This window comes from Paenibacillus sp. FSL R5-0473 (genome assembly GCF_038004565.1).
GTDB classification, from domain to species: Bacteria; Bacillota; Bacilli; order Paenibacillales; family Paenibacillaceae; genus Paenibacillus; species Paenibacillus amylolyticus.
In genome coordinates, this window is record NZ_JBBORL010000001.1 from 2364531 (window position 1) to 2422201 (window position 57671).

The following is a 57671-nucleotide window of genomic DNA, read 5'->3' on the forward strand; positions in this document are numbered from 1 at the left end:
CTCATTTCAGCTTCCCACTTGGAAATTTCCTCTCGTACTCGCGGTGCAACCTCTTTACCGAGCAGTTCTATAGCCTGCATTACCAACTCATGTGGCATCGTGCTTAAGGGAACATACATCATGAAACGTGTAATTCCTACATGCTTGCGCAGATGAATAATTTTTTGAGCAACTGTTTCCGGATCCCCTACATACAACGCACCATCAGAGCTGCGGGCAGCGTCATAGCTGGAACGATCGTAATATGCCCACCCCCGCTCTTTGCCGAGTTTATTCATGCCGTACTGAGTGGACGGGAAAAAGAGTTCTGCGGCCTTTTCTGTATCTTCTGCAACAAATCCGATAGAATGTGAACCTACCCGAAGCTGTGATACATCATGACCAGCATGAGTTGCCGCCTTTTTATACAGTTCTACAAGTGGCGCAAATTTCGTTGGATTACCACCGATAATTGCCAGAACTAGTGGCAGACCTAGAATTCCAGCACGTATGGCAGACTCCTGAGTACCTCCGCTACCAATCCATACAGGTATAGAATTCTGAACAGGACGCGGGTATACCCCCAGATTATGTATCGCTGGTCGATGGCCTCCATTCCATGTTACTTTCTCGGATTCCCGTAATTTAAGAAGCAATTCAATGTTTTCATTAAATAAATCCTCGTAGTCATGCAGGTTATAACCAAACAGTGGAAAGGACTCAATGAAGGAACCTCGACCCGCTATAATCTCGGCACGTCCATTGGAGAGACCGTCAAGCGTGGCAAAATCCTGAAACACACGGACAGGATCTGCTGAAGATAGGACCGTCACAGCACTTGTCAATCGAATCCGTTTTGTGAGGGGCGCGGCAGCGGACAACACCATTGCTGGTGAAGATGCTGCATAATCATCACGATGATGCTCACCTATGCCAAACACATCAAGTCCTACCTGATCTGCAAGGACGATTTCTTCCACGACTTCTCGCAATCGCTGTGCGTGACTCATCACAACTCCGGTCTTAGTATCAGGCTTTGTTTCTACGAATGAAGTAACACCTATTTCCATAATTAATCTCTCCTTAGATTTTCTTTCCTTAAGAGGAATGCTCAAGACAACGGATTAAAGCCGTCCAATCCAACTCACCATAACCATGGGTAATTCCTTCAGAGAGGTGTTGATGAATAAGCTGACCTAAAGGTAGTGGAGCTTGAACTGACTTGGCTGCCTCGATAGCTAATGCAACATCCTTTAACCCGAGCTTCATATTAAAACCGGCTGGTTCAAACCGCTGTTCGGTCATGATCGCGCCATAGTTCTGATATACCGGAGATTGAAAAAGAGCATTCACAACATCGATATATCGGGACGGCTTAATACCGTGCTTTTCAACCATGAGCTGCGCTTCCGACAAAGCTTCCAGCATTGAAGCAATTAGAAAGTTAACGCCTATTTTGACAATGTTACCTTCTTCGCCATGATCCCCAATCTCAAATATCTCTTGACTTAGTACTGTTAACATGGGAAGTACTCGTTGTCTTGCATGTTCCGGACCAGCTAAAATAATGCGCAATGTAGCTGCTTTAGCGGCATCCGGGCGCCCCATTACGGTGGCAGACACAAAGTGCTGGTGTCTCTCCGCATGCAAAGCGGATAATTTTCGAGCCAGATCTACGCTGATCGTACTGGCAGATACGTGAATTCCATTTTCAGATAATCCGTTCAGAACTCCATGTGGTCCCTCGACAATCTCTCTCAAAGCAGCATCATCAGATAACATGGTAATTACAAGATTGCTTTCTTTCGCTGCCTCTAGAGGTGTTTGGACATACCGTGCTCCCTGTTTTATTAATGGTTCAGCTTTTTCAGGGGTCCGATTAAAGATGACTAATTCATACCCCGCGTTCAACAGGTTTTGTGCCATTGGAAGCCCCATATTACCAAGTCCAATAAACGATACCTTCATTGGTTGCATCTCCTTATTGTTGATGGAATGTTTCGATAACGGAATGAATGTTCCAGAATGATTAAAAAAATTATGGTCTTGCAGATACTTTTCAAATGGCACCTTCAAAATATGAGGAATATAATAACGGAACAATCATTCCAATATTGCTAAAAAAAATTATATCCCTGCAATTACAAAGCTAATCATCTCTTTTGCACGTTCTGGATTTTGACCTGTTTTGGCCATAATATTTATGCTTTGATGTAAATTCAGCAATAAATAAGACAATGTTTTGATATCTGTTGTTTTATCTATCTCTCCCGATTGTTGGCCCTTTTCCAAAAGCTCGCAAAATGCTTGTTCCAAATCCGAAAAACTAGTCTGTATCAAGACATTTATCTGTTCATCTGGTGACTCCAATGTTGTTGCTGTATTTGTTACAAAACATCCGCCCGGTAGGCTGGTATCGTATGCTGAAGCAATATGATACTCAAAAAATTGAAGAATTCCTTCTCTAACGTTGGACGCTTGTTCAAGAATGGTCTGTTTATTGGAACTCCCTTTTTTATAATGCTCCAGGGCATCTCTATACAAGGTTTGCTTGTCGGAAAAAGTATCATAAAGGCTGGATCGGCTAATGCCCATCACTTCCAGTAAATCCGGTATACTAGCAGCCTCGTATCCTTTTTTCCAAAACAACAGCATCGCTTCGTGTAACGCTTGATTTTTGTCAAATTCTTTAGTCCTGGCGATAAGTAACACCTCCCGTTTCAGAAATATAACATATCTGAACTGATCAGTCCAGAAAAGAATCTTGCCGGTTGTTAATCGTTATTAAAAATTTATCCATTGAATAATATATGAGCTATATTTTACATCTAACTCCAAAAATATTAACTTTGTTATACACCAAAAAGATCTCTTGAGCAGTGAATGCTGAAGAGATCTTTTTATTTTACTTATAAGCAAGAATTACCCATCACTGAAATTACACTGGATCTGGAGTTCCAGTTCTGCTTCTCGATTTCTTAAATAGCAGTATGGCAAGAAGTAAAGCAATTCCTACAGCTCCAAACCCCAACCAATTTAAGTACAGGACAGATGTACGACTGATCACAATCCCACCTAATCCAGATCCCAGTGCAAAACCAAACTGGATAAATGACGTATTTACGCTAAGGGCAATGTCGGGATTACGAGGTGCCAGTGTAACCAGATATAGTTGCTGGGCCGGAGATATGCTCCACGTTGCTAACATAAAAATCATTAAAACCAAGATTAACATCATAAGATTAACTCCAGCTAGAGCAAACAAAAGCAGAGTTACGCCTTGTAACAGAAGGCCTAGACAAATTGTAAACTTTGATCCCTTTGCGTCTGCCAATTGTCCGCCCACTTTTGATCCGACAAAGCTGCAAATTCCCGCGAGAAACAGAACACCGCTTATCTCGGTCATAGTAAGAGTGGATGTGGCTTGCAAGAAAGGCGTAATATACGTGAACAGTGTCGAATAGCCGCCGATATACAATAATGTAATAAGCAAGGCAGTCAGAATGAGTGGATTTTTTAAAATGGAGAGCTGCATTCTGAGGGTGATCTTTTCTTCCTCTTTGATTGCCGGAACCTTTTTGTAGATAATAAGTAATGGAAGAACACTTAACAATCCAATGAATATAAATAGAACTCTCCATCCAAACATTTCACTAAAAAATGTGCCCAATGGGACACCGAGCACTAGCGAACTGCTTAGCCCCATCAAAATGATGCCGATGGCATTGCCTCTTTTTTCTTTTTCAACCAGTCGTGTCGATACGGCCATCGCTACTACGGTAGCCACTCCTCCGCTAGCACCTTGAATAATTCGCACCCATAGTAAAGTTTCGTAAGAAAGGTCAACAAGCATAAGTCCGTTGCTGGCAATAAACACACTGAGGGCAGACAACAGTAACTTCTTGCGATCCATATTTATTGTAATTGCAATGAGAATCGGAGCGATAATGGCCGCTGCCAGAGCAAATACAGTCACCAGTAAACCCACTTCGGAAGTAGATACGCTCAAGTCTGAGGCGATCATTTCTATAACTCCTGTAATAATGTATTCAAGGGTTCCGATCAGAAAAACAGCCAATGCCAAGATATATATAATCCATTTATTTTTCACTTTAATCCACTCCGTCTTCTTCAGTTATCTATTTAGTATTGGAATTTGTATTTCTATAAACTGTACATCTTGTTCTTGAGATAAGGGTAAATATAATTCCCTACCAGCTCCGTTCTCCTTGATCTGATAGTTATTCTTCTCAATCCATGTAGCTAGATGAACACAGGCTTTACAGGCAAAGGTGGCATTGGAACGATAAGCTATGGTGGCCATCATGGGCTCGGCAGGAAGAGTCCGCAGTTGAAATGGGTCGGGAGGTGAGCGCAGATCACAGGTTAAGAAGTAACCTATTTCAAACTCGAACTCTTCCTCTTGTCCTGCGATTTCTTTCCACAAAACAACCTGAGGTCCGTCGATCAGTTGGCGCATTTCTTTTGTTAATGACTGGTCAAACTGACGAAATAAACTCGGGATATCCTCTTCCCTCCCACAACCTGTCTGAAAAAGAAACTGCCGAGCACCTTCCTCTTTGATTCGGATTTCTTGCCCAGTTTCGACGTGCCCCTCTTCCTCTATAAGCTGCATGCGTTCCTCAATCCGGACGAGTTTGGCTTGTTCCGTATCGATAACCTGCTGAATTTCGCTTCTTTTTAGCTTAAACATGCCTTGAATATTCTCCAATGTAATATGCTCCTGTAACAGCTGTGTGATTTGTGGCAACGTAAACCCCAATTCTTTATAAATGAAGATTCGGTTAAGCTCGAGAAGCTGATCTGCGGAATAGTAACGGTAACCCGTATCGTGATCTACCTTTCTCGGCTTAAGTATGCCAATCTGGTCATAATAACGCAGTGTTTTTAATGAGACCCTACTTAGCCTGGAAAACGCACTGATTTTGAACAACATATCATCTCCAATCTTTTAACCTAATGCGAGTATATAGTTTCCCGTACAGGGGAAAGTCAAGGGTGTATATGCTTCTCATTTGCCTAGCTAAAATCAACCACCGTCCTTGTCATCACTCTATGTTGCTGTTAAATGTAAGTCAAAGAACCGTTTTTGAATGAAACGTTCATTATTTTTGAACAAAAAAATGCCACTCATCGTGGCATTCTCTCGGTACGCATTCAATTATCCTGCTCAGCATTACTAATTTTTTTAAATAAACAGATTATGATTGGCTTGTGATGCTTGTCCAAGATAGTAACCTACGCCACCAATTTTGACTTGGTCTATTAATTCTTCACGCTGAATTCCCATTAAATCCATAGACATTTGACAGGCAACGATCTCTACTCCTTGTGCAATTGCGCTCTCTATCAATTCTTCCAACGAAGGCACATGATGTTTTTTCATCAAACCACGGATCATCTTCGGGCCTGCTCCGAGCATATTCATTTTGGACATGCCAAGCCTCTGGCTCCCGCGAGGTAACATCATATCAAACATACGGCCGATCATAGTTTTGGATAACTTCTGAGGCTGCGGCTTACGAATAATACTCAATCCCCAAAATGTGAAAAATAGGGTTACTTTCCGTCCACTCGCTGCTGCCCCATTTGCAATAATGAGTGAGGCGATCGCTTTATCCAGATCACCACTGAAAACAACCATCGTGCTGGCAGGATCGCTGATTGGGGCATTGGATACGGGTTGTGCTGTATTTTTGGCAATGACAGACTCAATTGTACCGCCTTTCAGTCTTTCCAACTGCAAGATTGTGGAACCCGACATTGTGGCCCATGCTTTAACATCTTCATAGAAGCCTGGATCGGAAGCTTTCACGCGAAGGGTTTCCCCGTTCGAGAGTTGATCCATTTTTTGCTTCACTTGTATTAGCGGACCGGGACAACTTAATCCGCATACGTTCAAGTCATGATCAATACGTTGCGGCTGTGTTGAGTCAGTGGGAATAGACTCCTTTTCCTTAGCGTCTATCACAGGATCATGATGGTCTTTTTTTGCAGTAGTAAATGGAGCAGGATTAAACTGGGCTTGACGGTATGTTTTATAACCACCACTTAAGTTTTTTACGCTAAAACCATGCTGACGCAAAATTTGCGAAGCAGTGTAACCACGTAAGCCGACTTGACAGTATAGCCAGATTTCTTTGGATGGGTCTAATTCATCTAAACGTTGACGAAGCTCATCAACTGGAATAGAGAGTGAATCCGGAATATGACCATTTTGATGCTCAATTTCACTGCGTACATCCAGAAGTATCGACTGCCCCGGCTGACGATCAGCCAGTTGATTATAGGTGAACGTCTGAACACGTCCGGTAATCATATTCTCTGCTGCATATCCAGCCATATTCACGGGATCTTTGGCAGACGAATAAGGAGGCGCGTAACTCAGTTCAAGCTCTGTTAAATCCCGGACATGTCCTCCAAAATGAATGGCTACAGCAATATCATCAATTCGTTTATCCACTCCATCATAACCGACTGCTTGTGCGCCTAAAATTTTGCCTTCCGGAGTAAACAGCAGTTTAAGAGTAATTGCACTTGAACCCGGATAATACGATGCATGAGAAGCAGGGTGTACGATAACGGTTTGATATTCCACGCCGAGACGCTGTAGTGTTTTCTCATTACTGCCTGTCGTGGCTGCGGTCATTCCAAATACTTTGATAATGGACGTACCTTGTGTTCCTTTGTAGGTAGATTGAAGCCCTGCGATACGGTCGGCAACAATACGACCTTGTTTGTTGGCAGGTCCGGCAAGTGGTATCGTTGCCTTCGTACCATGAATGGTTTCCGTTACTTCGATGGCATCCCCAACAGCATAGATATGTGGCACACTACTTTCCAAGGCTTCATTTACGATAATATGTCCACGTGCACCCAGCGAAACGCCGCTATCTTTCAAAAAATAGGTGTCCGGCGTTACGCCTATCGCAAGAATAACCATGTCAGCTGTCAACACATGACCATCGGCAAGTTCAACCCCTATGCCCTGCTCTAGGGAATGAAATCCCTGAACACGTTTGGAAAACAGCAGGTTTACACCATGATTCTCCATTTCCTGTGCTAATGCGGCTGCTAACTCGGTATCATAGGGTGTGAGTACTTGTGCGTTCCCCTCAATAAGCGTTACATCCAGACCAGCTTCCTTTAGATTCTCAGCCATTTCTACGCCGATAAATCCACCGCCTATGACGATCGAAGACTTGTTGTTATAAGAACTTATCTGTTCTTTGATCCGATCAATATCAGGAATACTTCGTACGGTATAAATTAGTGGATTGTCCTTACCCGGCAGATCGGGAATCATCGGTTTTGCACCTGGTGACAATATCAACTCGTCATAACTTTCTTCATATGCACCGCGCTCCTGGGATTGTATCTTAACCACTCGCTTCTGCGAATCAATAGCTACGACCTCACTTCTTGTACGCACATCAACACAAAAGCGATCTGCCATCCCTTTTGGCGTTTGCACCAGCAGACGGTCTCGATCATCGATGGAGCCACCTATATAATAAGGCAAACCACAATTGGCAAATGAGATATAAGGTCCTTTCTCAAAGATAATAATTTCGGCATGTTCATCCAGACGGCGAAGACGTGCAGCTGCAGATGCACCTCCAGCTACACCGCCAACAATGAGTACTTTTTTGCTCATGATTCACAATCATCCTTTTCAAATAAAGTTTTGATAATCTGTTCAACCCGTTGATCGGCAAGCACATAGTTCACTTCAAGACCATTCCGCTCCGTAGCAACAATGCCTGCACTACGAAGTTTCTGGAGGTGTTGTGAGACTGTTGATTGGGGAAGATCCAGACATTCCTGCATATAAGAAACATTACATTTTTTTTTCATCATCAGTCCGCGCACAATGCATAAACGAATGGGGTGAGATAAAGCTTTCAGCAGATTAGCAGGTTCATCGAACTGTTTAATGTTATTGCTGTCAAAAGCGGGAGTGTTCAAAAGTATTCCTCCTAAATCGTTATATCGTAATAATACGATTTATTGATTCGCCTGTCAAATGTATTCTGGAATTAATGCGTTTAATAAGTCGCATACCCGCTCAACCCTACGGCTTTGCTTGTTCCAGGTGGATGATAAAAATGCCTGCCAAAACCGCTAAAAGCGACATTTGACAGGCATTCATGCTGTATCAAGCCTTCATTAAATAGCGATTCAATTGAATTGCTTATTTTAGAGTATAACAGGCTGAATCAGTCCGTCCTTACCAAAAAGAAGCGGGTCCATACATATTTCGCGGTGATACCCCTTTCCAGAGGAGAATCTGGACAGTGGTGTTACAAAACGGTGATAGGCAATCCGTAGTTGACCGGTTTCATTTTCATTAAAGATACAGTGATGACCTGTTCCCAGCATGCCCTTCTCGACATTTTTGCTCAGGATTGGGTATCGATAGGTAATTGGACCATATAACTGCTCTGCCGTACCGTAATTCACATGATAGTCTTCACTGCCTGTGTCATCACAGGACCACGTAAAATGGTATAGTCCACCCTGCTTCAGCACGGTTACAGCCTCACGAAAATCATGCAAGCCCGCCAGATTGCTCATTGTGTCCTCAACGACACTTATCATGTCTTCACCAAGCTCCACAATGGCACCATGTCCATTGCCAAATAGCAGATACGGTCTTCCATCATCTTCGACATAGATGGAGGGATCAATAGCTTGGCCCATAGCAATGCCCAGACGTTTCAACTGCTCCATTGTGATCAAAGGTTGCGACTCGGCCAGGAATGGTCCAATCGGTGTATCCGCTACAGCAACGCCAATGGCACTGTCGCCGTTCAGCATTTTGCCACAGAAATAAAAATAGAACTTTTCGTTACGGCTGGCAATTGCCGGTGCCCAGGCATTACCGGTTGCCCAGGTGACATCCTCTGTTCCCAGATCAAGGATAACACCTTCGTCTTGCCAATGCTTCAGGTCTGAAGAAGAAAACACTTTGAACTGTGTCCCCGACCACCCCTCGAAGCCATCTGTTGTTGGATACATATAGTAGCGATCCCCAAACTGTGCGACATCAGGATCGGCATATTGTCCGGGAAGCACCTGATGACCATCCCCAAAAGCCGCGAGAAGCCGGCTGCACTCCTCAGCTGTGATTGGCAGGACACTTCCATGCCGCTTTTGAGTCGTTCCCATATCGAATTCACCATCAGGGACGATTCGGAATTCTCCACTTCCCAGATCTGTAGTCAGCAGAGGAAGATAACCCTTGCCTTCAGCAAATCGATCAACAATCAGACACCATTCCTCCCGGTCATTGAATTTAAAGATTTGAGGTCCCTCCACACCTGCCATAGCCTCCAGTACCGGAGCTTGAAGTGTAACAAATGCCCCTTTGTCGAGAGAGTCTCCTTTTTCTACCCGTATGTTTTTGGTTGTTTCATCCTTGGAGTATCGATAATAAGAGCCATCCGCAGGAAGAATCGTTGTATCAATAATATGATTATCCCGCTCAATGTATTTTTCCGATGCAGAAAACGTACGAAAGTCTTTTGTACGAGCGCTGTATATTTTTTGTTTTCGTTCTTGCTCCTGAGGTTCCTGCGTCGCAGAAGCCCAGAATACAAGAAACTCATCTGCCATTTCATCATACACAGCTTCTGGTGCCCAGACACATCCAGCGCCCTCAACACCTAGTGTAACGTTCCATGGGGATGACCAGTTCACGAGATTGCTGGATTCCCATATAATTACGTCACGGCTCCCGGTATTAACGGCATGACTCCATCCTTTGCCGCTTGCGATGCGGAGATCCGTAGCAATCAGATAAAATTTATTATCCTTGACTGAACGAACCAGAAACGGGTCCCGTACCCCCTTTTCTCCAAGGTCTGAAAACAGCACAGGTGAGCCGCCATTAAGGTCCTTCCAGTGAAGTCCATCCTCGCTATAGGAGAAATAAACCTGCTCTCCGTCTGGTTGTTCGCCAATAAAATGTACAAAGAGATACCCATCATAAGTTGGAGTTGTTTTGGTCAATGGTAAAGAGCCTCCTGAAAATGAAATTGATTTTATATTAACAGTAATATAAAAATGAAAGCGTTCTACTTATGTTGTATCATACTTCAAAAACAGCGGGATGAGTATATTTTTGTAATCTCGTATGTAGAAGATCATGTGAATCTTTCGCCGAAACATATTGCCCTGATTGGAATATTTGACTTACTCCTCATGCAAAGAAATTAAAGTTATCGCCGTATTTGTTTATTTTACCTCTGGTATACAAAGTTCTTGGTGTTCATTTACATATAGATGCTAATCTTCTTAATGATGAACAAATGAATATAGATTCATGCATTCATTTTTGTTGTTGAGATATTACGAGGAGGAATCATTGTGAAATTATCCAAAAGAGTATTACCAGCGGTAGCGCTGACTCTGGCTGTATCGGCTTCTACTCTCTTGTCTGCAGGACAAGCAAGTGCGGTTCAAGCTGTAAGTGTGGAGAAAAAACAAATCAATAACATCATCTTCCTCATTGGAGATGGCATGGGGACCTCTTATACTTCAGCCTACCGTTATATGAAAGATGATCCTTCGACGAAGGGCATGGACAAAACCGTATTTGACCCTTATCTGGTTGGAGCACAAATGACCTATCCGGATGATGATAAACAAAATGTAACGGATTCCGCTTCCGCAGCAACGGCCATGTCGGCGGGTGTGAAAACATACAATGCGGCCATTGCGGTTGACCCTGAGCAGAAGGAAGTCAAAACCGTACTTGAGCAGGCCAAAGAAAACGGCAAGTCCACCGGACTCGTGGCTACGTCGGAGATCACTCATGCCACACCAGCTGCATTTGGTGCCCATGATATCAGTCGAAAAAATATGGATGCAATTGCGGACGATTATTATGATGAGTTGATTAATGGCAAGCATAAGGTGGATGTACTTCTGGGTGGAGGGAAATCCAATTTTGTACGCGAGGGTCGTGACCTGACGAAGGAGTTCCAGAAGGCCGGATTCAGCTATGTGACGGATCGTTCCTCTCTCCTCGCTGATAAGAATCAACAAGTTCTTGGACTGTTTGCGGACGGAGGTCTGGACAAGTTGATTGATCGTACTGCTGCAACTCCATCATTGGCTGAGATGACCAATACAGCGATTGATCGCCTCAGTTCGAACGACAAAGGATTCTTTCTAATGGTCGAAGGCAGCCAGATCGACTGGGCAGGACATGATAATGATATCGTTGGCGCGATGAGTGAAATGGATGATTTCGCAGCAGCATTTCAGGCAGCTATTGATTTTGCCAAAAAAGACGGTGAAACACTTGTCGTAGCTACTGCCGACCACTCCACGGGCGGACTTACGCTTGGAAAAGACGGAGAATACAACTTCTTCGTAGACCCAATCAAAGCTGCACTGCGCACACCTGACTTCATGGCAGCACAAATTGCAAAAGGTGCTTCGGTTGAAGAAACACTGAAAAGTTATCTCAAACTGGAGTTGAAACCTGAAGAGATTCAATCGGTGAACGAAGCAGCCAAAAGTGCGGATGTAACAAAGATTGATAATGCTATTGAAGCGATTATTGATAACCGTTCATATACCGGCTGGACAACAGGTGGACATACAGGTGAAGATGTTCCGGTCTATGCCTACGGTCCGGCAAGTCATCGCTTCGCCGGTTTGATCGACAACACAGATAATGCCAAGATCATATTTGATATTCTCAGCAAGCACCAGTAAAAAAAATCCCTAATAAATTTCGGGTAAAACTTTGAAAAAGCTTAAGCCCTTGTCTCCAGTTGTTGCCGTTGGAGACAAGGGCTTTTAATTGATCATTCGTGTACTTGACGAAGTGTTATATTATCTTCCCTTGACTTTTAATACATTCTTTATACCAGTAGAAAGAATCTTTTTTAACTCGCTTTAATGAACCCTTTCCATCATTGTCTTTATCGACATAGATTAAGCCATATCTCTTTTTCATCTCTCCTGTTCCGGCACTGACAAGGTCTATGCAACCCCAAGGAGTGTAACCTATCACTTCAACTCCGTCTTCCAGAATGGCTTTTTTCATCTCACTCACATGCTGTCTAAGGTAATCAATCCGATATGGATCATGCACTGACCCATCCTCTTCGAGCGTATCCACTGCGCCTAAACCATTCTCTACAATAAATAGCGGGATCTGATACTTATCATACAGCCAGTTTAATGTAATCCGGAGACCTACCGGATCAATCTGCCATCCCCATTCACTGGCATGCAAGAGCGGATTTTTATAACCGCTTATTTCATTCCCCTCACTCTTGTCCTGATCGGTTGGATTAGCCATAATCACAGAGCTGGAGTAATAACTGAATCCGATATAATCTACGGTTCCTTCTCTCAGAATCAATTCATCCTCAGGAGCAGTTTCAATTTCCAATTGATGCTGCTTCAGGAACCCGTAATATGAGCGTGGATATTTGCCTCTGACATGTACATCGAGAAAGAAGTAAGCTTGTTGAAGTTTTTTGACATGGGCAAGCACATCATCAGGGTCGCAGGTAGCTGCGTATGACGTTGGATGAAGGAACATACCGCCGATCATAAAGTCCGGGTTGATCTCTTTACCGAGTTTGACCGCCTTGGCACTGGCTATCAGCATATAATGCGCAGCCTGGTACATGGTCTGAAGTTTGTTTTCCCCATCGTTCCACTGAATGCCTCCCGGTTTCCATGGCTTGCGCACAATCATATTGATTTCGTTAAACGTCATCCAGTATTTAACCTTAGTCCGATATCTGGTGTAGACTGCTTCGCAGAAGTTTAAGTAAAAATCAATCAATTTACGATTGCGCCATCCCCCATATTCCTTCACTAGATGATATGGCATTTCGAAGTGAGATATGGTGACTACTGGCTGAATCCCGTATGCCAAACAGGTGTCAAACAAGTCATCATAGAATTGCAGACCTTCCTCATTCGGTTCCGTCTCATCTCCGTTTGGAAATATCCGTGTCCACGCAATGCTGGTTCGAAAGCATTTGAATCCCATCTCATGAAACAACTGAATATCTTCCTTGTATCTTGTATAAAAATCACTAGCCTGATGACTAGGGTAATATACATTCTCCTCAATTCCCTGTGTAATTCTTCGCTCCAAGCCATGTGTTGCTGCTGTCATGACATCTGCAACACTGACTCCTTTGCCGCGCTCATTCCATCCACCTTCTAACTGGTTGGCCGCTGCAGCGCCTCCCCAAAGAAAGTCTTTAGATAATTTACTCATATTAACCACCTCTAAGCGTGAATGCGTAACAGTGCTTCGTTTTGGACAACCCGATCCTCAGCAATCTGCTCAACACTCTGATATTCAAAAGTATTTGATATAATGATGGGCACGACCGTATCAAATCCTGCTGCCCGAATAGCTTCATGATCATATTCGATCAGCAGATCTCCTTGCTTAATCACCTGATCCTGCTGCACATAAGCTGTGAAATGCTTTCCTTTCAACTTGACGGTGTTAATCCCTACGTGAACAAGCATCTCCACTCCTTCATTCGACATCAGTCCAATGGCATGTTTGGTTGGGAACAGCGATACAACTTTACCGTCAAATGGCGCGTATACTTTGCCATCGATTGATTCAACTGCAGCACCGCTCCCCAGAGCAAAGATGGGATCGTCGATTTCAGTTATATTTTTAACTATCCCGTTAATCGGAGAGCCAATGATTAGTGTTCCGGTTGGTCGAGTCAAAGCATGGGATTCTGAGGTCGACGTAATCACATTAGCGGCAGCAGAACCATCTGTTCCATTGCCAACACTTGCAGTAACTGGAGCTGGAATCTCTTCTTCAATTCCCCAGATCAAGACGGCAACCAGTGCAAGCGTAATGCTGATTGCTACCCCGATAATGATGTGTATATAACTGTCAGCGATATAGGTTGGCAAGGCCAGGATACCTGGCAGAATCAGAGCCGTTGCTCCTCCACCCCAGAAATTGATGTAAGCTGCTCCGATACCTCCTGCAAGCATCGCACAGATAAATGGGCGCTTGTACTTAAGGTTGAATCCGAAGATAGCCGGTTCGGTAATACCAAACATCGCCGTTACACCACTGGATAGAGCACTGGATTTGCTCGCTTTATGTTTCAATAAGAGGAATACACCAATACATGCCCCGGCTTGAGCCAGATTTCCAGTCAAGTTCGCAGGTGAAATTACCGAGTATCCATATTCAGCAATCAGCTGGCTGTTAATTGGAGTAATCGCGTAATGCATGCCAAATATAATTAGAAGGGGTCTGAATGTTCCAAATAAAAATGCACCAATGACGCCATTCACCGTATACAAATACGTTACAATTTGAGCAACTCCACTGCCGAAGTAGGTTCCTAAAGGTCCGAAAACAATTAATCCAAGTGGAACCATAATGAACAACACAATCATCGGCACAAACAAAATTTTAAACATATCGGGTATTCGCTTATTAACAAATCGGTAGACGTAGCTCATCACCCAAACCGAAATAATAATCGGAATGATCGTTGATTTATAGTTCACGAGCAATAATGGAAGGCCGAAAAAGCTTAAACTGGTAACACCCGTCTCTGCCACTTTTGCTGCACCTTCCATAATGGTGGGATACATGTAAGCCCCGGCAAGGGCCACAGCCAGATATTCGTTGGTTTTGAACTTCTTGGCCGCGCTGACTGCAAGGAAGAAGGGGAAAAAATAGAAAATAAGATCGCTAATCAGACTAAAGGTTTGGTACGCACCACTTGTTGTCTCAAGAAGATTCATTGTCGTCAGGATTGCAAGCACAGACTTCACCATACCGCACCCAATCAACACTGGAATGACTGGCCCGAATATACCTGCCACCGTTTCCACGACTCGGGAAATCACATTCTTTTTTTGTTGTATTGCTTTCACTTCAATGTCCTGATTTTCCAAGTCAAGCTTTTCACTTACTGCGTCAAAAACGCTTTTCACTTTTGCGCCAATGATGATCTGTAACTGACCGCTGTTAAACTGGGCTCGCAGGACACCTTCCAGTCGATCAAGCGCTTTCAAGTTAACCTGAGACTCATCTTTTACGTTGAATCTCAATCTGGTTGCACAATGCGTGGCATACGTAATATTATCCTGTCCAATGTTAGCGATAATCTCCTTAGCCAATTCCTCTGTTTTCATATGATTCCCCCGCCCTCTTAGCTGTCTTTACTTGCCTCCGGCAAAGTTGTATAACATCTTTTCACGTAGGCCTGATGTATCTTTGCCGAAGATTTCTGCAATTTTGTATGCAAATGGATAAGGTGTTGCAGGCCCTTGGCTTGTAACGAGATTCTGGTCAGCTACGACGACTTCATCCTTGAAGATGCCGCCAATCAATTTCTCAGCGTACCCTACATAACCTGTTACCTGTTTGCCCTCAATGACCTTTGCATCGGACAGTACCACCGTACCGGAACACATTGCGCCAATGTACTTATTGTTCTGATTGAAGTACTGCACCATGTCAATCACATCCGGATTTTCCTTCAGGTTTTGTCCACCTGGGCGGCCTCCCGGCAGAACGATCATGTCATACTGCTTTACTTCTTCGCCAAAAGGTTTGTCTGCTTCTACAAAGATGCCGTGCATGCCCTTAACCAGCTTATCGCCAAAATAAAACGTGTCACAGGTTAATCCAGCTCTTCTCAAAATATCAACAATCGTCAGCGTTTCGCCCTCTTCGTAACCTTCCGCCATCAATACTGCTACTTTATTCGTCATTTCAGTTCCCTCCTATTCAGCATCAAATGCATTGAAATATACCATACGATTTTTGACAGCCATACTGTCTCCGCCTAAGGCATCCACTAATGCAAAAGCGAAAGCATAAGACGTCGCGGGGCCGCGGCTTGTAATCAGATTTCCATCTTTAACAACAATATCTTCTTTAAAAGTACCGCTCGTTTCAATTTTCTGATCATAACCTACATAAGCGGTAAAATTTTTGTTCTCCAACACACCTGCTTTGCCTAGTGCAAGAGGTGCTGCACACATGGCTGCTACATATTTGCCGGACTGATTCATTTCCTGAATAAGTTGAATTACACGGTCATCATCACGAAGATTAGCGGCCCCAGGCATTCCTCCAGGAAGTACGATCATATCGTAAGTTTTAACATCTTCACTGATAAGCGCATCAGCCTTGACCACGATGTCATGACTACCACAAACCATTTCACCCGCTGTACTAATCATGTGACATTCGATATGTGCTCTTCTCAAAATATCAACAATCGTCAGGGTCTCACTTTCTTCAAATCCTTCTGCTAATAGAACTGCAACTTTACTCACGCACATAACCTCCTGTTAATTATATTTTGGAGCAGACATTTGCATATTGCTCACGCTTACACCGCTATGGACATCGTGAATACATTCATAATTTATCATAGATATTCGCAACCCCAAAGCACATTTAGATTGCTTGTATGTAACTAATAGTTGCAGTATGATGATCTTTAACCGTGTTGCATCTATAGTGTTTACATCAGAGTCACACAGAAGATTACCTCAGGAGGTATGCATGCTTAATAACTATAAATATTTTTTGGTTCTGTCCGAAGAGTTAAACATTTCCAATGCAGCGAAACGACTATATATTTCCCATCAATCACTCAGCAAATACCTAAAAAGCTTGGAAGAAAAACATGGTGTTGCGTTCTTCGAAAGAAAACCTAAAATTGCGCTGACAGCAGCGGGGAAAATTATGCAAGATACGCTTCGTCAAATTGAGCTGCTGGATCAAAACATGGAGAATCAACTTACTGATCTTAAAGAGGATAAGTCAGGCACGATTCATTTTGGCGTTACCGAAGGGCGCTATCCCATTATCGTGCCGAAATTATTAAAAGAATTTTATGCCCTGCATCCCAAAGTGGAGCTTAAAATTCATCGTACAACCTCACCGCAAATGCAGGAGATGGTGTTAAACAATTCACTGGATCTGTTCCTCTCGGGTGTGGACAATATCGTAACGCAAAATGTAAAGTATGAAACGATTCTGCTTGAGCAGATGTACATGGTGATCTCGGACAATTTGCTCAAGCAGTATTTCCCTGATCAATATCCCGAGTGCATCGAAACATTTAATCAGGGCGCGGATTTGAGTCTGTTTCAACATGTCCCCTTTGTTCTGAATAAGAAAAACTTCAATTCCCGTATTTTGCTCGATAAACATCTCTCTGAACGTAACATATCCCTGCATTGTATTAACGAATTGACGCAACCGGATATCCATCACCTTTTGTGTGCTGAGGATTACGCGGCCAGTTTTTCATTAACGATGTATCTTTCAGGGATTCATGCATTAAATGAGTCTAATCATACGAATTCTCACCTTCATGTATTTCCAATCGCTGAGTTTTCCTATCTTCACCCGCTCGCATTGATCTATCACAAATCTAAAATTTTCCCCTCATACGTAGAGGATTTGAAAAAAATAGTCAAACGTTATTGCACCCCTTCATTACATCAAAGCAATTGAATCATATTGGCGTTCAATTACTTATGTGCATACAAAAGTTGAGTTAGTGCAGTTAACTTGTGCTTGAGTTCAACATCATGACAACTTTATATTTCTGTTATGTAAACTTCCCGTGTATTTGCGGATTGAAGTCAAAATAACGAGGTGAACTGTTGTGAATCATATGATTGTAGAACTTGCCAACTACATAACCCGTCTTCAATATGAGGATCTCTCCGAGAGGGCTATCGAAGTAGGTAAACAGGTAATATTGGACTCTTACGGTAATATGGTATTTGGTCGATACTCTGAAACAAGTGAACGTATTTTGGAATATGCAAGATTGGCTGACTCTATTATTAAAAATGAAGACTTGGTCTCATTGATTGGTGAACAGGATGTCCGCACTAGCACAGATCATGCTGTCTTCATTCATACCATGATGGCACGTTGTGCAGACCTGGATGACGGCTATCGCCACGCCATGGGCCACCCTGGATCTGTGCTTGTTCCGCTCCTGCTAAGTATGGCTCAGCTTCACCGAAACGATGGCAAACAGATGATCACCGCCATTGTTGTGGCTTATGACGTATATGCTCGGTTAGGCGAAGCGATCAATCCATTTATGTACCGGGAAAGAGGATTTGATGCTACCGGGGTATGCGGCGCTGTCGCAGCAGCGGCCTTGGTAAGTAAATTAACAAATGCAGATGCCAAGCAGACCAAGGATGCGATGGGGATTGCTTCTCTGTTCACAGGAGGTTTGATTGAATATCAGAATGATGGAACTTCAGGGAAAATTTTATGCAGCGGCTGGGCGGCATTGACCGGATTAAGGGCCGTGAGACTGGCATCCTGTGGTTTCACAGGTCCTGATGCAGCTTTGGAAGGAAAATATGGATTCTTCCAGGCCTTCAAAGGAACAAGCGGGCATTGTGACACAAGTCATGTGCTGGAAGGACTGGGAACTGATTTTAAAGTGACTTACATTTATTTCAAACGTCATGCCTGCCAGCGTGGATTACACGCCACTCTGGATGCTATGTTGGAACTTCGAGAAGACTATAGTTTAACACCATCCAAGATCAAGTCTGTTGATGTGAGGACCTCTTCATTTGTATATCGTCTGACAAATCCTAAGCCCAAGACCGCAATCGGAGCACAGGCCAGCACACAATTCACTTCAGCCGTGGCTCTCAAATACGGTCGTATGGACTCAGAGGAATTAATATTCAATAGCTTTACCGATCCGGAGGTTCAGGAACTGGTGCAAAAAATTACAGTAACCCTGGATGATGAAGTGCAGCAATATCTGGCTGATCATCCAACTCATTTTTGCGCTGCCCATGTTGTTATAACAACCCATGATGGCAATATATATGAACGGTGGATGCCTGTACCTCTAGGCGATATGGAAACTCCGTTTGGCTGGAATATGCTTGAACAGAAATTCAATCAATTTCTTGCAGGCACACCTTTTGATGGATACAAACAAGAACGATTCGAGTTTATTCGTAATCTGGAACATATGAATCATGTGGATAAGCTACTCCGTTTTTAAACGAATTTAAACTGCATTAATGTAAGTTTACTAAATGCGCTAAAAAAGGTCGCTTACCCTTGTTGGATAAGCGGCCTTTTTAACGTTTGGACTCACACATGCCTATTTCGAATTTGCTAATATGCATTATAAACCATGGAGTTGGTTAACTTATACAACACCACTTGTATTGAAGTGAGAGAAATCCGATAAATGCTGATGCCGTTTATAGTGAAACTACAGAAGTAACAAAGCTTTGGAGGAAAATGGCATGTTAGGAAACATTCTGTTGGGTATGGTCATTCCCATTATATTGGGTCTATGGATTCTGCGTCGGAACTTTACAATCCTTATTCTATATTATCCACTTGGTGTGGCTATTTCAGCATCCATCAACAATATCGGGTTTAATTACTTCTGGAATATTCTGCCGAATACTCATAATCAATCCTTGGCTGCTCTTCCAATGGATCTTGGAGTCTATCCGATCGCTGGTTGCCTGATGATGTATATGATTTCAGAAAAAGGCACCAAGCCATGGTTGGCGATTCTTGTTGCATCATTGTCGCTGACATTAATCGAATGGGTTGCCAAAATGATGGGGCATGTCATCTATTTTAATGGATGGAACATAATTTGGACCTTTGTGTCATACCTCCTGCCATTTGTTCTTGCTTATGGTTACAGTAAAATATTGAGGTATACCAAGTGAAGTTTTACTGAAGCTTTCCACAAATAAGGCAGGACAGATGATATGGGTTAACGCTGATGGGCATACGTGCATATCTTAACTCATATTTGTCTTGGAGGGATTCTTAATGTATGTGGCATATCCTTATGGTTACAGGTACACTTTTACTCCGGTATGGGCAACATCATCAGCCGAAGCACTTGAATTAATCAAAACGGCTGTGCAAGGAGAACGAAACGATGAGGTGTTCTATGATTCACTGATTCAGTTGTCACCCGATGCCAATCAGGCTGCCATCATCACGAGCATCCGCAATGATGAACGAGGACATAATCAAATGTTCCGCCAAATGTACAAGGATCTGACAGGTCAAGAGATTACGGGCATAAGCAGTGAGCCGGTTGAGACGGTCACCTCTTATCTTGCCGGACTGCAAAAGGCGTTTCAGGGTGAATTGGCGGCCGTGGAAAAGTATAGAAAAATATGGTTTGGTCTCCCTTATGGCATATATAAAGACACGGTGTGGGGAATCATCCTGGACGAACAGAAACATGCGGATAAATATAACAATCTGATTACCTACAATTTGTCGAGATAGTCATGTATGGGATAAACAACGCGCGTATTCTTTTAAAAATGAAAATTGAAATCAGCAAAAAACCAGTGAATAATTAAAGCTCACTGGTTTTTTTGCTTTGCCGAGTCGCTCTTTTATAATCCTGAGTTTAAATGCACTCTTCCAACGTATCAGGTTCCACATGAACGTGAACGGTGTATACGTCATGTTCCTCCATTAACTCGTTCTCCACGTCTGTACAGATATCGTGTGCTTGTTGAAGATCCAGCTCAGCATCAACTGTTATGACAACGTCTACTACGACGTTATTGCCATAATTCCGCGCTCTCACGTCTTTAACTGTCTCTACGCTGTCAATTCCGGCAATCGTTTTTTTGTACTCCTGAATCAGTTCAACATCAAAACCATCCGTCAGATGATGTGTGGCTTCCTTGAAAATGTCCCAAGCGGTCTTGCAGATCAGGAAACCTACAATGACAGCCGTTACAGGGTCCAGCCATGGGAGGCCGAACTGGGAACCCACGATCCCAATGACCGTACCGGTGCTCACCCAGGCATCGGAGATATTATCTCGAGCTGCAGCCATGACTGCCTGACTTTTAATACGAGTAGCAAGTCTCTTGTTATAGCGATAGACCAGATACATGATAACTGCGCAGAAAATGCCTGTGTACCCAGCGATGATATCCGGAGATTCATGTTTACCCTGAAACACAGAACCAATGGCTTGAAACAGTACTTGTAAACCTACTGCCATCATAATGAAAGAAGCAACAAGTGACGCAACGGTCTCTGCTCTCCAGTGACCATATGTATGATCTGTGTCGGCTGGGCGTTGGGCAAGCTTCAAACCGATCAGTACAGCTATTGAGGCCACAATATCGGTGGCATTGTTTAATCCATCCGCCTTGAGCGCTTCTGATCCGGCCATATTGCCAACGATCAGTTTTAATACGGTCAAACATATGTAGGCGATAATGCTGATGATAGCTCCGCGCTCCCCCAGCTTTAGATTATCGTATTTAAGTTGATCCACATGATATCCTCCTGCAATCTTCAATTCAAGCACGTGTATGATGGTACCATTGAAGATTTGTGTGGGTCTAGAGAAACGTTTTGAGTGTGACGAAACATAATCTGAACGCGGCAATTTTTTTACAAGAATCCAAAAAAGTTGGATTTGGCAAACTTAAGTGATTAATGGGTGGTACGAGGAAGGTGGCCGACTGCCTTCCCTTGTAACCACACTTTCGTGCACTTAGACAAAAAGAGCCAAATGGATCGTTTTGATCCACTCGGCTCTTAGCGTTATTTTACAATCATTTGTATAACATCACTTACCGTTGTTCCACTTCCATTCATAATTCACTGCTCTGATTCAGAAAGTGTCGGTTCATCTTGCACCTCATCATTGGCTAGCATTTCCGAATCATCATCAGAATGCCGTTCGAACATAACAGCGTCAACCCTCGTATAGATCATATCCGCAGGAAGCGTTGGCGGGTCTACCGTGGTAGGCGAAACTCTGGTTAACCGGACATACTCGCTGCCGTCACCCGTAAAGTCGAACGTCCCCAAATTAACCCAACCCGATGAGCCGGCCGTTGCATCGATATAGGTGATCTCGGTACCCGTTTTATGTTTCACTTCCACTTTGACATTGTTATCGTTTGCCGTCGTATGGACGAGTTTGTAGATCGAGACCGTATATTTCCCCTCTGGAAACTGGCCTTTCCACGTTGCTGATGATCCTTGAACTGTTGAATAGCGGGATTTAACCCCAATTTTGTATCCAGCTAAATTGCTTTGGCTCCAAGACCCTTCTGTCGTGTATAACCCTGTTGTATTTGTACTGTCCACGATAACCGTTAGGTCCCTGATCGTGATGTTCAAAGGTGGTGTGGTTAAGGTCACTCCGTCAATCGTAACAGTAGCCCATACCTCAATGTGATCCGTGTTCCCATCAAGATTAAGAAGGGTCAACACCCCACTGCTATTCACTTCGGCAAGATCCGTACGATCAACGAAATACTGCACATCGGCTTGTGTAAGATCACCGACCAAACCGTTATCCAAATAACCGGTTACATTCAGTTGTGCGGTTTGAGTCATCTGCAGTTCGTTCCGATCGGACAGGATCACAGCAGACTCCAATTGCGGTATCCTGTTTGGGTCCACCCACATGATTGCATCGGCAACGACTCTGGACTTATTGGCCTTATTGGTTAGTTCCACGTACCCGCTATCGCCTGCAGCAAAAGGATAATCCCCCAGGTGCACCCAAGTACCATTCGCTGTTGTCTCATCAACTATCACCGTCTCGGAACCTCCGCTATGATAAACGGTAAATGAGACATTTGTTGCCCAATTTTCACTCGCAGTGGTGATTTGCGGAATCTTGTAATACACACTGTAAGTGACACTTTCCGGCAGCTCAGGCCGCCATCTCATTTTACTTGTCGCTGTGCCGGTCGTAGATTTGGCATACACATAGTTATCATAATAATAATCGTTAGCCGTCGTATCCCTTATCCAGACGCCTTCTGTCTCCGCCTCCGTATTATCCACGATGATGGATGAACTATCCTGCCCATCGGGTTGGACTGGAGTTTCCGTTACCTGATCAGGCAGATAGAGTGTCCGCTTGCGGGTCTGCTTCCCCTCCGATTCCACGTAATACGTAAAGGTTTGGGATAAATCATTCACCCGTATCGACCATTCCATTGGGTATATCGTATCTGGCACGGTTGTGTACGTGGCCCCGCCATTCAGGGAATAATGAATTGTCGCTGGTTTCGTTGTTTTGGCCTGCACATAAGCATCATAGACCGTTTCGTCAGGCTTAACCATCAGCATGCCTTTAACCGCATCAATTGGACTGTGTGTATCAAAGTAATAACTTGCATCAGATGTATCTGCCGTTCTGACCTGATGTAGCGGTACATCAATATCAAGTCCCTCTACAATGATCGCGGTGATGCCCTTGCCTGAAACCGTGGCTTGAATGATTCCACCACTCATAACTGCTTGTTCTGGTGTACCATTGTCGCGGATGATCGTTACGGTATAATCCTGCGCCGGATTGAATCCAATGATTTGTTCGTTTAATTCAATTGGAGTCTGAACTTCTTCTGACGATGCGTTGCTTAGCCCGATGTAGAATTTATCCCCGCTCTCACCGGTTATCCAGTTTAATTGAGGATGGTTGGTCTTAATAATCCCCTTGGGCATCCATAGCCAAACGTCGGAGTTACCATAAAATTGACCTTGTTTATTCCCATAAAGGTGATATTTGAACCATAAAAAATTTGTTTCAAAAACGGAAGGAAACGTAATGCTCCCGTTTGATTTTAATGATTGTTCGCTGATCAAATAATCCATCGTTTGCCCGAGTTGCCCCGGGATATGGTGATAATAGATGGATGTAGCCCCGCTGGGGCCTTCCAGAGGAAAGTCTGGTTCAAGTTGACTAACGGCGAAACCCTTATAGTAATAACCTGGATAACTGGAATATCGGCCAATAACCGCATTATGAGCAATATCTTGCAGTAGTTTATCCCCTGTATAAAGCGACAATCTCAGCATGAATGGAGCTTCCTGAGCATTCATCCGATAATAACCGGTTGTACTTCCTGCTTCAAACGTCAATCCGCTTGGTGAAACAAGCGAACGCTCCGCTTGAACACCTCCGGCAATATCTTCTGGGAGCTTGAGTCTAGGATATTGAAATTTACCACTTTCCGGCCAATGGAACGACTCCGCGTAATTATATGTCTCCGGCTGAGGAATCGTAACGTTACCTTCAGGAACTGGACGAGCAACAAACATGGTTGCATACCGTTTGGCTTCCTTATAGGCGGCATCCAAGTATTTGGGATCCTGAGTTTCCTCATAAAGCTCCAAGATCTCCATCCACAGCTTGCTATAATAATAAATGAACTCATTTTTACTCACATCGACGGATGCTGGCGTATCGATATGTTGCGTGATATAACTGTCGGCTGCATCCTTCGCAGCTTGCAAATACTGTGCATCTCCCGTCATCCGATACATCATCAGGGGCTGAATAACAGGCCCACGGTCTTTCTGATCCGGGTCACGCACAAGGTACTCTTCCTGAGCGAGTGCACCAATGCCTGCCGAAGTGCCCATCATCTGATTAACAGCGGCTACGCTTGAAACGTCAAACGGCAGAGTAGCCATTTTCCATAAGGAAGGCACACCGTATACTTTCTTCTGCGTTGGAGACCAACCAATACCATTTCGCGATACGCCATACTGGACGGACGGCAGTGCTCTCGTATCGTATAGCTGGTCATCCCCAGTTAAATAATAAGCTCCCAAAAGAACTGCATTTGAGCTTGTTCGAACGCTGTCCTCGTTTTCGATATCTATAAAACCCTTGGCACGGCTCCACCACCCGCTGGGTGATGGGACATAATTCACAGAGTCGTCCCCTTGCGGCTCAATTTTAAGGAGATCAATCATATTAAACATCGCGTCAGTAAGCGACTGATCTGACACATTTTCCCGGTATGCCGAATAATCGTACTCATTGCGAAGAATATCCACGTAGGACTCATATAGATTGCTTTTTTGAGCGATTAGCCCCATATGAAATTGATAGGTGTTTTCTGCGGTCATTTGCGAATAAGTCCCTAATTGAGGCGCATACAGGATGGGCTGCACGCTACCTTCGTTGTTGACCAGGCTCATGCCAAGCCGTTGTTTCGTAACACCTCCCGTCGGTTCAAATTCAACCGGAAGCTCTGCCGAAGGTACAAATACGCCATACGTCAACGGATTTCCTGAACCATCATTTTTCTCAACCAGGCTCATCGGAGCGCTCAGCTCTCTTAAACTTGTTGATTCCACCGTACCTACCATTTTGGCATGTGACCGGAATCCATTTAACACTTCATTGATGCCCGAGACTGTCTCTGTTGTGAAGGACTGATATCCAATCACATAATTGCCGTCGCGGCGAGGCGTAAAGGCAAAAGAAACATCTGGTTTATCCCCTGCCATGGACCAGTTCACTTCAAAATCGTAATCACTGCCATGCGCAGAATCGGTTAATACCGCCGTCTGGCTGTCGGGAAAATGGACCCCGTCGAAAGTAATCCAGCGTTTGTTCATCGTATCGTAGTAATTGGTTCGGCTCCCCGCATTCCCGTCCAATAAAACCCATTGTTCCTCAAGTCTTTCCGATTCATTATTGATTGGAACCCAGTTCCCTGTCTCCGTGTTTTTGTAGAACATGTCACGCACGATGGATTTACCTTCGCCCCATGTTGCCTCATAGAAGGTTGCCTTGTAGTTTGCATTTTCGATGCTGCCTTTCTCTGTGTAACTGAGATTCGTTAATGTGCGGCTCCGCAGCGGGGGCAATGGTGGTGCCTGTTGACGGATATTCCCCTCGAACTTGACTGCATCGGCCCGCGTAATAATTGTACCCGTAGAAGGCTGTGTTCGAGTCAGCCTGACAAATTCGCTATCATTACCACTAAACTCATACTCCCCCAGATCCACCCATCCAACCGATGGACCTGACGAAGGTCTTAGATCCATAAACTTAACATCCGTAATCCCGTTATGAACAATCTCAATTTTCACATTACTATCTGCTTTATCCGCCCAATCCAGCTTATAGAACGATATTCTCGCCGTCCCTGCTTCCAAGCGTGGATTCCAGGTGATGCTTCTACCTACAGCGTCTGTAAATTTGGAACTGGAATTATTGTATCCCTTCACTCCCGCGCTTGTGCTCCAATATGGAGCGGAGAATCCGTTATTAGCGTTTCCGGAATCAACCGTAACGACATGATCAATTGTGAGGCTCCCATCATCAATGATGATTGTCTTATGTGGCTCTTTCTGCGTTATATTCCCTTCGAACTTGACCGCATCCGCGCGTGTAAGGATCGTGTTTGTGGTGCCGGTAGAACGGGTCAATTGAACGAATTCTTCACCAACTCCAGAAAAATAGTACTCTCCCAAATCAACCCACCCTGCTGGAGCGCCAGATGAGGGTCTTAGATCCATAAAGACTACATCCGTTGTTCCATTATGAACAATTTCGATTTTTACATTGCTATCAGCCTTATCCGCCCAATCCAGCTTATAGAACGATATTTTCGCGGTTCCTTCTTCCAAGCGTGGATTCCATGTTATCGTTCTGCCTGCTGTACTCGTATATTTGGTGCTGGAAAGATCATACCCCTTCACCCCTGTGCTTGTAGTCCAATTCGGAGCCGCATATCCATTGTTCTCGTTACCCGCATCAGATGTCACAACATCATTGATCTTGATACTCCCGTCATCGATGATAATCGTCTGATAAGGTAAGGTCTCCGCATAAGCGGTCCTTATTCCGATCAGGCTGGAAGGAACTACGACCGTCAACATGAAAACGATGAAGAAAAACAGCTTCCTTTTGACCATACAATTCACAGCCTCTCCTCATAATGATAACGCTTCCATAAATGTGTTACCTTTTGCTCTAATGATCGTAAAAAAGCACTTAACCTTCCCTTCTGCCTAATCCCGCCCTGTCGTTTTTATCTTAGCATGTTAGATTACGGTGATATTTCTTTCATTTTAAGAATTTCTTATACGATTTTAAGTAAAAAAAGAAACCTACATCCTAATTGATTGCTCAGTAGCAGTCAGATAGAATATAGGTCTTCCAAGTGTTGCAAGAGGACTTATCAATTATAAAGGCGGCTGCACCAATAACAACTTTCCAAGCTGAATGACGGTTTGATCATACCAAGCTGGATGTTGCCGAACATGTTCCATACCTCGTTCATTGCCACTTGCCTCAAACACGGCCGCTTTGTCAGTTTTCTCGTGATCGATCTCGAAGCGAACTGTATGTTTCCCATTTGGTAGTTCCGGCAAGAAAACATATTGATTTCGATTATGATCGTTATAGGGTGTGAATCGATCAACAAGGAAGGGTTCCCCTCCATCCACCGACACCTTCAATCGGCCAGAATCCGGCCCCCCGATATCAAATAGCCCGATGTGGGTACCCTCAAACTCCACTGTGATCGCCTCTCCGGGATCAACTGCTCGCCATAGACCGGGGAACAACCAATCATACTCACGCACTAAAGGAAAGTCATCAGAGGTCACGTAAGACCACCCTGCGGAAAAATGAGTAAGACGATCCAGTGGTAACATGGTTGCATACTCCCAAGGATTGGCCGGGACCAAGGGGTCCTGCGGCAAGTGATGTTCGACTTTTCCCACGTGATCTCGAAGTTCCCTCATTTTCTCAAACGACTGAATGATGGTGTCTGTGTAGATCTGGTGTCCTTCGGGAATTGTCGGATGGATCGAATCATGCGTGAAAATAACGGCTCCGGGAATGGACACGTCTGCCCTTGAGGTGAAAATGAGCTTTCCGTCCAAAACCAATTGACTGACCGCTACGCCCAGATGAATCGAAGGAATGCCGTAATAGTCGGCGACTTCCTCTTGCATAAGAGCGCCCTTCTGGTATTCGCCGGATTGAAATGAGATCAAATCCCGCTCCTTAACCGTATATACAAACAGGATATCGGTAAACCGGCTCCTCTTGCGAATCTGTCGGACAATGCCTTCGATCCGTGCCTTGGATTCGGGCACTCCGCCATCGTTGCCAACAAATTCAACAAACACGAGATCAGGCTGATGACGCAGTACATCTGTCTCCAAACGGGCGCAGCCGAGGTCCGATCCTGTCCCATCAATGCCTGCATTCACAGAGCGGATATCCGCATGGGGATATTGCTCCCGCAGCCAATCCGCCGTCATGACCCTGTATCCTTCAGAACGTGTATTACTGCCGCCGAAATAAACGATGGTCACGGTTTCTCCATTTTCCAACTTTTGAATGACATTAGGCAGCCCTCTTCGTGGGAAAAATTCCTTCATCACGACTTCACCCGCCCTCACTTAGCGTTTTTAGGAGCAAAATGTTTTACAGCAAACACTTCATAATATGGCGAACCATACGTTGCACAGAAATCAAACCGGATTTGGGTTACACCGTTTGCATGCACTTTATGTTTGTTCAACGAAAGATAATTACCGCGGATTTTAATTTCTCTCTCGCTTCCATCTTCTAAGGTTAAGGTCACATCATAATCCTGGATCAGTGGCTCGATCGGATCGTCGAAATGTTCCAAATTCAGCTGCGAATTGAAAACAAGATGGATTTCATCCAGATTCTTGGGGCTTGCAAAACCAAATTCCAACCATTCCTGTCCTTCCGTACGTTCCGAAATCCAGCTGTTCGGCAGACCATAAGGTCTGGAGAAGCCGTTGACGACATTCGCGGGATTATACATATCCTGGAATGGTAGCAGATCCTTGAAGCAAATGCTCTTATTAAGTTTCTTCAGCCTGGATGGCTCTTCCGGTCTATAAAGGAAGCTCACCGCTCCAGTCATTTTCTCTTCATTGCCATACACGGCAAGGCTCGCCGTACCTTCCAATACGATGTAGATTTTGTCGTCTTCTGGCTTCTTGCAGTTGAGGTCCAGTGTAATCCAGTCATCGTGACCCGCTGAAATCACCAAGTTGTAGCCCTTCAGCTCGCTGGTAGGAATATAGTTTTCCTTTCGATCCCCACCAAACAGCTTCACTTGCAACGTTTCCGAATGCTCGGATCTATTTTTAATTTTGATCTGCACGCTTTCAACCACGGGTGTCTGAATCGGCAAGACCAAACATAACGCGTTCTCCAAGGAGATCTCTTCGGTTGTATGAAGTTGTTCATAGCTTCGCTGAGACGAGGCACGAATCGTTAATCCGTCTGCGAAATAAGGATCTAATGGCTCTTGAAGCCCTACAATTGTTTGCCCGTCGCGAAGCAGCTGCGTCTGAAGCTCATCCATATGTGCTTTGACGATGTCCCCAGGGTCTGTATCATATTTTACGCATAACGCAGCAGCCGTTCCTACCGCCTGCCCCATACAACCACAGGTTGCCATGACCCTTGTAGATCCAAAAGCCACATGAGTAGCGCTTATATTGCGGCCAGCAAACATGAGATTAGGAATATTGCATGAAAATAAGCTGCGAAAAGGGATATTATACAATCCCGGCACAAAGTTCCACGCGGTGGCCGGCCCTTCATCGTAGATGCCTTTATTTGCATGCAGATCCATGTACCAACCTCCGACGGATACCGCATCTTCGAAATGAGTCTTTTCTGTAAGATCGTTCTGAGACAGCATGTGTTCCCCTATAAAACGTCTCGACTCCCGCTTTCCCGGAATCGGGCATACATAATCCAGGATAAGGTTGTCTACATCATCAAACTCACCGCTATTTTTGATATAATCCCATATCCCGTACACCAATTTCCGCAGTTCCAAGGCGATGTCTTCATTATTCTTGATAATATCCATATGTCCGCCGTATTCCAGCCACCACAATCCGCCAAGCCCGTTGATTTTCCTTGGAAAAGATCGATGATTTAATCCTTTTCTGATACTATCAAAAAACTCCAGCTTCGTAATATCATACGCAAAGCCTGGCCTTTTGTAAGGAACGGAATAGTTTACGTCACGGGCTTGAAACAGAATCGTATCACCCATCGTGTAATGATCTGCCACTTCTGGAGCGAGCTCCTCCTGGTATTCATGCTTCGCCTCTCTTCCCCATCGGAAGTGAGCACCTGCTTGGTATCCAACAATTCCATCACCGGAGCAATCGATATAGGTTGGGCTTTCAAAACGAAATTTTCTTTCGGAAGCCAATTGAAGGCCCTCCACCCATTGAATTCTGCCGTTCTCCATGCCCGTTTCATGCACACATGTATTCAGAAATAGAGAAATGTTGGGCTCATCATACACCATGTCAAGCAAGACCGTATCCGAAAGTGAAAGCATAAGCTTTTTGTTGTATAACGGATTATAATGAAAGATCTTCAGTTTGAGTTCTTCCACCAACCCGCCTTCGCGAGCATAATAGGATGGACTGTTTCCGAGATATGCCGACCCGTTAATGTGAACTCTGACCTCGCTGCTCGCATTTCCACCCAGAACTGGCCGATCATTGATAAGTGAAACCAGCAACCCTTGGCGTGCGGCAGCAATGGCAGCGCATATCCCGGCAATTCCTCCACCTATGACGGTTACATCTGATTTCATAAGCTCCATTTTGATAACCTCCATGATTAGATGCTCCTATCATGGTAATGGTTTTGACCCCTTTTTTTTTACAGGATTTCGCGAAAAAATCATACATTTTTTTGTATCCTTATTTGAATTCCTACCGTGTCATTTTTATCCGATATTGCTTAGGTGTATCCCCCGTATATTCTTTAAAAAGTTTGCAAAAGTACCCTTCATTGACGATGCCTACCTCCTCGCACAATTCCAATAAAGAATAATCCCGGACATTTAACAACTCTAGAGCGAGGTTGATTTTTTTACGGTTAATGTAGCTAATCACGCCTTCGTTCATTGTTTTTTTGAATAAACTGCTAAAATACGATGGCGCTAAATTCACTTCCTCCGCAATTGCCTCCAGCGTTAAGCGTTGTTTCAGGTTTGTCTCTATATAATGCATAGCACTCATAATTTCTGCACGATGTAACAATTGGCCCGCATGCACGTATTCAAATGTGAAGTCGCCAATATAGGCGAGCTGCTCCTGAAATGCCATAAATTCCATGGGGAAGTCTGGAACTTCCGTGGCCATCTTATTCCCTGATTTAAATTTCACGGCAATGTCTCTGTACAAATCTCTAATCATTGGCGCCATGATGGACTTGTGGATTTTATGGTCCGTAATAAATTGCGACAGATCGGCAAGTGCATTGTCCAGCTCTTCCTTGGAAATCTTTCGTTTCAGCCGTATAAGAAAATCAGCAAGCTTCTTCTGAAAATCTGCTTTTTTGTCATTATGGTATTGGAACCGATGCATCGGTGTTTTTACAACTTTTTCGGTATGATAATAGAAATCCTCACTCACATTTTTAGCTTCCGTGTACGCCTGTTTGATCGATTCCCAGCCTCGGTGCGGACCACCAAAAGCGACAGATACCCTTTTATTCAAATATTGATGCAAATGAGAGATGATCTGCCCTCCCAAGGATAAACAAGCATATTCCGTTTCCATATCACTGCGGTTATTTTCCCAAGATAAAAAGCCAATAAAACGATTATCGGACAGATCCGCAGCTACGCCACTGCTACCATTCATCACTGTTTCTTCGATGATATTTGTTATCGCATACTTCAAGATGTTTTGATCTGCGGCCGCGTATTCGTTTCGGAAACTTTCGTACGTATTCATCTCAACGATGAAGCAGCAATAGTTGGCTTGAAAGAAATGAAACTGCATGCGATTGGCAAAATCCGATGCCCGATGAGAAGGAATTTCACCTCGGATCAATTCGTTAAAAAATTGCTTGCGGACTCTGTATTTATTTTCAAGCACGGATACGTTTAATGAGTGAAACTCCGCCTCTTTTTTCTCAAACTCATTTAAAATTCCGGCTGCCTTATCCAACGCTCGATTCAAATCGGCTTCCCTCAGCGGAACCTTTACAATGTACTCCAATACGTTGGCTTGAATCGCTCGCTGAGCGTATTCGAAGGATGAATAGGCGGTCAAAAGTATGTATTGGGTATGGGGGAGCTCCGCCTTGAGCTGCTCAATCATGGAGATGCCATCCATACGCGGCATTACAATATCGGATATGACGATATCCGGTTTAAGTTTTATGATCTCCTCGATCCCATTCAGCCCATTATTCGCTTTGCCCACCAGAACAAATCGTCGATCCCTATGAGAGAGTTCATTAAAAAACAATTCCAATCGTTGAATGATCAGGTCTTCATCGTCAACAATGAAGCAGGTATAGTCTCTCCCCATTATGCATCTCCTTTTGGCAATTCTGCCGGGAATACAGCGCGTATACGTGTTATTTCCTTAGGTATGCTAATGATATCCAGCCCGAATTGATCTCCGTAGTGGAGTCTTATTCGCCCATGAATATTGTTCAGCCCGATTCGTTTCCTTTTTACTTCCTCTTCACTCGGTTCTGAGATTAAAATATGCTTTATTTTATCAGCTGGAATTCCCTCACCTTGATCAATAACTTCGATGATGACGATGCCGTCCTCCCTGTACGCATGAATCGTAATTGGCCCCTCAATTCCCCCTCCGTTATAACCATGGAAGATACTATTCTCCACAAGGGGCTGTAGCAGCATTCGGAAAACTGGGAAATCCATCAGTCCTGCTTCGATATTTTCAATCAAGTGGAAGTTTCGGTTATACCGAATGTTCTGGATCTCAATATAGTCTGCTACATTGCGTAATTCCTGGCGTAGGGAAACCTTCTCTGAAGCGTCGTCTATCCCGTACTCCAATAATGAAATGAGCGACCCGATCACCACATCTACTTTCTCTATTTGTCCGAGACGTATCACATTGCTGATTGAACCGAGTGTGTTATACAGAAAATGTGGGTTTATTTGAGACTGTAACACTTGGATTTCCAGCTTCCGCTCAAGTTCATTATGAAGCTCGGCCCGGCGAATCAGTTCCACAATTTGCTGTAACATACGATCGAATGCTCGTGAAAGATCTCCAAACTCATCGTTTCGATTAATGGTTATTGTTGTTGTGAGGATGCCTTGCTCTACCTGCTTCATTTTTGTTTTGAGCGTATAAAGTGGTTTTCTTATATATTTGGCAACCAAAAAAGAAATGAACAAACTTAAAAGAAGACCTGCAGCGAGCAACTCGAGGTAATAGGTTTCCAATCTGGACAACGCTGCTTTTAAGCGTGATTCATCGTTGATCGAGATGATGGTCCAGTTGAATTTCTCCGTTGGTTTTTTCAAAAGGGAGACCGGAATACCATCGTTGGTAAACAGTTGAAGGTTTGTTTCTGTCGTATCCAGAATTTCTTCCGCTGACGTCTCTCCGATCGAAAAAGAATGATCTTGAATATTCAGAGGTCCTTTATTTTCAGAAAATCCGGCAATGATCTTACCTGACGCAGTGATCAGAGCCAGATTCATTTGTTCCTGTTTATTAATCTTGAACAAGGTTTCTTCAATGGCATTTAGATCCAAATCAACCGCAATGGCCATAGGAAACGGAGCACCGTTCAGATATCGAACCATCGTAACGGTCCAGCCAGAATACTTCGATTTGTAAGGTTCACTAACAAAGGTAGTCCTTCTATTTTTGTCAGCCGCATCAAATAAAGGTGCTCTTTCAGATAAAGGTTCATCGAATATTCGAGTAGGTGTACTTCCACCCAGAATGGATAAATCACTTTTGATCAAATAAATATTACTGACATAAATACTGTTGAGTTCATACAGCTCTCTTAATTGCTTTTTAATCACATCGGTATTGTTAATGTTGGCTTTCACTGATGTTTCAACTGAGAAGAGAATCGTCTGGAAGGAGGAAAAATTAACGGTAAAATACTGGTCAACCTTGTCTAATATTTGATTGGTGTAAAAAATGTCATTGGTTCTTATTTCCTTTTGGACATAGCGATAAGACAATTGGCTTATCAAGATGATGCAGCCTAATACAAAGGCAAACACGATAAAAAATAATTTTAAAGGCAAGCTGATTCTTCTTCGCATCCATCATCTTCCTTTTAGTCCCGTTTTAAACTAAGAATAGCATATGCTAATAAAGAGAGGGGCTACGAATAGTCACTCTCTCTTCGTTTATTTTTACTTGATAAGGCCGGCTTCTTTAAATTGCTGGATTGCTGTTTCCTTATATTTCTGCATGTCAAACTTGTTATCCAGCGTCTGGAGGAAATTGTCCCAGTTGGAAAGAGGCTCTTTGCCCGTCATAAATTTAACCAAGCTTTCATTAATGAAACGTGTGCGGTCAGCATCCAAGGTATCGCTAGGGTCAGGGGTCAATAAATTTCCGGGCAGCGTTGGCCCCACATATTGCTGATTGTCCTTGAAAGCTTCCGCTGTCTTCGGATTCTGGAAGCTGAAGTACTCCGCATCATCACCACGGCGCGGCATTCTATAATGATCAACCCACAGGTACTTTTCTTTCATTTCCTTTGATAACTCGGAGGTTTTATTTTTGATCTTGCCGTCTACGACATCCCAATGGATGCCTTTGATTCCGTATGCAAAGTTTGGATAAGCTTCTTCATCCGTAAAGAGATAATTCAGCATGGACAAGATCCGAATGATTTTATCCTCGTCCGCTTTTGCGGATATGGCCCATGAATTGCCTTGGAATGATTTTCTCTCTACAATTTGATCACCGTAAGGACCTTTCATCGGAGGAATAACGATCCATTCCGGCACCTCGCCACTAATTTCTTTCATTTTCTGCTGATAATCCGGCTCCAGTCTGCGAGCATCTCTGATCATGAAGCCAACTCTACCCTTAAACATCTTTTGGTCCAACAGATCAGGCGAATTCATCGTCACCCAGTCCGGGTCAACCACCTTGGCTGCCATCATTTTATTAATGTAAGCAAGCGCCTCTTTCATTTTGGGATCGATAAACAGAAATACCGGTTCATTATCTTTTATCTCAACGGCTGAAGGAGGATTGACGCCAAACATCCACATCAAGCTATCAAAGCCATAGGTTTGCAGATTACCTTCTTTATTCATACCGCCGATGAATCCGTACGTATCGTTTTTGCCATTCCCGTCCGGGTCTTTCTCTGTAAAGGCTTTCATAACTTCGAACAACTCATCAGGTGTCGTTGGTACCTCCATATTCAGCTTTTTCAGCCAATCGTTACGGATAAAGAAGCTTCGACTGATACCGTTTACATTATCATAGCCTGGAACTCCAATGGTTTTTCCTTGATAGGACATTGCCTCCCATGAGTCGGTGCCAAACCGTTTCTGTAGTTCAGGGAATTGGTCCATATACGGTGTTAAATCTGCAAGAACTCCTTGGTCGTAATATTGCGCAAGATCAGCACGACTTTTCAAAAAGATCAAGTCTGGAATATCCCCGCCTGCAATGAGTGTATTCAGTTTGGTTGTTGCTTGACCCGCTTGAGGAATCATCATCTCCAAGTCGATGTTCATCTCTTCTTCCAACATTTGGCGTTGAATATCTTCATCACGTGGAGGTACCGGAGCAGCAGCATTAAAAGTGCCTTGGTTGAACATTGAGATTTTCATTTTGGTTGCAAACTGGCCAGACTGGCCTTGCGAATTACTCGAAGTTGTCGATGTAACTTCTTCATTTCCCCCACATCCTGACAAAAGCGTTCCAAGTCCTAAGATTGCCGACAGAATAGCAAATGAAATCTTTTTACGCTGCATATTGACCTCTCCTTTGCTTGTATATTATCACGGTTTCCCCGTAATAAGTTAGGTTGGAACATCTTTTATCCTTTAACGGATCCCAGGAGTACACCTTTGGTAAAATGCTTTTGCAAAAATGGATAAACGATCAATATCGGGACTGTAGTTACAACTACTGTAGCCATCTGCACAGCGAACGTACTGACAGCCCCGGAATTGGCGAGCGAATCAGCGCTTTGAGTTGCGACGTTAAGCAGGATGTTGCGCAAAATCACTTGAAGTGGCATGTAGTTGGAATCATTGATATATACAATGGCATCAAAATAACTGTTCCAATGCCCCACTGCGTAAAATAAGGAAATGGTGGACAGGACGGGTAAGGACAGGGGTAAAATGATCCGCCATAACGTCTGAAGTTCACTGGCACCGTCTACCCTCGCTGATTCCTCAATTTCACCGGGTAATTGCTCAAAAAAGCCTTTGATGATCACCAGATTAAATGCACTAATGAGATTTGGAATAATCAATACCCAAGGACTGTTTAACAATCCTAAAGAGCGGATTAGTAAATAAGTCGGAATTAATCCCCCACTGAACATCATGGTAAACACAATGAAGAGTAAAAACGGACTTCTTCCGGGCAAATATTTTTTGGATAACGGGTAGGCCGCGATTACCGTAAAAAACACATTTAACGCAGTTCCTACAATTGTTCGAAACAACGTAATTTTATACGCCTGCCAGATCCCATGAGAAATGAATACTTCTTTATAGGCCAGAAAGGTAAAGGATTCTGGTATAATCACAATCCCTCTTCTTAATACTTCCGATTCTGGTGTTACGGAGACAGCAACCACATATAGAAAGGGTAGCACGCACAGTAGGGATAATATAATAAGAACTACATAAACGACGGTTTGCCAGACTTTTTCCCCGATTGTCATATGGATCATTCTAAAGACCACCTCACCAGATTTGCCCATCGAATTTTTTGGCGAGCTTATTCGCTGCCAACACTAAAGCAAATCCGATGACAGCTTTAAACAATCCTACAGCAGTAGCCAAGCCAATCTTAAGACGCTCCAACCCTTCCCGGTATACCCATGTGTCGATAATATCGATCTTCTCTTGGTTAAAGGTGTTGGCAAACATGAATATTTGGTCAAAACCCGCATCCAGGATATGGCTTAATTTAAGAATCAGCATCAGAATAATGACTCCTCGAATACCAGGTAACGTGATATGCCAGAGCTGTCTCCATTTGGATGCACCATCCATTCGAGCCGCTTCATATAAGCTTGGATCGATTCCTGCCAAGGCGGCAAGGTACAAAATCGCCCCCCATCCAATATCCTTCCATACTTCAGATAAGATGATCAGCATTCTACCCCAGGCAGGTTCCGTTAGAAACGAGATGGGTTCAACACCAAAATCTTTCAAAATCATGTTAAAGAGACCATCGCCTGGGGCTAGTAAGGCTACCATAATTCCATACACAATGACCCATGATAGAAAATGAGGCAAATAAGTGATCGTCTGTACGATTTTCTTAAACCATTGGCTATACACTTCATTGAGGAGTAAAGCAAGCACGATGGGCGCGGAGAAACCAAACAATAGCTTATACAGCGATATGACGATCGTATTTTTCATGATGTCCCAGAAATAAACGCCGTTCATAAAATCCGTAAAATTTTTGAATCCCACCCATGGGCTATCCCATAGTCCCAAAGCCAGGTTGTAGTTTTTAAAAGCAATCATAATTCCCGCCATAGGAATGTATTTGAATACGGCAAAGTAAATTAAAGCTGGTAATAAGAGAGCATACATCACTTTGTGCTTTTGTATCGTCCTTATCCATATCTTTCGCTTTTTGGAGATGGGAATGGCGTCCGCTGCCAACTTTGCTTGCATTTCATCACCTCGTCTTTGTTTGTATTTGTATAATAGCATCCGCCTATCGGATAAATTTCTGAAATATCAAGAATTTCTTATAAGATTTTAAGGAAGTGTGCCTGGCTCGTTCCAACAGCTAATCCCGGCAGGTGAGACAAGAACTTGTTCTACTAAAATAAAAAAAAGCCGCTATAATAGCGACTTTCAAATGCCGTATTTATACTTCTCCCCAAAAAATCTCAGTTTCATAATCGAATTCAACAATTATTGTTCATCGATCGTCACGCTCCCATCACTATTTTGACATCCTATATACTGGCTTCAGTAATAGCTTCAAAATCTTACTGCCCCAAAAAGCAAATACCGTCGTTCCGGTCCATGAGCTGCGCTTATCTTGGCTGTATTGATCGTTGATCATATAGGTTCGAGTCGAAATAGGACTCTTCAGACCGAACTGTTCCCATTTCTCGGGATCATTCGAACCTCCAAGTTTTCTAAGCATATTTGCCGACTCATGATCTATTTTAGCCGGAATTTGCTCGAATGCTTGGGTGATTTGCGTATGAAACTCGTCGATTGGGTTACGACTGGTAATGCTCTCGAGATGAATGCTTTCACGAATGTAAGAAACGTATGCCAGATGGTCAGCCCAGAACTCGTCGATATAAAAAAGCCGTACACGCCGCTCCGATGGACTCATCAGTCTCTCAGCTTTCAAAATTCCGAACCGTTCTTCATATAGAATTCGCCTCTGATCCTCCACCATATCCGAATAACAGTTCAATTCCCGCTGAATATCGAAGTTTTGACCTATAATAACGCGCTGAATATGCTCGATTTTGCTACGGAGCGCCGGATCATCAAGAACCTCGTCCTGATTTGGGGCGCGAAACAGTCTATGAATGCCAAAGCGAAGCATCAACTCGTCCTCCAGGCTAATATAAAATACGGAAGACCCAGGGTCACCTTGGCGGCCGCAACGTCCGCGCAACTGGTCGTCAATCCGCATGCTTTCGTTCACATATGTACCTATCACGTATAATCCGCCCAGTTTGGCAACCACTTCTGCCTGTGCGGGATTACCGCCGCCGAGACGAATGTCGACGCCGCGCCCTGCCATATTCGTAGATACCGATACCGCGCCTATTTCTCCCGCTTTAGCGATGATTTCGGCTTCTTTTGCATCGTTTTTTGCATTCAGAACCTGGCAAGGTATGCCAGCAACGGAAAGCGCCTCCGCGAGCATATCAGATTCCTCGACGCTTGACGTACCAATAAGAATGGGGCGTCCTACCCTATGGACGGAAGAGATTTCTTGTACAAGCGCCTTATATTTGGCTTCTTAATGGGTGTAAATTCGGTGTTTGTGGTCGATCCGTATGTTTGGCTGGTTTGGCGGAATCTGCACGACTTGCAACGCATAGATATCCTCGAATTCCAATGCTGAAGCGTGCGCTGTAGCCGTCATTCCGCAAATTCCCGAATACAGGCTAATAAAGTGTTGAATCGTGATCGTGCCGAGAATTTTCCCACCGGCCTTCCACTGCAACCCTTCTTTTGCCATCAGCGCAGCTTGCAGCCCGTCCGGCAAATACCTGTTCTCGGCCACACGGCCGGTGTGTTCTTCTATTAGCTCGATTACACCGTCCCGGACGATGTAATCAACGTCTTTTTTTAATAACGATTCCACATGCAGCGCACAATTCAATGACGTTAACCAATGACTGTTATGGCTATCGTACAAATTGCCACATCCCAGCAGCAACTCTGCTTTTGCAGCACCCGCTTCATTCAAGTAAACGTTCCGCTGGAACTCGTCAAAATCGTAATGCTCTCCTGGCTGCAGCTGCCGGGCCACTTCTGCGAAAAGAACGCCATCACTTTTGGAAGCACTCGAATCGCCACTAATGACTAGTGGCACTCGTGCTTCATCAAGAAGCAATGAATCTGCTTCGTCGACGATGACGTAATGGAAAGGACGATGCACGGTATCAGCTTCATTGAATGCTATTGTGTCGCGCAAATAATCGAACCCTGCTTCTTTAGCTGTAACATAGGTTATGTCCTTGGCGTAAGCTTCCCGTTTCTCGAACAGGCTCATGCCCGCTTGAACCGAGCTTACCGTTAACCCGAGGAAGCGATAGATCGGTCCCATCCACGCTGCATCTCGATTTGCCAAGTAGTCGTTAAAAGTAAGCACATGAACGCCTTTGCCTGTCAAAGCGTTGAGATAAACAGGCATAACAGCAGAGAGTGTTTTTCCTTCACCGGTATGCTGCTCGATCAAAAATCTTTCGTGCAAAGCGATAGCAGCCATAATCTGGACATCATAAGGCTGTAATCCGAGTGTTCTCTTCGCAACCTCGCAGACTAGAGCATAAGCATCAACAAGCAGATCATCCAAAGGCTTGCCTGATCTTGCTTCTTCTTGCAGCCGAAGAGATTCCGCTTGCAGGTGCTGATCATCCCAAACTTCCAAGTTCCGTTTCCTGATAAGCTCCACTTTGTCTCGATAATCCTTCAACAAACGCCGGTTATCTCGCTCTTTGAATTCACGTATCAACTTGACGACTACATTCATCGGAATTTGATTCCTCCTTAGTAGAAATAAGTTGTGAAAAGAAAAGACTCCATATGGAGTCTTTTTTGTCGATGATTAAAGTGCCACCAAACCATTCGTTATAAGAGAAACCTACATTACTTCTCCGATGGGAGTGGTGTAAAGAGCAGATTGACCGGCAGGTTGCTTCCCGGCGCGGCAGAGAATAGAATGGTTACGCTCTCTCCAGTTGACCCGGTGCGGTAAAGCACGCTTTGTTCACTTGAATTGGCAACCGCAACGTTACCATCGGCAATCGATACCAACTGATTGTTCACCAGAGCTACTCCGGAGTACTTCCCTCCACGAGGGTTAAAGGAGATAAGCGTACGTGGTGCAACATTGGTCAGCGTGATTTTGTACAATACGCCGAAATTACCCGCATTGGATGCGTCTGTGTAAGCCATCGGATCTGTTCCTACCAGATTGGGATCGCTTGAATTGTCACCAAGTGGCAGACGGGCAGGTTTGATTCCCACGTGCTCATCGTACTTTATAACGCGAGTCGCATTCGGGTACGTACCACGGTTGTGCACTCCGTCACGATCAAGCACAGGTAGCAATGGCAGAGCTTCGAACGGATCTTTATTTTCTTCCACCAGGATAACGTTATAGTCTAAGGAATAATCGCTATAAGCGTCCGAATAGAGAGAGATGACTTGTCCTTCTTTCATCGGCGTTTTATTAAGTTCGGTCAAAATGAGTTTGCTTTCTCCAGGTTGAAGGTACTCTTTCTTTTGATCCGCTCCAGTCTGAATCGACTTGAACCATTTATCAATAGACAATTTCCCAGCTACGGTAGCATACGGAGTAGGTCCGGCAAAGCCCATATTCTGTTGTTCAAATACGGCCGGATTTGGGTTGTTATTGGTTGCAATCACATACATTTTTACTCTTTTGCCTGTATTGTTCACGTGGTGAATCATGAAACGGGTCTGCCCCAAAGATGATTCTTTATATACAATGCCTTCCGTATTCACAGTTTCCGGACTGTTACTGCGAATCAGCAAACTTGGCTCATCCATGTACGTATAAGGCACTTTCTCCATCGTAGTCACTTCGCCGCCGTTAAAGGTGAATTTCTGTCCTACCGGCGTGAAGAGTAAATTAAAATCGGTAAATGAATATAAGGTCTCATTGGTTATGGTGATGACTTTGGAGTACGTGTTCGTAGCACCGTGATTGTCAGTAACTGTAAGTGTCACCGTTTTTGGACCCGGTTCAAAGAACGCAAGTGAATTGTTCTCCCACGCCGCTTTAACAATATTATTTTCATCATCTGTACTTTGGTCTGTGTATGTTATTTTTTCGCCCATTTTATACTCTTCTTTATCCGTGGCGAACATGGCTACAGGAGGAAGATTAGGAGCCAAAACTTCAATCGTAGTTGAATAGGGATCACTCCATTGACCATTGGAATCCTGTACTTGATATGAAATCGTATATGTACCTGCTTGATCAAATGAATCCTGGCGACCAGTCCAGCGTTCGTCAACGATATCCATTCCATTAGGTGAACTGGAAGAAGTCACGTAGTCCACTTGATCACCCGCAAAGATTTCCTTTTGGGAAATGGTAAAGCTTGCAACAGGTTTTGTATTAAGATTCAACACAACCGTTTTAGCCGACTGATTCACTTTATAGGTGATGTTCAGAGCTTGAGTAATGGAAGTTAACGGCACCATGAAAGTACTTTTTTGCTGATAAGCAGGGCCTTTCATCGTTCTGGTCTCTCCATTAACCGTATAGTCCTTGCTGTTAGTTTTGAATCGGAGTTCATCCTCACCACTAATAATGATGGTTTCCTTGGTTTTGTTATCGTATTTGACGCCATATCCCACACGGTCAACCAACGCACGGATTGCAACATAGGATACACCGTTTTTTACAGCCATTGGCTGTCCAGCAAGATACGTTTTTCCATCCTGCTCCATTTTGTTGCTATTCATGTACAACGTCAGATTTCCACCTGCTACTGCAGGAGACGTCCCATCAACGGATGGTTGCTCTATCTGAGCAGGCGTAGCTGGCGTTTCAACCATCTCAGGGGTTTCCTCTTGAACTACAGGTTTTGTACCCGTTTCGTTTGCAGGGGTCTCTCCCCCATCCAATGCAGGCTTCTCGCTATCTGTTTTGGGTGTTGCCTCAGTGCCGGTTGAGGTTTGAGTGTCCTTGGCTTCAGTGGGCGGAGTATTGATAGATTTGTTATTGCTCTCCGTCTTCACTTCACGCTCTGCAATCGGCTGCTCTTGCTGTAACACCTCAACTGATTCTACATTGGCTGTGTTTACTGACGCGGTGTCACCTTGCGGTGCTGATTGCGCACTCACAGAACCAACTGCAAATGCTTGAAAAACGGCTAAAGCGGTAAAAATGGATAATTTCTTCTTCATATTCATGTGTTGTCTTTGGCTCCTTCTACTCTCTAGTAATGTATAACCCCTCAAAAAGTCATAGTATAGACGCTAGATTTAGGAAAAAGTTTCTAATTGAATTGTAAATTTTGGATTTTTGTGCAACTATTTTTTCAATGTTTGGTTATAAGTTCTTTGAATAAGAAGCGCCTATTGCATAATAGTCTTGATTTTGCACAAGATAATCCATGTCGCATTTTATAAAGAGGTGGATCAATGACCCCAACCAATCAGGCTTTCTCTGAATTAAAAATGAATATTTCTTATGTGGAAAAGTCCCTCTACTGTACAGACGATTTGAAACAACAACAGCTTCTACTTAATGGTGTACAGAGTGTGCTTCTCTATATCGATTCACTTGTAGATCAGGAGATCATTCAAACACATGTCTTAACAGCACTGAATGGCCAAGCTCATTCGGAGATTTACCCATCGTTCACCACTTTAGAAAGTCGAAAAGATACGGATCTGCAACGTGGAATAGATTCACTTATTCAAGGGAAATGTCTTTACATAATCGACGGGCACCCGGAGTTTTACATTCTTTCTACCGAGAAAATGTATGTCCGAAGCACAACCGAACCTGAAAACGAAGGCGTTATTCGAGGGCCGCACAATGGATTCGTAGAGCAGCTTTCGGTTAATTTGAATCTGATCCGTAGACAAATTATTAGTCCATCCTTAATCGTTCGATATTTTAACGTCGGCGAGAAGACACATACCAAAATTGCAGTTGTATATCTTCAGGACTTGGCCAATCCGGAGTTAGTGAACGAAGTAAAAGAGCGAATCACGTCCATATCTTCAGATATGGTGCTCGCTCCAGGTTTTATTGAAGAGTTTATGGAGGATAACCCCTTCTCTCTGTTTCCCCAGCAGCTCAATACAGAAAGACCTGACCGGGTTATTGCCAACTTGATGGAAGGACGTGTCGCCATACTTGCCGAAGGAAGTCCTTCAGCTCTTATTGCTCCAGTTACGTTTTTTGCTTTTTATCAAAGTCCGGATGATTATCATGGTCGCTGGATTGTCAGTTCCTTTTTACGTTTAATTCGCATGATGAGTTTTGTCATTGCTTTTACATTACCTGCTGTTTATATTGCAACCATCTCTTTTCACTCCGCTATTTTACCGATCGAACTGGCACACACAATCAAGAAATCATTGCAGAACATCCCCTTTCCTGCACTTGTAGAGGCAATGTTGCTTGAACTGATCTTTGAAGTATTAAGAGAAGCCGGGGTCCGACTTCCCAGCCGAGTGGGCCAGACCATCGGCATCGTTGGCGGTTTGGTTATCGGAGATGCTATCGTTCGTGCGGGGCTTGTATCCTATACAATGATTATTGTGGTTTCACTAACCGCTATCTCGTCGTTTTTGGTGCCTTCGCATGAGATGAGTTCGGCAGTCCGTATTCTCCGCTTTCCAATGATGATTGGAGCGGCGCTTTTTGGATATATCGGCATCGCATTTGGTCTGGTGATTCTAACCATTCACCTCTGTAAGATGGAAAACTTCGGATCGCCTTATTTTGCTCCAGTGGCCCCTTTCAGATTAGCCGACATGAAGGATGTATGGATTCGATTTCCCATCTGGGCGCTTCGCGGGCGTCCTCATGATGCCCGCCCGCAGCGGCTGAATCAGCAGAAGTTCTCTAGGAGTTGGAAAAAACGTGAATAAGGAAACAACAATTACTCGGGGACAATTATTCTTGCTCATTTTGAAATTTGAAATTGGTGTAGATATCTTGTCCCTCCCTTACCGTATACACCTTCTCTCTAAAGGCGGTGGGTGGATCTCTGTATTCCTTGGAGGGGTCCTGATCCAACTTGTCATATTGTTGTGCTGGCTTTTGATGCGAAGATTCCCGAGTTCATCCATTTATGACATTGTAACGCTGATTACGGGGAAATGGATTGGCAAGTTGCTGATCATTGCCTACGTTGGATATTTCCTGTTAATGGGTACTTCTGTTCTGGTGAACGCCTACAGTGTGATTAACCGCTGGATGCTGCAGGATACGCCTCGGTGGGCTATATTAGCCCTCTTCTTGTTCAGCAGTATCTATTTGGTTCGGCAAAAATTACGAATCATTGCCCGAGTACTGGTACTCATCTCCTTTTTGGTCTTGCCCATGATGGTATTGATCAGTTATGGACTCAAGGAAGTCAATCTGTTATATCTTTTGCCTTTAACCGAAGCAGGATGGCCCAATATCATTAGTGGATCAACCGAAACATTAATGGCTATGTTTGGATTCGAGTTTTTTCTCGTTGTGTTTCCTATGGTTGAAGGTAGCAGCGGTGGCAAACTCAAGTCTGTTGCTTTAGCAAGTGCTGTAGTTGTGGTGTTGTATGCATTCACCGTGTTCATTTGTTCAACGGCGTTCAGCCCCCAGCAACTTGACTTAATGCCTGAACCGGTCATATATCTGCTCCGCTCTATCCCACTCGGAACAATGGATCGGGCCGATTTCCTGTTCCTCCCTATCTGGTTAATATCCATTTTTGGGGCCATATGTGGCTATTACTATACGGCATCCTATGGTATAAGTTATCTCTTCAAACAAAAACACCATAAAAAAGCGGTGCCTTATGTCGTTCTTGCTTCTTGCATAATTGCCTATCTGCCACAACAGAAGGAAAAACTTGAGTTAATTAGTACGATAGCCAACAGATCGGCATACTTTTTTCTCATGATCCTGCCTCTGCTCCTGTTGGTTCTATCTTATATAATGAAACGAAAAGAGAAGATGATATGAGTAAACGGGGGAAAATCCTCATCCTGCTGACCCTGCTCATGGTGATGACGGGATGTTGGGATCAGGATAGTTTAAAAGATGCAAGACTGGCTAATGCTTCGGCGTTTGACATCACCTCAGAGGGTGAAATTAAACAGACGCTTGAAATTGTCGATGATTCTGAGAGTCAACAAGGGAGCAACGGTAATGAAGTCCACTCAGGCACCGGGAGATCCGTCCGTCAAAGTACAGATAGAATTCGTGCTAAAGTGACTGGTGATATCCGGTTTTTCAAATATGGGATGATCTTATACGGCAACAAACTCGCACAAAATGATATCTATCCCTACCTGGACGTCTTATATCGGGAACCCGATTACCCAACCTCACATGTGAAAATTGCGATTGTGGATGGCGATGCCGGAGATCTGTTACACCAAAAAAAAGTTGGCAGCATATTGATTGGTGATTTTATTACGAAAAAAATTAAGAGTCTGGAGGAATTATGTATTTTTCCGGAAATGACGTTAGAGACCCTTCTCCCTCCCATGCTGGATCCGGGACAGGATTTTACACTGCCTTATCTATATAAGGATGGAGAGGAGATTGATGCTCGGGGAATCGCCCTGTTTCATGGGCAAAGATTCAATGGGAGTCTTACGACCGAACAGGCTCCTCTATACATTATTATGAGTGGGAAATGGAATAAAACAGCGCGTTTTGTCAAAAAGGTCCACCCAGGGCCTTCCAGCAACCCGCGGAACTATGTCACTTATGAAGCAAATATCGCACAAATTAAGCGCAAACTTGCGGTAAAGGTGGCAAGTGATAGCCAAATTGATGTGAACCTCCGTATCGAACTTCCAGTAACGATCGTTGAGTATGCAATGAATCATCTTCAGGAAAAAGACACAATTGAACGTCTGAACCGCAAGTTAACCGATGACATGACTCAGGACGCAGAACAAATTATCAAGACACTTCAGCAAAGTGGTTGTGATTCCTTCGGTATTGGCAGACATTTAATTGCCCATTACCCGAACTTATGGAAAAGCCTAGACTGGAATAAAGAATATGCCCAAGTTCGTTTTCACCCGGAAGTAAAGGTTACAATAGTCGGCAGCGGCGTTTTAAATTAATAACATGCTGTCGTACAATTGGGAAAGCTCTCTTCCATTTGGGAGAGAGCTTTTGACTGTTGACTTAAAAAGAAGGATTTGCTAATACCTCTAGTCGTTAAGAAGCACTTCAGTGAAAAGTTTTATCGTGCCTGGTTGAGTATAACATCGGCAGTGAAGCTGAGCTATAAAATAGGTGAAAGAAGACGTGATATTCCTTCTTTAAATTTTATAATAAGGGACCTATTTCTATAACGATCAGAAGTAAGTTCTGTACTTAACTGGCTATCTTGATGAAACAATTCTTGAAGTTGTTTCGCAACTCGCTCGTCATATACAATTGCATTCACCTCAAAATTCAACCTAAAGCTCCGGGAATCAATATTCATCGTCCCTACTGAAGCGACTTCTTCGTCTACTACAATGGTCTTTGCGTGTAAGAATCCATTATCATACAACAGAATCTTGGCTCCATAGTCCAATAATTCACCAGCATACGCCCAAGTCGCCCAATATACAAACGGGTGATCGGGCTTATTGGGAATCATAATACGCAGATCCACCCCGGATAGCAGTGCGATTTTACATGCATCCATAAAAGTGCTGTCAGGAATAAAGTAAGGCGTTTGAATATACACACTCTTTTTGGCATTTACTATAAGCTTGATGTACATATTCTTCAGGTGTTCCACCTGTGAGTTAGGACCACTAGACACAATCTGAACTGGACTTGAACCATCAAGCTTTGCTGTGTTGAAGGAGAATTGTTCGTAACTTACTTGATCGGATTTGCTGGCGTGTTTCCAATCCAAAATAAACCTTCCTTGAATATGATTAACGGCATCTCCGTGCATTTTAAAATGTGTATCACGCCAGTATCCAAACTTTTTATCCATGCCCAGATACTCATTTCCCAGATTAAATCCGCCGATATAAGCAATCTCCCCATCAATAATACAAAGTTTTCGATGATTTCGATTATTCATACGGAAATTTAATGGCCTAATCAGTGAAGGGAAAAAGACCTCTACTTCTCCACCGGCAGAGATCAGTTCTCTGAAAAACTTCAATGAAAGTTTCTTTGAACCAATTTCGTCATAGAGAACTCGCACTTTTACGCCTTCTTTAGCTTTTATGGTTAATTCATCTCGTAATTTCTTCCCTAAGGAATCCGGTTGAATGATGTAATATTGGATGTTAATCTCTTTCTTGGCATTTTTGATATCAGCAAATAAAGAATCAAATTTCTCTTGTCCATCATCGAAGATGAATATCTCATTGTCATTGGTTAGGATTGCATTGGATGAAGTGAGATTCAATTGAATCAGGTCAGCATATTTCATGAGCAGGGGGTTGTTTTCCTTACGTTGCTCCTTCAATGTCACTAACTGGTTCTCGACAATTAACTTTAGGGAGTTTCTCTCTTCAGCTGAAAGTCCGTAGAAATTTTTCTTTTTGAGGTTACGTCCCAGAAAGAGATAAACGATAAAACCTAAAATAGGAATGAAGTAAAATATCATGAGCCAGGCCCAAGTATAACCAATGTCTCTCCTTTCAAAAAACAAAAATACCGCTGAGAGTAATATGTTTATAATCATAACGAGCGAAAGTATCAGCGTGACCATACTGTTATATCTCCTGCCTTCCATTGACTTTATGTAAATAATAAAAAATGCTTATTACTTAGCTGTTCTCGAATGAAGCCGTCATTACAAAGAATATGATAACATATTTGAGGAATACTAAATCTAGTAAATGATAATCACTAGACATCGAACTAAAAAAAGAATCCACTTCCTATAAAAGAAGGGATTCTTTCACATTGAATATCCTATACTTAGAATCTGTAATTCAAAGAGAACGCAATTTTGATACTTGTTGTTCCCGCACCAGCTCCAATGAGACTTATAGTATTAATTGTTGGTGCAGTATAAGATCTACTGCTACCTGGGGCTACGACAAAACCAGGAATTTGAACACCGTCAATAAGCAAAGCAGCGGTGGGTGAAGCCCCCACTCCGTTATTCTCAATTAGAATAGTTCCATTTACCAGAAACGTTGAGGAATTTTCGTATATAATTGTTGGTGTCCCACCCGTATCTGACAAACTTATCGTAGTACATACGGCATCGTTTACCACCGCTGGAGAAACGGTATTATTACAATTACCAATTTGAGCCATTTGTGAACCTCCTTAAAAATACTCTTTCTATAAATATATGTGGGGAGATAGTAGTGGTTCGGGCTATTCCAACTTTGTTTCCATTTATTCCTCATCCTCTTCTTCATTTAGAACTTGATAGTATATATCTATTCCAAATGTGCCGCTTGCAGTATTGTTTAAGCTCTTTTCAATCTCCACTTCAATATGATGCATTCCGGCACAGCTAAAAGCACAGGTGTTACCCGGTAGAACAGGAAGCGAACACGTTCCTTCATTATGTATTATGTTCAAAAAGACAGATGAATTACTTTGTTTATGATTAAAAATACTTACTGTACCATGTACTTTTAAGGTTGAAGATGCTGACCACAGCGTTAAAACCTCTGTTATGGTTGCTGAATTTATATGGAACTCCCCACAAATAGTTGTTTCAGCGAGACGAGTATTCACTCAGACTGCTCCCTTCCATAATTCTTCCTTTCATTTATTTTATTAGTGATCTGCTGTTTTCATGTATGATTATGCTCCTAATGAACAACAAAAAAACCGCTACATTAGCGGCTTTTAATAGTACTATGTTCGTGACTTTAAACGATATACGACCGACTATCCAATCTCCCCTGCTCGTTAGTTCCTTACAACAGGAATCCACATTTCACCATATACCAAACCGTTTTTCTCTCCCATTTCAACTGTTGTATTTGGACCGCCAACATAGGCATAATCTTTTTCTACGGGGAGGGCTTGACCAAAGGCAATGCCAGTAAGCATATTATTGAGCGCATCAGCCGTTTCAGCTTCGCCCTTCACAACCAGGTATTCTCCCTTAGGAAATTGGATTACTCTCGTTGCTTCTGGCAAAGTTTCTGCTGTCATGACACCAGCATAATGCATCATCTGGTTATTCACTGCTTCGTTTACGGCAAAAATGTAGTCGTTTGTTGCCAGAGACTTTAGTTTGTCCAGGCTTCCATCCTCTTTCACCGTGGACCAAAAATCCGCCTTCTCCTTGCTGATGCCAACATAGTCTGTATAGTCGCTCTTAAGATCCGTTCCAATACCTAACACGATAAAGCTCTCTTTTTCTTCGAAATGATAATTACTCATGGTTTACACCGTCCTCTTTAAATTTTCAATTGATTTGTGTTTTCACTTGATAGGTTTATAATAACCTTAAATCATGTCAGAATATGATACTGTTTAGGGGGGGCCCCATGAAGAAAGTTGAACGCATAAATATCATCACGCGGTATATCAATAACCGTGCCCACTTTACTATCTCTGAAATCATGCGAGAATTTAATATTTCTCGTTCAACAGCCATTCGAGATATCAGAGAAATTGAAGCCATGGGAATGCCACTTGTCGCTGAAGTTGGGCGGGACGGGGGTTATTTTGTTATGAACAACTCCCTCCTGCCCACGGTCCGGTTTACCGATAATGAAATCAAAGCGTTATTCATTGCCTTTATGGCGACAAGAAATCAACAGCTTCCTTATCTGAAGAGTCGTCAATCTTTGGCTGAAAAATTATTGGGCCTTATCTCCGAAAATCAGCAGGATGACCTTGTACATTTGAATCAAATATTGCTTTTTGAAGGAACCAATCCCCATAATCCAGACTTGCTTGATCTATCAGACCTGCCTCACCTTACCTTGGAAAAACTCATCCAAATTCTTCTTATAGAACGTTATTTGTTAGTTACTGTCCAAGAAGAGAAGAAAACAAAATCCTATCCCATTGTTCTCTTGCACCTTCATCATCAAAAAGGCCATTGGATCATTGAAGGTTTTGACTTGGAGGAAGAAAAAAGACGAATCGTATCCGTTGACAACCTCATCCATGTCGAAGCATACCCGGCGAAAAAAAGACTGAGTACAAAAAAGATTGTAGAACAACTCAAACGAAATACACAGGAAGAAGTTATCAACCTTGTTCTGGAACTTGGTCCAAAGGCAATTGCGCAATTCAAAAAATACCATCCTTTAAAGTTTTCAATTGCCTATACAAATCCATACCAGACTACGGCTCTCCTAAAGGCATTTATGAATGTTCATAACTCAGAAGAGTTAACCGAAATCACCAATTGGTTGCTTTTTCTAGGAGAAGATATCAAGGTGAAGGAGATTCCGGAAGAAGTCCTGAATGCTGTACAAGATAGATTAAGCTTATATCAAATGAAGCAGTGAGCAGCCCCCTCCTACCTAGTCTCTCCATTATCTAACAATGCCTTACCTGAATTCAGGCTGAGGATTCAGTACGGAAAACCAAAAAAAGCCGCTGTGTTAGCGACTTGTAATGGAATCATATTCATTCATGTCTCACGCCAATGCTTGGCGAGCTGTTCCTTCTATACTAGAAGTCAGCATTAGACTGGGCATGATTAGGTGTATACTGCGGGACGTTTTTAACGAGTAGGAAATAAGTAACAATCGCAATGATACTGGTCATTAATAACGTGAGTCCTAACGGGACGGCAGTGTCCTCACCCGCGATGCCGACCAGAGGAGCAACCAGTGCACCCAGAAGAAAAGGAACAACGCCGAGCAGTGCTGCTGCACTTCCGGCCATCTTAGCTTGACTCTCCATGGCAAGTGGGAATGCCGCTGTAGACGTAATGCCGATCGAGCATACGAAGAAGAACAATGGAATCACCAATGCGAAAAGTGGACCATGAGCCAGGGTTACGACCAAAGCAGCCACACTTGCTATTATAGCAAGCCATAGTCCCGATAATAGCAGCGTCTGCTCAGGGATACGTTTAGCTAGTCGACCCACGATTTGAGATCCGATGATCAAGCTGATGCCGTTTGAAGCAAACAGTATAGCAAATACCGTCGGTGTAACTCCATAAATATTTTGGTAAATGAATGGGGTTCCGGCCACATAAGCAAAGACCCCTGCCGTCATGATTCCCTGTGCCAGCATGTATCCAACAAATTTGCGGTCACGCAGAAGCATTCTGTAATTACCCAATTGCTGTTTGAAGTCAGGAACCATACGTCTTTCGACGGGATGTGTTTCTTTTAAGCTCCACTTTGTCATGATTAATAAGAAAATCCCCAAGAATGAAAGGCAGATAAACACGCCAATCCAGGTTGTGAAGGAAAGAACCCCACTTCCCGCAATCGGTGCTGCCAAAGGCCCCAAATTCCCTACAAGCAACAGCAAAGAGAAAAATTTAGTGAGTTCATGTCCACTGTATAGATCTCTGGCTATCGCACGGGAAATGACAATTCCAGCTGAAGCCGCAAATCCTTGCGTGAAACGAAACAAAATCAATAGTCCGATATTCGGAGCAAAAGCACATGCCAAGGAACAAATAATGTAGGCTGCCATACAGATCAACAATGGTCTACGTCTGCCGTACGCGTCACTCAAAGGACCCATAACGAGTTGTCCTACACCGAGTCCTAATAAACAGGCAGTAAGGCTAAATTGTACAAGTGATGCCGTTGTATTCATATTTTGTGCAATCTCCGGAAAAGCCGGTAAATACATATCAATCGTAAATGGACCTAATGTAGAAAATAAACCTAGTAGTATTGCCAGTCCAAAAACATTCCAATTCGTGCTCTTCGCCATAATAAATAAAATCTCCAATTCCTTATATAATTTGCAAGCCTAATCGAGTATAAGACATAGAGTTAACTGTAGGTCAAGTCTTAAGACTATTAAAAACAAAAAAAGCCGCTTATTAAGCGACTTTGAATGGAAAACCATTTAAATTGTGTAACTTTTCCGATCTGAACCCATATGACTCATAATCATTTCGGCAGCTCGCTTGTAACCGCCTGCCTGCCTTAGAGATTCACCAATGAGGTAAGCCTGCCGTCTATAAAGTGAATTGTGTAGTACTTCTGTTAATGCCTCTCTCAAATTAGTTGCACTGAGATTATGTTTATTTAAAGTAATACCCGCGCCCAACTCCTGTACCCGATTGGCGACAAGAGGCTGATCCGATGTTAATGGAATCATCACCATTGGAACGTTATAATATAACGCCTCACTTGTGCTGTTCATTCCAGCGTGTGTAATAAAAACATCGGTATGCTGCAACATGTCCAACTGGGCAATGTATGGCTTGACGATAAAATTAGGAGGTATTTGATCCACCAGCGGCGTCATGTCCGTGTACTTTCCTGAAGATAAAACAACATTCACGGGTAGGTCCCCTAATGCTTCAAAACAAAGCTGATAGAAATCCAAATTTTTATTTAAAATCGTACCCATAGCAATGTACACGGTTTGCGGGTACCGTTCACGGAGCAACTCAAACGAGAAGGCCGGAGCATCTTGACGTGTTATGATCGAAGGACCCGTGAAAATAAAACGATCATCCAGCTTTTCTGCCTGCGGCTGAAAATAACGGCTGGTGTACACGAGCTTTAACTGACCTGTATGTGCCGGAATCTCTTCCATGGCTGGAATACTCACTTGAAGCTCTTCAGCTAACTCCGTTGTGATCTTCATCGTAGCCTCATAAAGCTCCTTCGTCTCCGTCTCATTCAGAACTGAGCTAGATCCCAGAGGCTCCACAAAAGCAAAGGACGCAATCGAGCACACCGCAGGAATTCCCAGTTTTTCTGCAAGAATAGTCCCTCCCCATCCCATCAGGGAATCAAAGATCATATAATCGAACTTTTGATCCTCGATCACCTGTAGCACATTGGGGATGACCCTCCGGATAATACCGCTTACCATCATATAAATGAACTGATAAGAATGCTTGTATTCTTGGGGTTTCAACACTGGATCATGAGAGAAGGCATCTTGTGGAAACGGATAGGTAATGATCTGGGCACCGGTTTGTTCAATTCGGGAACGGTACTCCTCCGTGCACACATAGATGACTTCCTCACCATTGTCTATCAACTGAGTAACTAACCCTAACGATGGATTCACATGTCCTTCAGCTGGAGTAATGACTACTAATACACGTGCCATCTTACCCACCTCCCAATGCAATTAGTCCCCCCGTTCTTCGTGATGTATTTAACGACGCGGTCGTCATCCGTTACATGGAGATGTTGTCCTTCACTTGGTTGATTGGATGATGTTCTTGATGAACGAGTTTGGTAATTCGTAGTGATGCCAAGAAACTTAACAAGACCCATAATAATTGCAGTGTTAACACGATCAAAACACCTGTCGATATGCCCCACTGTAACGTTTCGGACAAGGCAATCAGAGCGCCACCAACTCCAATGCTTACGCCCATATAGAAGGAATCCACAAATTGCAGATTCGCAGACATTTCTCCCTCTTTCCTGGGCAAGGCATGTTGTAAAGCAATGGCTGCTGTTGTAGGGTTGGCCAATCCAACACCGAACCCTGTAATCATTTGTGAGAGAAGGATGAGTATAATCCCGCCGTCCGTCAAAATAAGAGCCAGGATCACAAGTGCAGTTCCAACGATCATAATCCCAATGCCCGTCATGACCCTACCCTTTCGGGCACGACCTTGATCTCGTGCATCAAGCTTGGCTTGTAACCACGCTGCGGCGGACCAACTCAGAGAACCTGCTGCTACGATGAGGCCAGCAAGGTCAGCTGATAACCCCTTCACTTCGGTTAGTGCCAAGATCACAAAACTTTCCGTTGTAAAATAACAAGCAACATATAGCCCTCTCGAAACCAAAGTAGCAGGCAACCCTTTTTTTACCGAAAAAGTCCCTACTGGCAGCAATTTACGCATTGGTGTGATCATGATGACTAATCCAGCCAAAGTGAGTACTATGCCTTTCCAATCGGTTATCATACCAAGTCCTGTGAGTAACAGCCCCGTTCCAACCGCAAGCAGAATCGCATACATAATCTTTGAGTCAGTTGCTCGCGCTGGACCTGACAGATCTTGCTGAAGCTGCAAATTACGGAAAGAACGGAATGTGAGACTGAGCGCTATTCCAATCAAGGGTAAAACGATCCAGAAAACATATCGCCACGAGATGTAGGAAGCAATAAGGCCTGCTGCATAAGGTCCGATTAAGGTTGGTAGGACAAATGCCATAGAGAATGCGGCCAGGATTTGAGTACGAAGCGTATCTGGATAATGTAACGTCACACAGGTATAAACACATGTGATCAGGGCCCCCGCTCCAAAACCTTGAAGGGCTCTTCCGGCAATAAGCATGTGCATATCGAAAGAAATAGCGGAGACCACAGTTCCTAACACAAAAACACTAAAAGACATCAGCATGGATGTAAAAACGCCGCGCTTGTCAATCTGCTGACCCATAACCAAAGTTCCAATAAGCTGAGATAACAAAAATGCGCTGAAGATCCAACCGTATAAATGAATACCATCTAAACTTTGTGCCATTTTCGCAGCAATCGTTGTGATAGCCAGTCCTTCAAAAGCTACGGTTGCCAAAACCAGCATAATCCCAATTGTAGGCGCCCTGTACTGAGCATCAAAAATCCCAATCTGATTGTTGTTTGTCTTCTACACCTCCATAATTTGATGGATATTATGGTAAAATAAACCTTTTTACTTCCTGAATATACATGAAGTGTTATACTTTGTAAAGTTAAATGTTTAAAAAGTAAGATTATGGTCTAGAATAGGTGCCCCATGTTCAATAGGAGATTTTGCTTGAAAATATGCCATCTTCATTACAGTCAATTTGGAGAAGTTCATCCTCCAGGATCCAGGCATCTGTTTTTTCAACAAAGAAATGAAATCCTCCAATGGATTGAACCAAAGCGGGATCGACCGGTGTAGCACTCGCATTTATGCCAATTGTAAAAGCATCGGAGCCTCCTCCAACATATTTTGCATAAATCCTTACATATTGGTCCTCTTCCAATTCCCATTCATTCTTAAATGAATCGATTGCTTGGTCAGATATTACAAATGAGATCATTGCTCTGCACTCCTTCCTTCAGTTCAGTCACATTTTTTCACTTCGCCACGATAATTGGCCATTCTGAAACTGGCCCCGCATCCACACGAAACTTTGGCATTTGGATTATTCATGGTGAATCCGCCTAACATTCCGCTCTCTTCATAGTCAATCTCAAGACCATCAATATATGGAATACTGTTCGCGTGAACCAATATCTTAAATTGCTTTTTATTTAACACAATGTCTTCTTCTGCCTGCTGTTCATCCACGATAAGGGTATAAGACAAACCACTGCATCCCCCTTCATCAACGCCTACTCTAAGAAAGGCATTTTGGATATCCGCACTTGATAAGATCTCAACGATTTTGTCCGATGCTGTATCACTGACCTCAATGATCATCTTTATTCCTCCCGGTGGTATCATTTTGAAATTTAGTATCCCAGTCCATTAGACAGGGTATGAATGCTGCAAGAGCAGCTCCTTTTGGCGTAAGTTCATAAATAATTTGTGTAGGGCGTGTTCGTATTGTTCTTTTGACCAAATGATCATGTTGAAGACCCTTTAAACGTCTGGAGAGGATCATTTCGGAAATGGAAGGAATGTTATCGAATATTTCACCAAATCTCTTCGGGCCTTGAGACAGAGCACATAAAATATGGATCGTCCATTTCGTTCCGATGATGCGATAAGCTGTAAATAGTTTATTCGGATCTTCAGTGAGCAATGGTCTGTACACCCACTTTCTTATTCATCCGCGTGTTGAGATCCGAGTGCTGGCAATGATACTCGTGACGATTAACAAGAGATGGAAACCCATGGCTACAATTAAGCCGGATTGAAGTGACATACCGCCAGCCTGACACACGACAAGAATGGAACCACCAATGCCGATCACTACACCAGGTGTAAAAGAATCTGCAAATTGCAGATTTGCCGAGGTTTGACCCACGCCTTCTTCCCCCGTTTGGGAAAATGCGACAACACCACTAATCGGATGCGCCAATCCAATACCAACTCCTGCAATGATCTGCCCAATAACTGCAATGGTAACGGTCACAACAGGTACCCAAAATACGATGGCAATCCCTATGGCAAGTAACATTACGCCAAGAATAATTCTCATATGACGTCCACTGCCCTGATCTGCCGCATCCCACCGTCCTTGCAGATACGCAATGATACACCAACTTAATGCAGCACTCGCCACAATTAATCCGGCCTGAGAAGGTGTAATTCCTTTCACATCGATTAGAGCCAATACCAGGAAATTCTGTGTACTAGTATAGGCAGCGAAGAACAATCCACGTGTTGCCAAAATAGCTGGCATTCCTCTGCGCAACGTAAGTGTTCCCTTCGGTAGCAATTTACGGAGAGGAAATATCATCAATACTAGGCCAATCACGACTAAAACAAATCCCATAATGCTCGGAAGCCTACTTAGACCAACCAGGAAAATCCCTGTACCCAACGTTAAGAGTAACGCCATCCAAGTGGATGAAGATCCGCTATCCCCTCCCGTCTTCTGCACTTTTAATTTCCTAAAGGCAGGTAAACTAAGCAATGCTGAAACCACCAGCACAGGTAAGATCCCCCAGAAAACAAAGCGCCAGGACCACTGATCTGCGATAACTCCTGCTACATATGGACCGAGCATGGACGGAAGAACATAGGCAGTACCAAATGCTCCAAGAATTTTGGCACGTAACTCATCCGGGTAACTTAACGATATAGCTGTATACACACAAGTCATCATAGCTCCGGCACCCAAACCCTGTAGAGCCCGTGATCCTATCATGGTATACATGTCGCCTGCGGTTGCGGCAGCGATCAGCCCTACGATAAACAACAGAAGTGCAAAAGTGAACGGTGCTGCAGGTCCTCTTTTATCAATGATTCGACCGACGACCAGCGTTCCAATAATCTGCGCAAGCAGATATGTACTGAATATCCATCCGAACAGGCTAAGGCCGTTCAAGTCTCCAGCAATCGAAGGAGCAATGGTGGTTACGGATAGACCTTCGAATCCAACGGCCATCACTGATAAAATAATTCCTATGGTTAGTGCAAAATAACGCGGGCTGAAAATACTTTGATGATTAGACGACATGAAATGTAACCTCCAAGAAATTTGTATGCATACATCGTATCCGGATACTTAGTAAACATTTTTGTTTATAATGTATAAGCTACAGTTCGGCTTTGACTTTGTCAACATTTTCGTTTAAAATGTAGTTAGTCATGAAGATTCAGTTGTTTCAAAAGGAGGTGCACCATGAGCGGAAATCAAACCAAAAAGGATGCCTC

43 protein-coding genes and 1 pseudogene (2 of these 44 cut by a window edge) are annotated in these 57671 nt (G+C 43.5%); 10 read left to right on the top strand and 34 right to left on the bottom strand.

The window, feature by feature from the left end:
• The 8 genes from MKY28_RS10335 to MKY28_RS10370 form a co-directional block, all read right to left on the bottom strand.
• Window positions 1-1049 carry the 5' portion of an LLM class flavin-dependent oxidoreductase gene (locus tag MKY28_RS10335; RefSeq protein WP_036671403.1) on the bottom strand. Its footprint begins 4 nt before the window's first position, so only the first 1049 of its 1053 coding nucleotides appear in the window; the start codon lies at window positions 1047-1049; its stop codon lies off the left edge, out of view.
• 28 nt (window positions 1050-1077) lie between these two features.
• Complete coding sequence (locus MKY28_RS10340) at window positions 1078-1947, bottom strand: NAD(P)-dependent oxidoreductase (RefSeq protein WP_076317796.1); 870 nt, start codon at window positions 1945-1947, stop codon at window positions 1078-1080.
• Window positions 1948-2106: 159 nt separating this feature from the next.
• Window positions 2107-2691, bottom strand: coding sequence for a TetR/AcrR family transcriptional regulator (locus tag MKY28_RS10345; RefSeq protein ID WP_235200832.1), 585 nt, complete (start codon window positions 2689-2691; stop codon window positions 2107-2109).
• Between the two features lie 226 nt (window positions 2692-2917).
• Window positions 2918-4090, bottom strand: a complete 1173-nt coding sequence (locus MKY28_RS10350) for an MFS transporter (protein ID WP_338706086.1) — start codon at window positions 4088-4090, stop codon at window positions 2918-2920.
• A gap of 24 nt (window positions 4091-4114) precedes the next feature.
• Window positions 4115-4933, bottom strand: coding sequence for a MerR family transcriptional regulator (locus MKY28_RS10355; protein WP_340935882.1), 819 nt, complete (start codon window positions 4931-4933; stop codon window positions 4115-4117).
• A 255-nt stretch (window positions 4934-5188) separates the two neighbouring features.
• The gene (locus tag MKY28_RS10360) at window positions 5189-7657 is read right to left on the bottom strand and encodes an FAD-dependent oxidoreductase (protein ID WP_340935883.1); all 2469 of its coding nucleotides are present in this window, start codon (window positions 7655-7657) and stop codon (window positions 5189-5191) included.
• Entirely contained in the window at window positions 7654-7968 is a 315-nt protein-coding gene (locus MKY28_RS10365; RefSeq protein ID WP_036615511.1) for an ArsR/SmtB family transcription factor, read from the bottom strand. The genes MKY28_RS10360 and MKY28_RS10365 overlap by 4 nt, the downstream gene beginning before the upstream one ends.
• A 231-nt stretch (window positions 7969-8199) precedes the next feature.
• Entirely contained in the window at window positions 8200-10014 is a 1815-nt protein-coding gene (locus MKY28_RS10370) for a family 43 glycosylhydrolase (protein WP_340935884.1), read from the bottom strand.
• Between the two features lie 354 nt (window positions 10015-10368).
• On the opposite strand from MKY28_RS10370, the gene MKY28_RS10375 reads away from it, so the two are divergent.
• A complete protein-coding gene (locus tag MKY28_RS10375; RefSeq protein ID WP_340937892.1) occupies window positions 10369-11730 on the top strand; it encodes an alkaline phosphatase in 1362 nt (453 codons plus the stop codon).
• Window positions 11731-11845: 115 nt separating this feature from the next.
• On the opposite strand, the gene MKY28_RS10380 is transcribed toward MKY28_RS10375, so the two are convergent.
• The 4 genes from MKY28_RS10380 to MKY28_RS10395 are packed head-to-tail and all read right to left on the bottom strand — an operon-like array spanning window position 11846 to window position 16326.
• Window positions 11846-13261 (bottom strand): 6-phospho-beta-glucosidase, encoded by a 1416-nt coding sequence (locus MKY28_RS10380; RefSeq protein ID WP_340935885.1) that lies wholly within the window; start codon window positions 13259-13261, stop codon window positions 11846-11848.
• Window positions 13262-13272: 11 nt separating this feature from the next.
• Window positions 13273-15174: a glucose PTS transporter subunit IIA gene (locus MKY28_RS10385; protein ID WP_076317804.1), complete on the bottom strand. Its 1902-nt coding sequence runs from the start codon at window positions 15172-15174 to the stop codon at window positions 13273-13275.
• Between the two features lie 27 nt (window positions 15175-15201).
• Window positions 15202-15756: a DJ-1 family glyoxalase III gene (locus MKY28_RS10390; protein WP_036615521.1), complete on the bottom strand. Its 555-nt coding sequence runs from the start codon at window positions 15754-15756 to the stop codon at window positions 15202-15204.
• A gap of 12 nt (window positions 15757-15768) precedes the next feature.
• Complete coding sequence (locus tag MKY28_RS10395) at window positions 15769-16326, bottom strand: DJ-1 family glyoxalase III (RefSeq protein WP_076327528.1); 558 nt, start codon at window positions 16324-16326, stop codon at window positions 15769-15771.
• 232 nt (window positions 16327-16558) lie between these two features.
• Between MKY28_RS10395 and MKY28_RS10400 the strand changes: the two genes are divergently transcribed.
• The 4 genes from MKY28_RS10400 to MKY28_RS10415 all read left to right on the top strand — a co-directional run bounded on the left by MKY28_RS10400 (window position 16559) and on the right by MKY28_RS10415 (window position 20326).
• On the top strand, window positions 16559-17518 hold the full coding sequence (locus MKY28_RS10400; protein ID WP_340935886.1) for a LysR family transcriptional regulator: 960 nt from the start codon (window positions 16559-16561) through the stop codon (window positions 17516-17518).
• A 163-nt stretch (window positions 17519-17681) separates the two neighbouring features.
• Entirely contained in the window at window positions 17682-19058 is a 1377-nt protein-coding gene (locus MKY28_RS10405; protein ID WP_340937896.1) for an MmgE/PrpD family protein, read from the top strand.
• 250 nt (window positions 19059-19308) lie between these two features.
• Window positions 19309-19749 (top strand): CBO0543 family protein, encoded by a 441-nt coding sequence (locus MKY28_RS10410; RefSeq protein WP_340935887.1) that lies wholly within the window; start codon window positions 19309-19311, stop codon window positions 19747-19749.
• A gap of 106 nt (window positions 19750-19855) precedes the next feature.
• Window positions 19856-20326, top strand: a complete 471-nt coding sequence (locus MKY28_RS10415; RefSeq protein WP_340935888.1) for a ferritin-like domain-containing protein — start codon at window positions 19856-19858, stop codon at window positions 20324-20326.
• A gap of 127 nt (window positions 20327-20453) precedes the next feature.
• Here MKY28_RS10415 and MKY28_RS10420 read toward each other — a convergent pair whose 3' ends face one another.
• The 11 genes and pseudogenes from MKY28_RS10420 to MKY28_RS10470 form a co-directional block, all read right to left on the bottom strand.
• Complete coding sequence (locus MKY28_RS10420; RefSeq protein WP_076327531.1) at window positions 20454-21341, bottom strand: cation diffusion facilitator family transporter; 888 nt, start codon at window positions 21339-21341, stop codon at window positions 20454-20456.
• A 329-nt stretch (window positions 21342-21670) separates the two neighbouring features.
• Entirely contained in the window at window positions 21671-26713 is a 5043-nt protein-coding gene (locus MKY28_RS10425; RefSeq protein ID WP_340935889.1) for a golvesin C-terminal-like domain-containing protein, read from the bottom strand.
• Window positions 26714-27019: 306 nt separating this feature from the next.
• A complete protein-coding gene (locus MKY28_RS10430; RefSeq protein WP_340937897.1) occupies window positions 27020-28228 on the bottom strand; it encodes a GDSL-type esterase/lipase family protein in 1209 nt (402 codons plus the stop codon).
• 17 nt (window positions 28229-28245) lie between these two features.
• A complete protein-coding gene (locus MKY28_RS10435) occupies window positions 28246-30477 on the bottom strand; it encodes an FAD-dependent oxidoreductase (RefSeq protein ID WP_340935890.1) in 2232 nt (743 codons plus the stop codon).
• A gap of 97 nt (window positions 30478-30574) precedes the next feature.
• The gene (locus MKY28_RS10440) at window positions 30575-32185 is read right to left on the bottom strand and encodes a response regulator transcription factor (protein ID WP_340935891.1); all 1611 of its coding nucleotides are present in this window, start codon (window positions 32183-32185) and stop codon (window positions 30575-30577) included.
• Window positions 32185-33924: a sensor histidine kinase gene (locus MKY28_RS10445; protein WP_340935892.1), complete on the bottom strand. Its 1740-nt coding sequence runs from the start codon at window positions 33922-33924 to the stop codon at window positions 32185-32187. Before MKY28_RS10445 ends, MKY28_RS10440 begins: the two co-directional genes overlap by 1 nt.
• A 93-nt stretch (window positions 33925-34017) precedes the next feature.
• Window positions 34018-35604 carry an extracellular solute-binding protein gene (locus MKY28_RS10450; protein ID WP_340935893.1) on the bottom strand — a complete coding sequence of 529 codons (1587 nt, stop codon included), beginning with the start codon at window positions 35602-35604 and terminating at the stop codon, window positions 34018-34020.
• 65 nt (window positions 35605-35669) lie between these two features.
• Window positions 35670-36539, bottom strand: a complete 870-nt coding sequence (locus tag MKY28_RS10455) for a carbohydrate ABC transporter permease (RefSeq protein ID WP_036615551.1) — start codon at window positions 36537-36539, stop codon at window positions 35670-35672.
• A 13-nt stretch (window positions 36540-36552) separates the two neighbouring features.
• Complete coding sequence (locus tag MKY28_RS10460; protein ID WP_340935894.1) at window positions 36553-37500, bottom strand: ABC transporter permease; 948 nt, start codon at window positions 37498-37500, stop codon at window positions 36553-36555.
• A 277-nt stretch (window positions 37501-37777) separates the two neighbouring features.
• Window positions 37778-40063: pseudogene (locus tag MKY28_RS10465) on the bottom strand (preprotein translocase subunit SecA).
• A gap of 116 nt (window positions 40064-40179) precedes the next feature.
• The gene (locus MKY28_RS10470) at window positions 40180-42480 is read right to left on the bottom strand and encodes a copper amine oxidase N-terminal domain-containing protein (protein ID WP_340935895.1); all 2301 of its coding nucleotides are present in this window, start codon (window positions 42478-42480) and stop codon (window positions 40180-40182) included.
• Window positions 42481-42711: 231 nt separating this feature from the next.
• Between MKY28_RS10470 and MKY28_RS10475 the strand changes: the two genes are divergently transcribed.
• From MKY28_RS10475 to MKY28_RS10485, 3 genes are read left to right on the top strand one after another with little or no spacing between them, the layout of a single operon-like run.
• A complete protein-coding gene (locus MKY28_RS10475; RefSeq protein ID WP_340935896.1) occupies window positions 42712-44175 on the top strand; it encodes a spore germination protein in 1464 nt (487 codons plus the stop codon).
• Window positions 44168-45256 carry a GerAB/ArcD/ProY family transporter gene (locus tag MKY28_RS10480; RefSeq protein ID WP_340935897.1) on the top strand — a complete coding sequence of 363 codons (1089 nt, stop codon included), beginning with the start codon at window positions 44168-44170 and terminating at the stop codon, window positions 45254-45256. The genes MKY28_RS10475 and MKY28_RS10480 overlap by 8 nt, the downstream gene beginning before the upstream one ends.
• A complete protein-coding gene (locus MKY28_RS10485; protein ID WP_101313829.1) occupies window positions 45253-46374 on the top strand; it encodes a Ger(x)C family spore germination protein in 1122 nt (373 codons plus the stop codon). The genes MKY28_RS10480 and MKY28_RS10485 overlap by 4 nt, the downstream gene beginning before the upstream one ends.
• A 164-nt stretch (window positions 46375-46538) precedes the next feature.
• On the opposite strand, the gene cls is transcribed toward MKY28_RS10485, so the two are convergent.
• The 4 genes from cls to MKY28_RS10505 form a co-directional block, all read right to left on the bottom strand.
• Window positions 46539-47978 (bottom strand): cardiolipin synthase, encoded by a 1440-nt coding sequence (cls, locus tag MKY28_RS10490; RefSeq protein ID WP_340935898.1) that lies wholly within the window; start codon window positions 47976-47978, stop codon window positions 46539-46541.
• A gap of 212 nt (window positions 47979-48190) precedes the next feature.
• The gene (locus tag MKY28_RS10495) at window positions 48191-48535 is read right to left on the bottom strand and encodes a DUF3992 domain-containing protein (protein ID WP_076327542.1); all 345 of its coding nucleotides are present in this window, start codon (window positions 48533-48535) and stop codon (window positions 48191-48193) included.
• A gap of 84 nt (window positions 48536-48619) precedes the next feature.
• Window positions 48620-48967 carry an S-Ena type endospore appendage gene (locus MKY28_RS10500; RefSeq protein WP_340935899.1) on the bottom strand — a complete coding sequence of 116 codons (348 nt, stop codon included), beginning with the start codon at window positions 48965-48967 and terminating at the stop codon, window positions 48620-48622.
• Between the two features lie 177 nt (window positions 48968-49144).
• Window positions 49145-49624, bottom strand: coding sequence for a GyrI-like domain-containing protein (locus tag MKY28_RS10505; RefSeq protein WP_127548714.1), 480 nt, complete (start codon window positions 49622-49624; stop codon window positions 49145-49147).
• Window positions 49625-49731: 107 nt separating this feature from the next.
• On the opposite strand from MKY28_RS10505, the gene MKY28_RS10510 reads away from it, so the two are divergent.
• The gene (locus MKY28_RS10510; protein ID WP_340935900.1) at window positions 49732-50706 is read left to right on the top strand and encodes a helix-turn-helix transcriptional regulator; all 975 of its coding nucleotides are present in this window, start codon (window positions 49732-49734) and stop codon (window positions 50704-50706) included.
• A gap of 166 nt (window positions 50707-50872) precedes the next feature.
• On the opposite strand, the gene MKY28_RS10515 is transcribed toward MKY28_RS10510, so the two are convergent.
• The 7 genes from MKY28_RS10515 to MKY28_RS10545 form a co-directional block, all read right to left on the bottom strand.
• Complete coding sequence (locus tag MKY28_RS10515) at window positions 50873-52102, bottom strand: multidrug effflux MFS transporter (protein WP_340935901.1); 1230 nt, start codon at window positions 52100-52102, stop codon at window positions 50873-50875.
• A 138-nt stretch (window positions 52103-52240) separates the two neighbouring features.
• A complete protein-coding gene (locus MKY28_RS10520) occupies window positions 52241-53464 on the bottom strand; it encodes a macrolide family glycosyltransferase (protein ID WP_340935903.1) in 1224 nt (407 codons plus the stop codon).
• Window positions 53465-53534: 70 nt separating this feature from the next.
• A complete protein-coding gene (locus tag MKY28_RS10525; protein ID WP_340935904.1) occupies window positions 53535-54899 on the bottom strand; it encodes an MFS transporter in 1365 nt (454 codons plus the stop codon).
• A gap of 196 nt (window positions 54900-55095) precedes the next feature.
• Complete coding sequence (locus MKY28_RS10530) at window positions 55096-55383, bottom strand: HesB/YadR/YfhF family protein (protein ID WP_076327548.1); 288 nt, start codon at window positions 55381-55383, stop codon at window positions 55096-55098.
• A 23-nt stretch (window positions 55384-55406) separates the two neighbouring features.
• Window positions 55407-55766 carry a HesB/IscA family protein gene (locus MKY28_RS10535; RefSeq protein ID WP_017688344.1) on the bottom strand — a complete coding sequence of 120 codons (360 nt, stop codon included), beginning with the start codon at window positions 55764-55766 and terminating at the stop codon, window positions 55407-55409.
• Complete coding sequence (locus MKY28_RS10540) at window positions 55756-56091, bottom strand: winged helix-turn-helix transcriptional regulator (protein ID WP_047843063.1); 336 nt, start codon at window positions 56089-56091, stop codon at window positions 55756-55758. Before MKY28_RS10540 ends, MKY28_RS10535 begins: the two co-directional genes overlap by 11 nt.
• Before the next feature lie 24 nt (window positions 56092-56115).
• Window positions 56116-57474 (bottom strand): MFS transporter, encoded by a 1359-nt coding sequence (locus MKY28_RS10545; RefSeq protein WP_036615592.1) that lies wholly within the window; start codon window positions 57472-57474, stop codon window positions 56116-56118.
• Window positions 57475-57639: 165 nt separating this feature from the next.
• Here MKY28_RS10545 and MKY28_RS10550 point away from each other — a divergent pair, with 165 nt between their 5' ends.
• A protein-coding gene (locus tag MKY28_RS10550) for a helix-turn-helix transcriptional regulator (protein WP_340935905.1) crosses the window boundary here: on the top strand, window positions 57640-57671 show its 5' end (the start). 628 nt of this gene lie beyond the right edge of the window; the window shows 32 of its 660 coding nt (coding positions 1-32); the start codon lies at window positions 57640-57642; the stop codon falls past the right edge of the window.

Bases quoted from the DNA above. Each gene is read 5' to 3' on its own strand.
- MKY28_RS10340 (WP_076317796.1), bottom strand. From the start codon at position 1,947: ATGAAGGTATCGTTTATTGGACTTGGTAATATGGGGCTTCCAATGGCA.
- MKY28_RS10360 (WP_340935883.1), bottom strand. From the start codon at position 7,657: ATGAGCAAAAAAGTACTCATTGTTGGCGGTGTAGCTGGAGGTGCATCT.
- MKY28_RS10380 (WP_340935885.1), bottom strand. From the start codon at position 13,261: ATGAGTAAATTATCTAAAGACTTTCTTTGGGGAGGCGCTGCAGCGGCC.
- MKY28_RS10385 (WP_076317804.1), bottom strand. From the start codon at position 15,174: ATGAAAACAGAGGAATTGGCTAAGGAGATTATCGCTAACATTGGACAG.
- MKY28_RS10390 (WP_036615521.1), bottom strand. From the start codon at position 15,756: ATGACGAATAAAGTAGCAGTATTGATGGCGGAAGGTTACGAAGAGGGC.
- MKY28_RS10400 (WP_340935886.1), top strand. From the start codon at position 16,559: ATGCTTAATAACTATAAATATTTTTTGGTTCTGTCCGAAGAGTTAAAC.
- MKY28_RS10405 (WP_340937896.1), top strand. From the start codon at position 17,682: ATGATTGTAGAACTTGCCAACTACATAACCCGTCTTCAATATGAGGAT.
- MKY28_RS10410 (WP_340935887.1), top strand. From the start codon at position 19,309: ATGTTAGGAAACATTCTGTTGGGTATGGTCATTCCCATTATATTGGGT.
- MKY28_RS10415 (WP_340935888.1), top strand. From the start codon at position 19,856: ATGTATGTGGCATATCCTTATGGTTACAGGTACACTTTTACTCCGGTA.
- MKY28_RS10425 (WP_340935889.1), bottom strand. From the start codon at position 26,713: ATGTTGACGGTCGTAGTTCCTTCCAGCCTGATCGGAATAAGGACCGCT.
- MKY28_RS10430 (WP_340937897.1), bottom strand. From the start codon at position 28,228: ATGAAGGAATTTTTCCCACGAAGAGGGCTGCCTAATGTCATTCAAAAG.
- MKY28_RS10435 (WP_340935890.1), bottom strand. From the start codon at position 30,477: ATGGAGGTTATCAAAATGGAGCTTATGAAATCAGATGTAACCGTCATA.
- MKY28_RS10440 (WP_340935891.1), bottom strand. From the start codon at position 32,185: ATGGGGAGAGACTATACCTGCTTCATTGTTGACGATGAAGACCTGATC.
- MKY28_RS10445 (WP_340935892.1), bottom strand. From the start codon at position 33,924: ATGCGAAGAAGAATCAGCTTGCCTTTAAAATTATTTTTTATCGTGTTT.
- MKY28_RS10450 (WP_340935893.1), bottom strand. From the start codon at position 35,604: ATGCAGCGTAAAAAGATTTCATTTGCTATTCTGTCGGCAATCTTAGGA.
- MKY28_RS10455 (WP_036615551.1), bottom strand. From the start codon at position 36,539: ATGATCCATATGACAATCGGGGAAAAAGTCTGGCAAACCGTCGTTTAT.
- MKY28_RS10460 (WP_340935894.1), bottom strand. From the start codon at position 37,500: ATGCAAGCAAAGTTGGCAGCGGACGCCATTCCCATCTCCAAAAAGCGA.
- MKY28_RS10470 (WP_340935895.1), bottom strand. From the start codon at position 42,480: ATGAATATGAAGAAGAAATTATCCATTTTTACCGCTTTAGCCGTTTTT.
- MKY28_RS10475 (WP_340935896.1), top strand. From the start codon at position 42,712: ATGACCCCAACCAATCAGGCTTTCTCTGAATTAAAAATGAATATTTCT.
- MKY28_RS10485 (WP_101313829.1), top strand. From the start codon at position 45,253: ATGAGTAAACGGGGGAAAATCCTCATCCTGCTGACCCTGCTCATGGTG.
- cls (WP_340935898.1), bottom strand. From the start codon at position 47,978: ATGGTCACGCTGATACTTTCGCTCGTTATGATTATAAACATATTACTC.
- MKY28_RS10495 (WP_076327542.1), bottom strand. From the start codon at position 48,535: ATGGCTCAAATTGGTAATTGTAATAATACCGTTTCTCCAGCGGTGGTA.
- MKY28_RS10505 (WP_127548714.1), bottom strand. From the start codon at position 49,624: ATGAGTAATTATCATTTCGAAGAAAAAGAGAGCTTTATCGTGTTAGGT.
- MKY28_RS10510 (WP_340935900.1), top strand. From the start codon at position 49,732: ATGAAGAAAGTTGAACGCATAAATATCATCACGCGGTATATCAATAAC.
- MKY28_RS10515 (WP_340935901.1), bottom strand. From the start codon at position 52,102: ATGGCGAAGAGCACGAATTGGAATGTTTTTGGACTGGCAATACTACTA.
- MKY28_RS10520 (WP_340935903.1), bottom strand. From the start codon at position 53,464: ATGGCACGTGTATTAGTAGTCATTACTCCAGCTGAAGGACATGTGAAT.
- MKY28_RS10525 (WP_340935904.1), bottom strand. From the start codon at position 54,899: ATGCTGGTTTTGGCAACCGTAGCTTTTGAAGGACTGGCTATCACAACG.
- MKY28_RS10530 (WP_076327548.1), bottom strand. From the start codon at position 55,383: ATGATCTCATTTGTAATATCTGACCAAGCAATCGATTCATTTAAGAAT.
- MKY28_RS10535 (WP_017688344.1), bottom strand. From the start codon at position 55,766: ATGATCATTGAGGTCAGTGATACAGCATCGGACAAAATCGTTGAGATC.
- MKY28_RS10545 (WP_036615592.1), bottom strand. From the start codon at position 57,474: ATGTCGTCTAATCATCAAAGTATTTTCAGCCCGCGTTATTTTGCACTA.